Genomic DNA, 57,450 nt, shown 5'->3' with positions numbered 1-57,450 from the left:
GAAGGCGGTGTTCGAACTCGATGCGGAGAGCCTTCAGGCGGACCGCGGCGGCGTACTCGACCGGGCTTTCATCGAGGAACATACCGCAGGCCTCGACGCGCTTCGCGCCGATATCGACGCGACGTCCTGGGATATGATCTGCTCAGTCAGCGGGCTGACGAAGGAGGCTATAGAGAGTGTTGCGAGGATTTATGTGAACGCTTCTAACGTCATCATCTGTTACGGCATGGGTATAACCCAGCACGCCAAGGGTACCAGCAACGTACAGCAGATCGCCAATCTCCTGCTGCTGCGTGGAAATATGGGTCGCCCCGGGGCGGGAATAGCGCCCATTCGCGGCCATTCCAATGTTCAGGGAGACCGTACCGTCGGCATTACCGAAATCCCGAACAAGGCGCTGTTGGACGGCATGGAACGCGCTTTCGGTTTCCGCCCATCTGCGGAGAAGGGTCACAACGCGATAGAAGCCGTGGAGGCAATCATCGCCGGCGAATCCCGCGCACTTATCTGCCTCGGCGGCAATCTCGCCGTCGCCATGTCGGATACAGGCGCGACCTTCGAGGGCATGCGCAACCTCGATCTGGCCGTTCATATCGCAACGAAGCTCAACCGCTCTCATCTTTTGACAGCAAGGACATCGCTGATCCTGCCTTGCCTTGGACGCACCGATCTGGATACTCAGGCGTCAGGACCGCAGGCTGTAACAGTCGAGGATTCGATGTCGATGGTGCATGCCTCTCGCGGTTTCCTCAATCCACCAGGGGAACTGGTGAGGTCAGAGCCCGCCATCATCGCCGGCATCGCGAAGGCGACCGTCGGAAACCGTCACGGAATTGATTGGGACTGGCTGATTGCCGATTACGACCGAATCCGTGACAAGATCGAAGAGGTCTTTCCAGATTTCAGGGATTTCAACAGCCGGGTTCGGGTAAAAGGCGGTTTTCGCCTTGATGTCGCGGCCTCCTTCCGCCGTTGGAACACGCGGAACGGCAGGGCCAATTTCCTTGTCGCCACAGGACTTGAAGAAGACCCGCTCATCTCCAATCCGGAGGCCCTCGTGCTGACCACGATCCGCAGTCACGATCAGTACAATACGACGATCTATGGCATGGATGACCGTTATCGCGGCGTCTTCGGCCGAAGGGACATTATCTTCATGAACCGGCACGACCTTGCCGCGCGCGGCCTGAAGGATGGTGATCGCATCGATATCCACGGCATCGGCCCGGAAAATGAGGACCGACATCTCGTTCAGGGTTTCACCGCGGTCGAATACAATATCCCGAAGGGGTCGGCCGCAGGCTATTATCCGGAGATGAATGCGGTGGTGGCGCTCGGCCATTATGACCGTCTTTCCGGAACGCCCTCCTACAAGGGTGTCCCGATCACGGTGAGACCGGCAGCCGCCTGACGGCCAAAGGCCCGGCGCGCAACGCAGCGGTCGTTGCACGCTCTTTTCCCCACCGTTTGGGCTGGACGTCACCTCGGGCCATCAGGCATGGCCTGTGGATGACCGGCCATATGTGCGGATTTTTCGATATATCGCCGTGCAGTTTTACCGCTATTCTGATGTTTCGACGACGGTGGCAACCAAGACCTATGTATAGGTCAGGTTGTGCTGAAAAAACCGTATTGTCGGCAAAAATCGCATCGGGGGAACAATGTCGATTGCGTCAAGGATGTTTCGCGCGCGCGAGCCGGAAGGTGGAGCGTACCATCTGGCCTTTGGCCTCGGGGCGCTGGCGCTGGCGGCCGGGGTATTTTACGTCGATACCTATACCGACATAGAAGGCGCGATCGCGGTGCTTTATGTCATCACGGTCCTTTTGGCCGCGCAGGCTGTAAGCTGGTCTGGACTGATCGCGATCTCCTGCGCCTGCGCCATTCTTTCCCTCCTGTCCTATGCAGCGACCCACGCGCAGGATGCGGATTTCCAGTCGGCGCTTCGGTTGGTCGTCGCCCTTGCGGCACTTGCCGTCACGACCATGCTGCTTTTGAAAACCGAGACCGCCCGGTTGGCAATGTTGTCCGTCAATGCGGCGCTGAAGGAAAGCGAGGAGCGTTATCGCTCCATTTTCGACCGTACGCGCGTCGCACTTTGGGAACGCGACTATTCGAAGCTTCACGCCCTGCTGATGGGCCTCAAGCAACGGGGCATCACCGACATGCGGGCCCATGCCCGCGCCAATCCGGGTTTTACGCAGCAATGCATCGATCTCATCACGGTCGTTGCATCGAATGAAGCCGGAAAGGAAATGCTGGGTTACGATTCCTCTATCCGCGGCACCCTCCAGCGATCGGTCGTGTCTTCGGCCGGCAAGTTCGTCGATGTACTGCAGGCGATCATCGACAATCAGGGTGTCTTTGAAGACAAGGTGGTGGTGCGCACCGACAGCGGCGAAGACAAGCTGGTGCTTCTTTCAATCAGTTTCCCCGCGGAGGCAGCCTCCTTCAATCGTGTGGTGGTCAGCATGGTGGATATCACCCAGCGCGAAATGGCGCTGAAGGCGCTGGCCGAGGCACAGGCGGAGCTGACAAAGGCCTCAAAGGCGGCGGCCGTCGGAGCCATGTCCGCATCGCTCTCCCACGAACTGAACCAGCCGCTTGGCGCCATCATCGTCAATGCGCAGACATTGCTGCGCTGGCTCGATCGCGATCCGCCGGATCTCGCCGCCGCCCGCCGCTCGGCCGAACGCATGATCCGCGACGGGCAGCGCGCTAGTGAAATCATCCAGAACACGCGCAGCCTGCTCGCCCATACGAGCGGCAAGGTGGAAACCTTCGACCTCGATGAGTTCATCGACGAAACGCTAAGCCTTCTCGAACATGAGCTGGAACGCAGCAGAACCACGGTGCATGTGGAAAAAGCGGTAACGCCGCCGATAACAGCCGTCAGGATCGAATTGCAGCAGGTCCTCATCAATCTTCTCACAAACGCCATTCAGGCCATGGACGAGGCGGGCACCGGCAATCGCACCATCACGGTGCGGAAGGAACGTGAAGACAGGGACAATATTCATATTGCGGTTCATGACAATGGACCGGGTTTCCCGGCGCAGATGAAGGAAAAGCTGTTTTCGCCGTTTTTCACGACCAAGGAAACGGGAATGGGCATGGGGCTTTCCATCTGCCGCACGACACTGGAAGCACGGGGCGGCAGGCTTACCGGTGACAATCATCCTCTCGGCGGGGCGGTCTTTACCATTTCCATGCCGATCAGCCAGGAGATGGAACATGCCTGAGGCACGCAAGACGACAAAGGAGCCGCCGTCACCCATCGTGTTCATCGTTGACGACGATGTGTCGATGCGCGAGGCGCTCACCGATCTTTTCCGCTCCATGAAGTTCGATGCCGAAGCTTTCGACAGCGCTGCCGCCTTTCTTGAAAAAGCCAATCTGAACCGGCCTGGCTGCCTGCTGCTTGATGTGCGGCTTCCGGGCATAAGCGGCCTGGATTTCCAGATGCAGCTGGAACGCGTCGGCCACGGGATGCCGATCATTTTCATGACCGGCTTCGGCGATATTCCGATGAGCGTGCGGGCGATGAAGGCGGGCGCCGTGGATTTTCTGACCAAGCCCTTCAAGGAACAGGACATTCTCGACGCCGTCGCGGCCGCGATGGAGCGGGATGCGTCACGACGCCGCGAAAGCGCCCAGAACGACGCCGTCACCTCCCTTGCCGAACAGCTGACGCCAAGAGAACGCGAGGTCATGGGCGCCGTTGTCCGCGGCCTGATGAACAAGCAGATCGCCTACGAGCTCGGCATAAGCGAGGTCACCGTGAAGCTGCATCGGGGCAATGTTATGCGCAAGATGGAGGCGAGATCCCTCGCCGATCTCGTGCGCAAAGCGGAGCTGATCGGCGAGAAGCTGCGGCCACCTGTATCTTAGTATGGTATCTTTGATAGCGGCATGGGCGCATAGAAGAAGAAAGAAAAACAGAAAAGGTCGCTTTCATTGCCCCCCGTTCCCGTCATTGCTGTCGTCGACGACGATCCCGCCATTCGCGAAGCCATGGATGATCTGATCATGTCTTTTGGTTACGAATGCCGCCTGTTTGCTTCTGCCGAAGAATTTCTGGAATCGAAGCAGCAGGCGGGCATCGACTGCATCGTCGTGGACGTGAAAATGCCCGGTCTTTCCGGCATCGAGTTGCAGAGCGAGCTGAACCGGCGCGGCGACCATCCGCCCATGATCTTCGTCACCTCCTATCAGGATGAGCGCACCCGGAACGCGGCTTTGAACGGTGGCGCATTGGCCTTTCTCGGCAAGCCAGTCAATATCGTCAGTCTGATCGGATGCCTGCAATCCGTGCTCAACGCACAATCCTGACGACAATCTTTCCCCCGTGAAATCCGTCGCTATTTCATGCTCCGACGCCTGCGTCCGGGCATGCGTTGTCGTTGGGCGAGCGCCATTTCCTGGATTGTTTCGCCGCCAAGACGTTCCGCTATACGAACTAGACCTCTGTATAGATGCCGGCCCCGCCTCTGCGCCGTAACCTTTGCTCCAGTCAAGCGCCTCCCTTCCGGACGCTCCCGACGACACCACCACCCATTTCAGGAGCAGGGCATGACCTCCATCAGCAAGAATGCTGACGCGCAAAGACGGCGTCACCTCAAAGTCGCAGCAATGTTGGTACTGGGTGCAGTCGCCTTGTTGGGAGGAAATGTACTCCTGATCAGGGATAGCGAGCCGGCGCTCGCGGCCTCCGAAGACGTCGCATCAGCCAGCGCCTTCCGCATCCTCACACCGCAGACGATCGACAGACCTGGCGGACATTCCGCGCCTGTCGGGGCCGCCGGCGATGCAACCGAAGGCAAAGAGACTGTCGCGGCCACTGACGACACATCCTGCGTCGCCATCCGCGCCGCCCGGAAAACCGACCGGCACGACGCGCTCGATCCAAAAGCCTTCTGTCAGCTCCAACACCGCCTCTTCAATGCCGAGCTGATCGACCGCATCGCCTTGCTCCAACTCGCATCACAGACGCACACAATCGACACCTCGTCCCAACTCGCCATGAACAAGGAGTTCTGAAATGGAAACGTTGACCAGACGCGCAGTCCTCGCAATCGGCGCCGTCGGCGGCACCGCCCTTGCCGCAAGCGCGGCCGGAGCAGCATCTTTCGGCAATCCCGATCAGCCCGCCGAGGGAGCAATTAATGCCAATGCCGCCGGCCTCAGCGATCCCGGCCCGAAAAACCCTGCGATCAACAATCAGTTTCCGTCTTTCCAGAGCCCACCGGCGACCGATGTCGGCGACATGCAGCTTTTCTGGGGCTCGTTCAACAACGCCGCCAAACGTATCCAGAATGGCGGCTGGGCACGTCAGGTGACCAAGTCGGACTTCACGATTTCGGATGCCGTGTCCGGCGTCAACATGCGGCTCGGACCGGGCGGCATTCGCGAGATGCACTGGCACCGCGCCGCAGAATGGGCGATCATGACCAACGGCCATTGCCGCATCACGGTGCTCGATACGCAGGGCCGAGCTTATGTGCAGGATGTGGAGGCCGGTGATCTCTGGTATTTTCCGGCCGGCTACCCCCATTCGCTGCAGGGACTTGGTCCCGACGGTTGCGAATTCGTCATCGTGTTCGACGAAGGCGACCAGTCCGAATATGGCACCCTGCTTCTCACCGACTGGTTGGCGCACACCTCTCCCGAACTGCTGGCCAAGAATTTCGGCGTCGTGCCGGACGTGTTCCGGAACATTCCACTGCAGAACCTTTGGATATTCCAGGGCAAGGAGCCGGGACCGCTCTCCCGGGATCAAGAAGCCGTTGCCGGCGCGGGGCTTCCCCCGTTCCCGTTCACCTATAAACTCGCGGCATCAAAGCCACTGAAGGAAAACGCTGCCGGCGTCATTCGCCTCGCCGACAGCAGCGCCTTTACCGTGTCCAAAACCATCGCCGCCGCCATCGAAACGATCAAGCCCGGCGGGGTACGCGAAATGCACTGGCACCCCAACGCGGACGAATGGCAATACTGGATCAAGGGTGAAGGCCGGATGACCGTGTTCGACGCGGGGCCACGCAGCCAGACCGCGGATTTCCGTGCTGGCGACATTGGCTACGTGAAGAGGAGCCAGGGCCACATCATCGAAAATACCGGCAAGACCGACCTGCAATTCGTCGCGGTCTTCAAGACCGCCGAATACCAGGAGGTCAGCCTGTCGTCCTGGCTGACCCACACCCCGCCGGCGCTCGTAGCCCAGCACCTCAACGTCAGCATCGAGGATGTGGCGAAGTTTCCCGCAAACCAGCCGGCAATCATGCCGGGCTGAACATCCTGCCCAGCCTTTGACCGGCGTTTCGGCATACCCGATCCGCAGGTCTTCCAAGACAGGACGCAACGCAAAACCAGTATCGAAAGTGAGGAACAGCCATGAAACCATTGACGATCCGGATCGCCGGCGGCTCGCTTGCCGGTCTCTTCACGGCCATATTGCTTCAGCAGGACGGGCACGATGTGAAAGTCTACGAACGCTCTGCATACGGCCTCGCAGGGCGTGGTGCAGGACTGGTGCCGCAGCAGGAATTATTCGAGGTTCTGGACCAGATCGGCTGCGAAGACGTCTCCCATGTCGGTGTGGTTGCGAAGGAGCGCATCTACCTCGACGCCGGCGGCCACGTCGCCCAGCGCCAGAAGACGCCGCAGATGCAGATTTCATGGGACTATCTCTTCGAGCGCGTATCCTCCCGCCTCCTCGCCGATACCTATCGTCTCGGACACCATATCAACGCGGTTCGGGAAGGCCCTGATGGAGTGACACTATCCTTTACCGACGGCACGGAAGACCGCGCTGATCTGGTGATCGGCGCGGATGGCCTGGGTTCGGTCATCCGCAAGGCGGTTAATCGCCATTCAGAAAACGCCTTTGCGGGTTACGTCGCCTGGCGCGGACTGATCCGGGAAACCAAATTGCCGGCCGATGCATCCCTGCTGCTCGACCGCTTCGCTTTTTATATCGCACCCGGAATTCATGTTTTGGGTTACCTCGTGCCGGGCCCAAAGGGTGAGATACAACAGGGACAGCGCCGCTACAACTGGGTGTGGTATCGCCCCACACCGGCTGACGAGCTGCCCCGCACCTTCGCCGGCCGCGACGGCAGGCATTTCGAGTATTCGCTCCCCCGGGGTGAGCTAGCCGAGCAGCGCCGCGAGCAACTGCGCAGGGACGCGTTTTCCCTTCTGCCGCCGCAACTGGCTCTTGCGGTGGAAGCCGAGGAAACCCCATCGATCCAGGGCATTTTTGACTATGAGGCTGAACAGATAGTGTCGCCACATATGGCGCTGGTCGGGGATTCCGCCTTTGTGGTTCGCCCTCACACCGCAATGGGCGTTTCCAAGGCCGCGGGCGACGCAATGGCACTACGCGACGCCCTGCGACAGATGGACGACCTGCCTGCAGCCCTTTCACGATATCAGAAAACCCGCCTGCCGGTGGGCAAATCAATTGCCGCCTATGGCCGGAGGCTTGCCGAGACCGCGATCTGACGACGGGTCAAAATCAGGTGCGCCCGGCGTCATTGTCGTCCGGGAGCTTGTGCCTACGGCTAAGCGTAGGGGGTCATCCGGATTTTGCGATCAGCGAGCGAAATCGCTCGCTCATTTCAGGGTTGGCGGGATTATAGACCATCATGTTGAGATCCGAGCGTCCCTCCACCGCAAAGCATGAAAACTCCAGTTCGATTGTTCCCAGAACCGGATGGTGTAGGCGCTTGAGGCCCTCGTGCATGCTTGTGACCTCGTTGTCATCCCACATGGCCTTGAATTCGGAGCTGGCGGCCGAGAGCTCATCGACAAGTTGCTGGATGCCGGCGCCAGCGCCGGCGCGCGCGGCATCTGCCCGGAACGCGCCGACCACGTAGCGGGCGACATTGCGCCAGTCCTCCTGGGCAGTGCGCACCCGTTCATCGGAGAAAATCAGACGCAGAATGTTTCGGTTCTCCCTCGCCAGTTTGCTGTAATCCGTGAGTATGACGGCGGCGGCCCGGTTCCATGCCAGAACGTCCCATGTCGCCGTTCTGATGATCGCGGGGCTGAAGGGCAACGCGTCGAGCACGCCCTGAAGACGGGGCGTTATCGTCTCGGGCTGGCGATAACGCGGCTCGGGCGGATGTCCGAAGGCCAATATATGCAGGTGGTCGCGCTCGGGATCGGTCAGCATCAGTCCTTTGGCGATACGATCCAGCACATCCGCCGAGGGCGAACCGCCGCGACCCTGCTCCAGCCACGTATACCAGGTCGGACTTATGTTGGCACGCTGGGCGACCTCCTCCCGGCGCAGACCCGGTGTGCGGCGGCGGCCGATGGGAAATCCAAACGTTGCAGGATCAAGCCGCAGGCGGCGATCGCGCAGGAAGGTGCTAAGTGCATTCTCCGTCATTGCATTCCTCGCCGCAGCCTGTTGAGAATTATACCATGATAAAGTCACTACTTTAACAGGACAATTCTTCATGAGATCACCCTCCCCGTCAACGCGGGAGATTTTGTATGCGTGTTTTTCTGACAGGTGCCACCGGGTTCATCGGCTCCCGGATTCTTCGTGAACTGCTCATCGACGGCCACGAGGTGATCGGCCTCACCCGCTCGGAGGCCGGCGCAAAAGCGCTGCAGGCCGCTGGAGCTTCCGCCCACATCGCAACGCTGGAAGATGCGGCCAGACTCGCCGGGGGGGCAGAGACTGCCGATGCCGTCATCCATACGGCTTTCGACCATGATTTCGCGAATTTCGCCGCCAATTGCGAAAAGGATCGCCGGGTGATCGCGGCGCTCGGTGCCGTATTGGCTGGTTCCGAGAGGCCGATGCTCATCACCTCAGGGGTCGGCATGGGTGACCCCGGCAATGGCGAACCCGCCCGGGAGGATGTATTCGATACGCATCATTTCAATCCGCGCATCGCCTCGGAACTCGCGGGCCAGGAGCAATTGCAGGCGGGCGTCAATCTCGGCGTCGTCCGGCTCCCGCAGGTGCATGACACGGTAAAACAGGGCCTCATCTCGCCCTATATCGAGATGTCGCGCGAAAAAGGCATCGTCGCTTATGTCGAGGACGGCGGCAATCGCTGGTCCGCCGGGCATGTGGACGATGTGGCGAAGCTCTACGTGATGGCGCTCCTTCGGGCCGAGCGGGGTGCTCGCTATAATGCCGTGGCGGAAGAAGGCGTTATGGTGCGCGATATTGCCGGGATGGTTGCCGAGAGGCTTGGGCTGCCGCTCGTTTCCATAGGCAAAGAGGACGCCGCCGGCCATTTTGGCTGGTTTGCCCTGTTCGCCGCCATGGATCTTACGGCCTCCAGCGCGCTCACCCGGGAGAAACTCGGCTGGATACCCACTGGACCGGGCCTGCTCGACGATCTCAGAGCCATGGACTACGCGACGATCGAATAACCGGCAGGCAGGCGTCCCCCTCACGCCTGTCGTCAGGATCAGATGCGGCGAAGATGGCAACACGGCAGCACCGGGAAAACCGATGCTGCTTCCAAACATGGTGGATGTTCAGATGGCAGGCATCACTTGCCCGACGCCGGTCTGCCAAGGCCCAGCAGGTGGTAAAAGGCAATCGCTCCGATTGTTGCCGTGCCGATGCCATCGAGCGTGAAGCCCGCGACATTGAGCTTGAAGTTGCCGGCGCCCAGCACCAGAGCGATACCCACGGTGATGAGGTTGCGCGGCTCGGAAAAATCGACCCTGTTTTCAACCCAGATCCGCCCAGCTGTCGCCGCGATGAGGCCGAAGACCACGACGGAAAGGCCGCCGATGACCGGTCCGGGAATGGTCTGAATGAGCGCACCGAATTTCGGCGAAAAGCCGAGAATGATGGCCACCAGTGCAGCTACGACGAAGACGAGCGTCGAAAAAATGCGGGTTATCGCCATGACACCCATGTTTTCGGCATAGGTCGTCATGCCGGTGCCACCGAAGGCGCCTGAGAACATCGTCGCAATGCCGTCACCGATAAAGGCGCGACCGAGATAACGATCGAGGTTCTGCCCGGTCATCGCGCCTATCGCCTTGATATGCCCTAGATTTTCCGCCACGAGAATGACGACGACCGGAGCAATCAGCGCAATCGCGGAGCCGGAAAATACCGGCGCGGTGAATGTCGGCAGACCGAACCACGATGCGGCCGCAACGCCTGCAAAATCGACCGGTTTGCCGAGACCGAGGCCGTTCGCCACCACGAGATAAGCGATATAGGCAATCGCGCCGCCGAGAAGAATGGGCAAGCGGCGCGCCATGCCGGGCGCATAGACAGCAATCGCGCCGACCGATGTGACAGTCAGGATCGCAATCCAGCGCGAGAGCTGGTCGCCGTCGGGATTGCCCGGGCCGGAGCCGGAAGCGCTTGCAATCGCAATGGGTGCGAGAACGAGACCAATTGCCGCAACGATCGCGCCGGTCAGAACCGGCGGCATCAGCTTTTCGATCCAGTCATGGCCGGCGATCATGACGATGACGCCGATCAGCGCATAAAGCACACCGGCGGCGATGATGCCGCCGAGCGCCAGCGCGATATCAGGGCTCGCCGCACCCGCGGCTGCGCCCGTTGCCACGAGCACCGGTCCGATGAACGCAAAGGAAGAGCCAAGATAGCTCGGGACACGTCCGCCAACGGCGATGAAGAAGATCAGTGTAGAGATGCCCGAAAACAGGATAGAGACGTTCGGATCAAACCCCATGATCAATGGTGCAAGAACCGTCGATCCGAACATCGCCACGACATGCTGAAGACCGAGCACCGCGGTCTGCCCCGCAGGCAGACGCTCATCGGGCAGGATGCGCCCTTCGGTTTTCAGTCGCCAGCGCGGAAAATAACCACCGGTATCACTCATGTCGCCCCCCAGGAAACAGCCGGCACGCGCTTCCCGGATTTTCCGGTTTCAGTTCGTCGCCGTGCAAAAGATTTGCTTTTTATGATTTGCGCCCGCCTCCGGAGATCGAATCGGCAGCCGATGCATCTTTTCTCCGTTAGCGCGATCGGCTGCACCTGTCATCGGCAACGGACCGTTTCCCACTGTTACGCATTCCGGCGCGGAACAATCAGCTCCCGCGCCGGTAAAATGATACCAGATCGACGGTATTAGCGCGCTTTTTCAAGCGCCGTCAGAATCTCATAGGCCGCCGAAACCCGCTCCTCATTGGGGTAGTTTTTATTGGCCAGAATGACGATGCCCAATTTCTGCTTTGGTATGAACGCCACATAAGCGCCAAAACCATTGGTGGAGCCGGTCTTGTTGATGAAGACATCCTGGCGCGGCTTCATGGGCGGTGAGATTTCGGAAACCGGAACAGTCTTGAGCAGGGCACCGGAATTCAGCTCTCGCAATGTCTTCAGCGGTGCGGGATAGGCATATTGCTCCCAGACCATGTCCTGCGTCATGGCGCCGACGCTGAAATATCCCGTATGGGTGTTGGTGAGCGCCTGCTGGATTTTTCCGTCCAGCTTTTCCAGTCCCATATTCGCATTGACGAAACGGATCATATCCTCCGCTGTCGATTTGACGCCGTAGGCTTCCGAAGAGAGAACGGCCGGTGTCACGCGGGCGGGCTCGCCCGTTCGCTTATAGCCCTGCGCATAATCGGCCATCTTTGCCTCGGGCACCACGGTAAAGGTGTTCTTCAAGCCCAGCGCGGGGAACAGCGCATCTTTCATGGCGTCATCGAAGCTTTGGCCCATGGCCTTTGCGGTGATGTATCCGAGCATTCCGATGCTGGGATTGGCATAAGTTCTGTGTGTTCCGGGCTTGTATGAGGGTTTCCAGGCCTTGAGATATGCCAGCAACTGCTGTTCCGTCTTGACGTTATCCGGCACCTGCAACGGAAATCCGCCGGCGGTGTGGGTGCCGAGTTGCATCAGCGTGACATCACCGAAGGGCTTGCCCTTCATGGAGGGAAGATAATTTTCCACCTTGCCCGAGAGCGAAAGCTGGCCATTCATTTCGGCGTAAGTGCTGAGGGTGACCGTGAAAGTCTTGGAGATGGAGCCGAGTTCGAAAAGCGTCTGCGCCGTCACCGGCTGGCCCGAGCTTTTGGACATGACGCCATAGGTGAAGATGTGGCTTTCGCCATCGACACTGATACCAACGGCAAGGCCAGGAATGCCGTTTTTCTCCATGACCGGTTTGATCGCGGCATCCGTTATCGCTTTCAGCTTCGCATCATCGGCGGCGAGCGCCTGCGTGAACAGGCCCGTCGAAAGCAAAGTGGCCAGTGCGATATGTCTGCGGTTAAGTTTCATATTTCGCGTTCTCCAAAACCTAGGGTGGATTTTCAGCCCGTGGGCCGTTCCCAGCGAAAGACGTTTAACCGGCCTACATTGCACGAACAAATCATGATATCTCGGAGAAGACACAAGAAAATCTAGGTCATGAATGGTTCGGCAATTTCTTCCACTGAACGGCTTACGGGCTTTTGAGGCATCCGCGCGGCACCTGAGCTTCACCCGCGCGGCCATCGAATTATGTGTGACGCAGGCGGCTGTGAGCCAGCAGGTGAAAGGGCTGGAAAAGCGGCTTGGCGTTTCGCTTTTTCAGCGGCTTCCGCGCGGCCTGAAGATTACCGCCGAAGGCGAGGCCCTGCTGCCGACGGTGACAAGTTCCTTCGACCAGATGGCGACGACGCTCGACCGGATCGAGGCCGGTCAGGTGCGCGAATTGTTGTTTCTGGGTGTTGTGGGAACCTTTGCCGTGGGCTGGCTGCTGCCCCGGCTGAAGGCGTTTCAGAAGCAGCATCCCTTCATCGATGTCAGGGTTTCCACCAATAATAACCGGGTGGATATGGCGGCTGAAGGGCTGGATTTCGCCATTCGTTTCGGCCAAGGCTCCTGGCATGGCACGGATGCCTTTCGGTTATTCGAGGCGCCTCTCTCCCCGCTCTGCACGCCGAAACTGGCAGAGACGCTGAAAACGCCCGCTGATCTGATGGAAGCGACGCTGCTGCGCAGCTACAGGGCCGATGAATGGAGCAACTGGTTTGCCGCGGCCGGCGTGACGCCCGCGGCGCAGGTGAATGCCGGCATTGTTTTCGACACGTCTCTGGGCATGATGGAGGCCGCCCTGCAGGGGCTGGGCGTGGCGCTGGCGCCGCCATCGATGTTTTCGCGGCATCTCGCCTCCGGCGCGATCATCCAGCCTTTTCCGGTTACCATTTCGCTCGGGAGCTATTGGCTGACCCGGCTGCAATCGAAACCGCCGACACCCGCCATGCAGGCCTTTTCCGACTGGATGTTCAACAGCATAGGCGCTGCGGAATAAGGCTTATGCAAGGGCGAGCAGAACGCCGCCGGCCGCGCAGAGGACCACCACGGCCCATGGCGGGGTTTTCCAGATCGTCAACAGGATGAAGCCAGTGAACGCCAGGGTGAAATCCTTCGGGGTGAAGATGGCGCTTGTCCAGACCGGATCATAAAGCGCTGCGCCCAGAATGCCGACGACAGCGGCATTTGCGCCGCGCATGGCGGCCTGCGCCAGAAGGTGCTTGCGGAACCCTTCCCAGAAGGGCAGCGCGCCGACGAGCAGCAACATGCCGGGCAGGAAGATCGCGACAAGGGCGATCGCCGCACCTGCAACGCCGTTGGGCTGCGGCCCTGCCACCGCACCGAGATAGGCGGCGAAGGTGAAGAGCGGGCCGGGCACGGCCTGGGTTGCGCCATAACCGGCGATGAAGGCATCTTCCGTAACCCACCCCGTGGCGACGACTTCCGATTGCAGCAGCGGGAGCACCACGTGCCCGCCGCCGAAAACCAACGCGCCGGCGCGATAAAAGGCATCGAACAAGGAGAGGCCCTGTGACGCCGCGACCGCCGCAAGCAGGGGCAGCAGTCCAAGAAGCAGGGCAAAGGTGGCGAGCGCAATGTATCCCGCACTTTTCGGCACCCGGAAGGCGAGATGGGTGGCCTGCCGCGCGGCATCGGCGCGACAGAAGGCAAGCCCGGCGAGCGCGCCGACGGCAAGCGCCAGGATCTGCCCGAAGGCGCCGGCGACAAACACGACGCAGACGATGCCGGCAAGCGCGATGCTGGCCCGCTCACGATCCGGCGCAAGGCTTTTTGCCATGCCCCAGACCGCCTGGGCCACGACGGCGACAGCGACGATTTTCAGCCCATGCAGGAGGCCGATGCCGACTGGCCCTTCGATGGAGGCGGCGACCATGGCGAAGAAAAAGAGGAGAATGGCGGATGGCAGGGTAAACGCCGTCCAGGCCGCCAGCGCACCGAGCGGGCCTGCCCGCAGCAGCCCGAGCGCAAACCCCACCTGGCTGGAGGCCGGGCCGGGAAGAAACTGGCACAGCGCCACAAGATCGGCATAACCGGCCTCGTCGATCCATTTGCGCCGCACGACCAGCTCATCGCGAAAATAACCGAGATGGGCAATGGGGCCGCCGAAGGAGGTGACGCCGAGCTTCAGGAAAGCTGCGAAAACCTCGCCGGGCGTGCCGTGTCTCCGGCCGTGCACTTCGGCCTCCATGCTTCGCGTTGACGATTTCACCAAAGAACTCCCTGTGTGCAACGGCTAGTCGTCAACACATATCAGCCTCAAGACGGTTTCGGTATCAGATACCATTATGACAGGCATATGAAGGGACTGACGGCGTTGACGCCGGAACGTTGCGATAACGTTCCGGCGTCGTTTGGCGATTATCCGGCGAAGGGCCTATCGCTCGGTGGGCAACAATGCGGTGAAGTGCGAAATCCAGCCATTTTCATCGGTGCCGCCGGAAAAGCCCGTCGCATCCCAGATGATGTGATGCCGGTTGCTGCCGTTGTGGATGGTCACCGCGGCGGCGATGGGGGTTGGGGATCGCCATGAGAAGTTTTGGTTGGCGCCCGGCGCGAGGTGGCTGAGGGATTCAAGCTGGACATCGTCGAGGAACAGGACAGTGCTCATCTGGGTCTCATAGAGATATTCCCATCGTGCCTGCGCCAGCCCATTCGCTGCCGCAACGAGAAGATTGCTCTCGCCGACGGGATCGGCCAGGGCCGCAAGACGCCAGGCGGCGAAGATGCTGGCGATATCCCCGCCGCTGAGCCCGAGACTTGTGAGGAACTCGATGGTTTGGTCATTGCGGAAAGCATTATAGCCTGCTTCACCGAAGGGCCGGATATGCTTGACGACGAAATTGCCAAGAAGTGGCATGTGTATCTCCTTTTGGACATTGACCACCTGTTCCCGGACGTTGGCGTGCAGGATAGCATGGTGGGATCTGTGGTTGATTGGGCGCCGGATAAATCCGGCAATCGATGGAAATGCGGCCGGTGTTCGGCTTTGCGGCTTAGCCGAAGGTGATGGCGACGCGGGCCGGCATTGCCAGAAATTCCTGCAGGCCGAGCCGCGTTCTGGCACCGCCCCGCCCGGCTGGCCATGGATCGAGGATATGAAGTTCCAGATCCTTGCCATTCACGGTGTAGCCATAGACGAGGTAATAGTGGTACTCCGTTCCGATTACGAAGACGCGGTTGTTATCGATCTCGTGTCTGACGATGTCGGCCGTCAGGCCATTGACGAAGTGGCCGCCGGTCGTTTCGTGATCGAAGGCGTTCCACTGGCTGGAAACCAGCTGGACGATATTGCTGTTCCGATTGGCGCCGGTCTGTTCATTGATGCCGCCGGTTTGATCCAGAACCTCCGCCAGTTCCCAGCGCTCGCGAACCTCGGGATCGACGGTGGCGAGTGCCGCGGTGTTGCGCCTTGCAATGACGTATTGCGTCGCCGCGGGAAGTCCATAATAGGCCCGCACCATCTGTTCGACGGCGGTAAAGCACCAGGCGGGGGTTAGCTGGGGCACCAGGGCGGGAGGGTTGTTGACTGTTGGCATGGTCTTCTCCTTGTTGAAAATGACGGGGTACGGGTTACAGCCGGGTGCCCGTCGTTGATTACATCTGCTGGGTGTTGAGGTCTGGGTGGTGTTGGCCGTCCTGCCGGCATCTGCGCCGGCAGGACATTGCCCATGATCCCATGCCCGAGGGGACGTGTTCGGCCGGGATCATGGAGACGCTTCCTGTCGGGCCGGGACAGGAGCGGCAGGCTCTCAGGGGATCAGGCGGTCTTGCTCAGATCCTGACGATAGGCCTGCAACGACGCGATTTTTGCGTCCGCGGCGGCCTCGCGTTCGGCGACGATGGCCGAGAGCTTCTCCGCGACACCCGCCAGATAGGCCGGCAGATTGGCACTGTCGATATATCCGCCCTGCAACTTGTTGAGCTTCGACCATCCTTCGGCAAAGCTGCGGTTGAAGCGGTCGGAGACGATCACCACCGCGTGCCACTGGGCGGTTTGCCTGACGAAGAACTCGTCGACGGAGCGGATGAGCTGCGCGAAGCGGTTCTTTCGCAGCGTCTCCTGCCCGGCGACATTTTCAATGCCGGTGATCTGACGCTGTGCATCATCTGCAACCGCCTGCATGAAATCGGCGAAGCCTTTGAAGAAGAAGGCGATTTCTTCAACGATTTCCTTCATGCGTTTCAGCGCCGAAATGCTGACGTTGAGCGATTGCACCGCAAGCTTGATCTTGTCATCCTCGGCCTGCTTCCCCTTCAGCAGGGCATTGATCCTGATGAGCTCGGCCGCCTGGGTACGGCGTTCCTTCTCATAGGCCTCCGCCTTGTCGATCATCTGCATCTGGATTTCGCGCAGGCTGGCCGCCTGTTGCTGCTGCTCTTCGGAGAGCTTGCCCAGCCCCTTGTCCAAAGCATCGAGCGAAGCCTGCAGGCTGGAAATAACCGTTTGCTGAGCGGCGATCTTTTCTTCCTGCGCCTTGAGTTCCGCGGCACGTGCAGCCAGACGCTTGTCGAGTTCGGCAAGCTCGATGGCCTTGCTCGATTTGGGGTCCGCGCTCTCCGCGTCCTGCGCAAGCTTCGCCTTGGCGTCCTCGAGCGACTTGACATCCCCCTTCAGAGCGTCGCGTTTTTCCTCGCTTTTGCGAAGCTCGGCTTTCTTTTCGGAGAGCTCGCTCTGCTTGGCGGCCGCATCGGCCTTGCTTCCGCCGCCTGACGGGTTGCGGGAGCCGCCGCCCTGCCCCTGCCCGTCTGCATCCTGCCCGGCCTTGGACTGTCCCGAAAGCGCGCCGCCAACCGACGAGGCCAGCATGGAGGCAGGACCGCCCGCCACCATGGCGATGGCGGGAATTGCGCTTGAAATCATCTGCGCGCCGACGCGGACGATCGACATGACAAAAGCACGCTGCTCGGCCGTATTGGCCCGCTGCTCATATTCCCGTGCCTTCTTTTCGAATGCCGCAACCTGTTCCTTGAGATCGTTGACAAGCGATTCAAGCTGTTCCCGCCGTGCGTCCGCCTCCCGGATTTCCCGTTCCATCACGGCTTTATCGGCGAGGCGTTTGCTCAAGGCCGTTTCGCTCATATCCGTGGTTTGCGCCGTGTCCCTGATGATGGCGTCATAGGTTGCAGCAAGGGCAAGAAGCTCGTCTCGAACGCTGAGCGCCCTATCCCGGATATTCGTTGCGAGCTTTATCAGATCGTTGGAGACAAATGCCTTGATTTCCGCCTGATCGTTTTCTTCCCTGACATCGAGCCAGTCCGGGAAAAGATCGGCGATGGACAGGCCGATGCGGGTGGCTGCCTCCATCGCGTTCTTCATGACTATTTCGCTTTTCTGCTGCGACGTGATCAGCCTGTTCATGATCGCGCTGATGCGGACGCGAATATCGCCGTTTTCCTGCGGCGTGGTGTTATAGGCGATGTAAAGCAGATCGATCGCATTGTCGGTGTCGCGCTTGGCGCGCTCGACATCATAGGTTCCCTGAATTTTATCGACATAAGACCGGACAAGCGCCGTATCCGACTTGGGAAGGCTGAAATTCGGTTGCGAAACGATCGCATCGACGCCGGCATCGATTGCGCTGTTGATCTGGGCGGTCCGGCTTTCGAAAGTCACGACATTGTTCATTTTCATGCTCCTGTTGATGGGTGGTTACGGAGAGTCATTTTTTTGGGGGGTGATCGTTCACGACCCGCACTGCTTCTTCGCGTCGTCCGGCAGTCCGGCCTCGGTGGAGGAAATGAACTGCGGCACGTCTTTGGTCAGGCCGTCGATCTCGGCGGAGAGCCGCGTAACCTGACGTATTTTCGCGTCGTCAGGATTGACCTCGCTCGCTTCCTTCAGAGCGCTGGTGAAGTTGCCGACCTGAATGTTGAAGTCCTGAACCTTGACGTTGATGGTGGAGATCGCCGCTTTGAGCCTGGTGATCTGCTCCTCCAGAGTTTTCACCGCCTTCTGGTTTTCCGCGTGGCTCTGCTGTGCCGCCGCAAGCTGGCGGCGATTGTTTTCGAGCTGGTTGCGAACGCTTTCAAGAGCTGCCCGGGCATTGTCCAGCCGTGGCTGCGCGGTCCGGTATTCCCGCTCCGCATCATTCATCCAGCCCAGCGCCTTCACCGCGGCGTCACCGGCCTGGCAAATTCCCGGCAGGAAAAAGAGGACGCCGCTGCATATTTTTACTCTCTTGGCCTGCTCGTCCCTTTCCTTCCGGGCTTTTTCGAAGGTGGCCTGGCGCGCCTTGACGTTCTCGTTTTCGGACTGAACCAGCTCCTCATAGCCCTTCACGCTGGTTTCGGACTGCACCACCTGCCGCTCCAGCTCGATCTGCAGGTACATGGCCTGCCCCAGCGCCTTCTCGCGGTCGGCGCTGAGCTGCTGTTGCGCCGTCAGATGTTCCATCAGGCACACGGATCGGCGGCCGAGCAGCTCGCGGCTCGCTTCCGCCTGTTCCAGTTTCGACTGGAAAGCCGCCGTCTGCTCGGCGGTGAGGGTGGCCGCGTTCGCAATGGCCGGCTGGCCCATGGACGGAATATCGAATTGCATTGCGAAGGCCGCAAGGCCAGCAAAAACAACGTGTTTAAGTTGTATCATTTCAACCTCCTCTGGAGAATTGGGGATGAATAAAAGGGCACGACGGGCTCCATGCGCCGCCCGGCATCGCTGCCGACCGTGCCAGAGACATGGCAGTAACATTCGGATATCAGGCGGTTTCGGACGCATCGTCTGCAACGTCGTCAAGACCTAAAAAGCAACCATCAAAGATTGCATTCCGGGCAAATGGACGAAAGATTCCACATCCGATGCTTCATTCAATTATGCAATAAAAACAGTATATAACGCTATTGTCAGCGTTACTCCCGCAAACCGTTTCAAAAGGGAACACATTTTTACGCGCCCCTTAACATTCAATTTATGAGAGTATTTTTTAATACCGCTCAACGGGGCCTCGGGGGAGTGCAACAAAATGCACGCATCTTGCGGAGGGTAACCTTCCGGCTGTCACGACTGCCCTGCACGGCCGTCGTCAGCGAACAGAACTCACGTTTTCGAATTCGCCATAAAGTAGCGATGAGCAAAAAACCACGGGAGAAAGGTATCCGGAAAAGCAGGCGCCCCAGCTTCAAAGACGCACCCGAAGAGGGACTTCGCCCGGCCTCGGCCGGACATGCTTCGAGAGAGGCTGGACCTACTTGCGAACCGAATCCTGAACGACGATGCCTTTGGTGATGCTGTCGCCTATCTTTGCACCCACCTATCGACCGCTTTCAAACAGGAGCAGCGCCTCGTCCGTGCGCTCGGAGACTTCGGCGCATTCGCCACCGTCATGTGCGCCGTGGGCATCGCATCGGTCCATGGCGGGCAATTTACGCTGGCGGCGGTTCAGGCAGTCGTCGTTCCACCCGGCTGGGCATCCAGCCGCAGGACACGCGCCTTGATCGACTGGCTGGAACTGGAAAATACCGCGCAGCGTCACCCGCCCGGCGGCGATAACCGTGAGCGGCCATGGTCGCTAAATGGCTGGATTATTTCGGCAATCGAGAGGCTTGCCAGCACCTATTGCGTCGCGGCCTCGCCATGGCAAACCCTCCCGGCAACGGAGACGCCTGCGGAGGAAGCCATCGGAACGGGCATGCTTATCGACGGTGTGAGCTGGTTTTTGCGGCACGCGCAGGATTTTCCTTTTCTCTCAGAGGAAATGCGGATGTTCCTTGGGCATGCGCCTGGTTTCCTGATCCTGTTGGACCTGCTGTCCGCCGCGAAGACAGACGCGTGCGATGCGACGGGTTGCGTGTTCTCCCGCAAGGCGACGGCGCGCGCCTATGGGGTCAGCCGCGCCCATGTAACGGCCATAATCGCCAGGGCCGAGCGGTTGAACATCTTGCAAAGAAACGGACCCAGAATAGTTCTGAGCGATCTCGCATTGCAGAACGTCCGGCGCGATCTGGCCTATCAGCTCGCCTTCGTCGTTTTATGGTCAGAAGCGGTGAGAACGTCTCCGCCGTCTGCCGATGTCCCGGAGAGCCTGTCCGGCCGGAATGGCTCCAGCAATCCGCGATAGGGCTTGGAAAGCGGCGTGGCATAAGCGCCGCGCTTGGCGGTGGACAACCCCATGGACACCAGCGATTCCGCCTGCTTGACGGCCGCCGCGACGCCATCGACGACCGGCACGCCGAATTCATGGCGCAGTTCGGCGGCAAGATCCGCCATGCCGGCGCAACCGAGCACGATCGCCTCCGCCCTGTCCTCTTTCAGGGCCAGTGAGATTTCCGCGCGCAGCCTTTCACGAGCGTTCGAGGCGGGATCTTCCAGCGACAGAACCGGAATATCGGCGGCGCGCACATTGCAGCGGGCGGACATGCCATAACGATGGACAAGATGTTCCAGCGGCAGCCGCGAGCGTTCCATCGTCGTGACGATGGTGAATTTCTGGGCGATGAAGGCGGTGGCGGAGACCGCCGCCTCGCAGATGCCGATAACGGGAATATCGGCCAAGGCGCGGGCGGCATCGAGCCCGGTATCGTCGAAACAGGCGATGATCGCCGCGTCGGCTCCAAGCGCCGGCGCCTTTGCCAGCTCCAGCAGCAGGCCGGGCACGGCGAAAACCTCGTCGTAATAACCTTCGATGGAGACAGGCCCCATGGACGAGGTAACGGCCATTATGTCCGTATCGCGGCCGGCTATCCGCGTCGCGGCGTCGGCGATGGTCGCGGTCATGGATTGCGTGGTGTTGGGATTGATGACGAGAATGCGCATTTTACGTTTCTTTATCCGCGTGAATGGCGGCGATTGAGCGTGACGATCAGGCCGAGCGTGGCCGCGATCACCAGGAAGGAAAACAGGGTTGTAACAGCACCGAGCGCATAAAGCACCGGCGTCGTGACATTGGTGGTCATGCCGTAGATTTCCAGCGGCAGCGTGTTGTAGGTGCCTGACGTCATCAATGTGCGGGCGAACTCGTCATAAGAAAGCGTGAAGCCGAAAAGCCCGACGCCGATCAGGCTTGGTGCGATCATCGGCAGCACCACATGGGCGAAGGTCTGCCAGGAGGATGCGCCGAGATCCCGGGCCGCTTCCTCATAGGACGGCGAAAAGCGGTTGAAGACGGCTAGCATGATGAGCACGCCGAAAGGCAGCGTCCAGGTGAGATGCGCGCCGAAGGCGGACGTATACCATGACGGCTCCAGCCCGAGCTGCTGGAACAGAACGCCGATGCCGAGCGAAATGATGATCGACGGCACCACGAGGCTTGCGACCGACAGATAGAACAACGGCGTCGCCCCGATGAATTTGCGCCGGAAGGCAAGGCCCGCCAGCAGCGAGACCAGCACGGTAACGGCCATGACCATCAGCCCAAGACCGAAGGAACGGCGGAAGGAGCCGCCGAAATCGCCGACGGCCTGCTGTTCGAAAAGATTGCCGAACCAGTGCAGCGAAACGCCGTTCAGCGGGAAAGTCAGGCCGCCATTGGGCCCCTGAAAGGCGAGGATGAGGATGGCCGACAGCGGACCGTAAAGAAACAGCACGAAGAGGGCGAAAAAGAAGGCGAGGACATAGAATTCGCGGCCGCGTTTTTCCTGATGCATGGGATCAAAGCTCCTTGCGGATATCGACGATGCGCAGGATGCCCGCGACCATCAGAAGAACGAGGATGAGCAGGATGACGGCGTTCGCAGCGGCGGCCGGATATTGCAGCAGCGACATCTGATTCTTCATCATCAGCGCCACCGAGGCGCTCTGGCCGCCGGACATGACCTGAACCGTGGAGAAATCGGCCATGACCAGCGTGACGACGAAGATGCTGCCGATGGCCATGCCGGGCTTGGCGAGCGGAATGATGACGTTGGTGAGCGTCTGCCATCCCGTGGCGCCAGCGTCGCGCGCTGCCTCGATCAGCGATTTGTCGATACGCATCAGCGTGTTGAAGATCGGCGTGACCATGAACAGCGTATAAAGATGCACCATGGCGAGCACCACGGCGAAATCCGAATAAAGCAGCCATTCGATCGGTTCGGGAATGATGCCGGTGCCGACCAGGGCGCTGTTGACGAGGCCGTTTCGCCCAAGCACCGGAATCCAGGAAATCATGCGGATGATGTTCGACGTCAGGAACGGCACGGTGCAGACGAGGAAGAGCACCATCTGCATGGTGGTGGTGCGGATGTGGAAGGCAAGGAAATAGGCGACCCAGAAACCGCAGAACAGCGTGATCGCCCAGACCATGGCGGCATATTTCAGGGTGTTGAGATAGGTCTGCCATGTGACCCAGGAGCCGAGCGTTTCCAGATAGTTGAAGGTCACGAAATCGGGATACATCTGGGCGAAATCGTAATCCCAGAAGCTGACGACGGCGATCATGAGGATCGGCAGAGCCAGGAAAAAGCCGAGGATCAGCAAAAGCGGCGCGGCCTGAACATAGGACACGAGCTTTTGCGGCAGTGCGAAGCTGCGGGGCGGCCTGTCCTTTTTGTCGCTGACGCCGATGAGTCTGACCGTCACCATCATGAAGCCTTTCGCTGTTTATGGGCAGGCACCGGCGGCATTGGCCGCCGGCACCGTCTTTTCAGGACATCAGGCCGCGATGAATTCGTTCCAGCGGCGGACCATGTAGCGGTCCTCGTCCATGACGGAGTTCCAGCACGCGACCTTGCCCATGCGTTCCTCGAAGGAGCCGCCATCGCGCACCGCGCCGGCCTTTTCCATGACCTTGCCGTCGGGCGCGATGATGTCGCCCTGCGCCGGCTTGCCTTCGACCCAGTAGCCCCACTCGTCGGCGGTCATGTGCTCCTTCGCCGTTTCCATTGCGGCGGAATAATAACCCTGACGGTTGAGATAAGCGCCGACCCAGCCGGAGGTGTACCAGTTGATATATTCATAGGCCGCATCGAGTTTCGCGCCCGAAAGGTGCTTCGCAAGCCCGAGACCGCCGCCCCAGGAGCGATAACCTTCCTTCAGCGGCTGGTATTTGCAGGCGATGCCCTTGGAACGGACCGCGGCGACTGCGGGCGACCACATGGACTGGATGATGACTTCGCCCGACGCCATGAGGTTGACGCTTTCGTCGAAGCTCTTCCAGAAGGCGCGGAACTGGCCGTCCTTCTTCGCCTTGATGAGGAAGTCGATGGTCTTGTCGATCTCCTCCTTGGTCATGTTGCCCTTGTCGGCATATTTGATGTTGCCCATGGCTTCCATGATCATCGCCGCATCCATGATGCCGATGGAGGGGATGTTGAGAATGGAGGTCTTGCCCTTGAACTTCGGGTCCATGATATCGGCCCAGCTGGAGATATCGCGGCCGACGAGATCGGGGCGGATGCCGAGCGTATCGGCATTGTAGATGGTCGGGACCATGGTGAAATAATCGGTCTCGCCCTTCGCAAATGTCTTGTCGCCGGGCTTTTCGACGAAACCGACGGTGTGCGGGGCCGTGCCCTGCGCCACGACGCTGTCCGGCTTCAGCTTGCCGTTTTTGAACAGCGGCACGATCTTGTCGTAATATTTCAGCTTCTTGATTTCCATCGGCTGGATGACGCCGGCCGGATAGACCTTCTTCAGGATCCAGTATTCGATATCGGCGATGTCGTAGGAATTCGGCTGGGTGACGGCGCGCTGGGCGGCGGCATCCGAATCCGTAGCCGTCATTTCGAGCGTGATGCCGAGATCGGCCTTGCACTTTTCGGCAATGGCGTTGAGGTTCGACACGCCGGTGCCGAACTGGCGGATGGTGATCGGGTTCTGCGCCCAGATGGTCGGGAAGCCGGTGATGAGGCCGGAGCCGATTGCGGCACCCGTGGCGGCAGCGCCCGCCTTCAGGAGGCCGCGGCGGGAAAGGCCCTTTTTGCTGTTGGTGGTATCGGTCATTTCAAAGTTCTCCTCTGGTTATTTTTGGGTCACTTCTCTACCCGGCCGAGCACGATGGCATCGGCCGCATTCCATGAAAGCGGTATGGCGTCTCCGGTCCTGACCGGATTTTCGAAGAAGGCGGCATCGCTGAGGATGACGTTGAAATCCTCGATTCCCGCGCCGGTGACGGCGATCTTCACGCTGGCGCCGCGATATTCGACATTCGAGACGATGCCGGTGAAACCGAGGCCCGGTTGCTGCGCCTCCCCGACGCGGACGCGGTCGGTGCGCACGGCGATATCGACCGCGCCGTCATCCGGGGCGACGCCGCTCGCCGTAAAAGTGCCGCCGCCCGCCACTTCGAGCGTAACGAGATCATCCGTTTTTTCCCGGTAACGCCCGGAAATGACATTGTGGTCGCCCATGAAGCGGGCAACGAAGGCGGTGGCGGGACGCTCGAACACCTCACGCGGGGTGGCTGCCTGTTCGATGCGGCCGTCATTCATGACGACGATGATATCGGCGAGCGCCATGGCCTCTTCCTGGCTGTGGGTGACATGCACGAAGGTGATGCCGAGCGAGGTCTGAAGCTTTTTCAGCTCGGCGCGCATGCGGATCTTGAGGAACGGGTCAAGCGCCGAAAGCGGCTCGTCCAGCAGCAGCGCCTCGGGATCGGTAATCAGCGCACGCGCCAGCGCCACGCGCTGCTGTTGCCCGCCGGAAAGCTGGGCCGGACGACGGCTGGCATAGGGTTCCAGCTGCATCAGCCGCAGCATTTCGAGCGCCTTCGCCCGGCGGGTTTCCTTGTCCACGCCCTTCATCTTGAGGCTGAAAGCGACATTGTCGACGAGATCGAGGTGCGGAAACAGCGCATAGGACTGGAACATCATCGCCGTGCCGCGCCGGGCGGGAGGAAGATCGGTGACGACTGTATTGCCGAGCCGGACATCGCCGCTGGAGATGCTTTCGTGGCCGGCAATCATCCGCAATGTCGAGGTCTTGCCGCAGCCCGACGGGCCAAGCAGGCAGCAATAGCTCCCGGCGGGAATCTTGAGGCTTATCGCATGCACGGCGGTGGTGTTGCCGTAAATCTTGGATACGGACGCGATGTCGATTGCTGCGGCTTTGCTCATAAACACTCTCCTGCGACGTCTTTGTCATGCAGGAGGCGTGCCAATCGGCTTAGCCATTGATGTAAAATGATATTTTTTTGCGCTTTGGAGACCCGTGCGCGGACCTGCCCAAATTTACAGCGATTGTTTTCGATTCATTGCAGAAATTGTATGCAATCTGAAAGCCCGAAATACCCCGCGCTTCACCCGGCCCTGAACCGGTCGAAAGCGGTGAGATATTTGACCGTCGGATCGGCATCCCAGCGATAGATTTCGGTCCGCAGGAAATGCAGCTCCTCTTCGAGCTTTTCCTCCGGCAGCTCCACCCACCAGGATTTCGGCCGGCCATCGGAGCCGTCCGACCAGCGATAGCCCCGCTTTTTCAGATGATCCTTCATGTCGAACGGGCTGTTTTCCGCGTAGAGGCGCACCCTCGAGCGCCGGCTTGCCTCATCAAGTTCGGCAAAGGGCGTGCTGCTCTGGCCGGGGCGCGTCTGCTCCAGCACTTCCAGCAGGGCGAAACAATCGTCTACCGCGCGATGGCCATCGTGGAAATAGCCGGATTGGCCGATCAGATAACCGAGCTTGTTGCCCTCGAAACCACGCGCGCGCCAGTCTATTTCCGAAACGGAGCAGGCCCATGCCTTGTCGCGGAAGATCGGCGAAAACGCCTCGCAAAAGGGCCGGTCGAAACCGGCATTGTGGGCGATGATCAGATCGGCATGGGCAATGAGGGAGGTCAGCCGGTCCATGTCTATCGACTGTCCCGCGACCATCTCGTCGGTGATCCCGGTCAGGCGGGTGATTTCTTCCGGAATGGCGACACCCGGCTGCCGCAACCCGCCATAGATGCCGGTGACATCGCCGATTGTGCCGTTATCGTCGAATGTGAAGGCGATGACGCCGATTTCGATGATCTCATCGGTGCGATGGTCGAGACCCGTCGTTTCCGTATCGAGGATCACACCCTGACGGGCAAATTCCGGCCTTGGCCGATCAACGACCGCGCGCGGCTGCAGCCGGCGCAGGACACGATAATTACCGGTGGATTCAAGATATGCGGCAAGGGCCTCATCGTCCGTACCGGTCTTTTGGGCCGTTTCGCGACCACCCGCTTTTCGCCCTCTTTCAGCCTGCGGAAACCGCGCTGCCGCGGGTGCGAAAAAATCCAACTGGGAGGTCATTATGCGCCTGTCCGCCTTGCCCGGAAATCAAGATTGAGTATTCCAGCATATGCGCACAGGCTCACGGTAACAACAGCGGTCGCTCTCATCCACAGAAACGGCATATCTCACAGGGTACAGTTAAGGGTTGCGGCTTCAATTTAGGATGGTAAAAAAAGCGCACCGTTCCCGTGTTTCAGGAGAGAAGAAGAATGCCGCTTCCATCGCCTTCCAACCCGAAAACGCTCGCTGACCAGAGCCGGCTGAAGCTGTTTCCGCTGCAAAGCGGGCCGCATTTCGCCAATGCAGGCCTCACCAACGGGGCAAGCGGCATTGTCTTTACGGGCTATACGCGCGATGCGAGCCTCGACAACGAGGCCTTCTCCTGCTGCGGCAGCTACACCCTGCGCAACTCCGTCCACGCCGCGATTGCCGGCACGACAAGCGACAATTGCACGGTCTTTGCCCTGAAGAGCATCATCAACCAGCGCCCATGCCTGGCGGTCGGGAAGTTCGACCCGGATGGCAAGCCGCTGGCATTGTCGAAGTCGGAATTTGAAGAGGTCACCAAACCCCTGTTCCAGTTCGCGGACAAGGTATCGCCGATTCTCGGCAGCGAGCCGGCGCCGGGCATCCAGATCCGCAGCGGCGACGCCTCCTACAATTATCAGGTGGACGCACGCAGCGGCCGCTTCCGCTTCACCTATAAGGATGCCATGAACGGCGGTCGTTTCGGACCTTCGGCCGATGGCAATTTTTCCCTGGAACATGACGGCCATCGCCTCGCCAGAATAAGCGCCGGCGGCAGCTATAGCAGCTCGGACAATTCGATTGCCGCCTCGGCCTATCGCGACATCGATTCCCGCGGTTTCGAGACGACGGTGCGCAGCGGCCAGGCCTCCGCCATGTTCGGAAGAACCTACACGGAAAATGCCATTACCCGCAAAATCGGCGTCGGTTACGGCGACACCTCATTCCGGCGCGAGGATACGCCGGGAGGAACGATCAAGGAAACCCTTGGGCACAAGATGGACAAGGTCACGCTTGAAGTCTCCCGCACGCGCGACCGGGCGAAGGGCACCGAATATATGCTGACGATCAAGATGGAGCTTTGAGGCTTCGGCAAGCGGAGCGGCCGCGACAGCAGTTCCTCAGGTGGCTTGGCTGTCGAGAAGGTTCTCGCAATTGGCCGGATTGCCGATGATCTCGCTCGTCCTGATGATGGAGGCGGCATCTGCGGTTATCTTGATGATGCAGTCGCGGCGATGCTCCTTGATCTTCATGCCCTCGGTTTCCGAGACCTGCGCCTGCCCGTCGACGGTCTTGACTTCGCGCCTGTTGCTGAGGCCGGCATAAATCTCCCTGTCTACTTTCAGCCAGTAGGATTCGGTTTCGCCGTTTTCGATGATGACCTTGTTCGGGCGGCCGAGTCGGGCGATGGCGGCCTCGCGCGGTTGCCCGACGAAATCGGCGACAGTGCGGGAAATCCCCGTCTCGCCGGCGCTGGTGCACGCCGCAACGACGACCAGCACGGTCGCCAGACATCCTCTTTCAAGCCATCTCATTTCCAGATCATTCCCTACAAAACGTCAGCGGCCGCGGTTGTCGGCCAGCGTCCGGGGGCAAATCTAGGCACGATCATTTTGCACGGAAAGATCGAACGGCCGCAAAGCCGATCAACTTCTTATGATCAGCCCTGTCGCGGGAAGACGATTGGTCCGTCCGGCGCGCGCCGTTTTTACCTGTTGCGGAACACGGTGCAGGGAACGCCCGCGCGCCGGATATCGCCACAAAGCGCGTTGGCTTCGGCTCTGGTCTCCCGGCCGATGCGGGCGGCATAACGCGGCCGCGAACCGAAATTGCCGCCCCGCTGCCGCACGATCAAAGCCCGCTCGGCATTCAGCGGTTCCGAAAGCTGCAGGATCGCCCGGGTGAAAAGCCGGTTCGCCACGGCCGGATTATAATGCGCCGCAAGCTGCACGCCCCAGGGCGCCCAGTCGGCCGATGCAATGAGAACGGGATCGTTCATAGTGCGGGTGTCAGCGAGACGCACGCAGGCATCAAGGAAGGAACGGTTGTCATCCAGCGCCGGAGACGCCTTTTCCGGCGGATTGTCCTTCCATGTCTCCACCGGATAACCGGTGATCGCAAACACATAATCGCGGGTTTCGGTGGGCAGGCGGCCGTTGGCGATAAAGTTCCGCAAGCCCGCCTCCCCCGCATTGTAAGCTGCGGCGGCAAGGCCGAAATTGCCGAACTGCACGTTCAATTCGGAGAGATATCGGGAAGACGCCTCAAGCGCGGCGATGATGTTGAAACTGTCTTCGAGACCGCGCAACCGGGCCGTTCCCGGCATGAACTGGGCAATGCCCTCCGCCCCCTTCGGACTGACCGCATTGGGCCGGAACAGGCTTTCCCGCCAGATCAGCCGGGCGAAATAATCCGGCGGAACGGCATGGCGGGCGGCAAGGACCTCAATGGCATGGCAAAGATCGTTATTGTAACTGCCGGCATTGATGCACAGGTCCGGCGCGACATCATGGCTATAGGCGCAGGCGGCTTTTTTCCCGGCGGGCTCTTCGGCTTGCGCCGCGCCGAAGGCTGCGGTCAGCACACACAGCGCAAGAGCCGTGCGGCTTGTCGATATCCCTGCCAAGCGAAAGCCCCCGAAAATTCCAGACACGATGTGCCGATTATCGGCCAATCCGGAAGATATGCCCAGCTTTCCGGCTTGTCATCACGTATCGAACATCGAATGGACTGGCGTGATCGGACGGGGCTCGGACGGCGGGCAGCCCCTTTTAAAGTCAGTCGTGGAGGATCAACATTCTCTCGGCGTCATCCTCGGCCCTGTGCCGAGGATCTAATCACGTCGAACAAAATCAATACGTTGCAGATCCTCGGGACAAGCCCGAGGATGACGTGGGCGTGATTGGCTCGGCTTGCTGAGGCCGCACCCTAAAAGTCCTGCCACTCCTCATGCTTGACGGCAACCGCTGCGGAACCGCGCGCCGCAAGCGGGCGGGGTGCGCTGCGATGCGAGCTCACCGGCGCGGATTGCTGCTCGAAGCCGCTGCGCGCTGAGGCGGAGGATCGGGCCATGTCCTCGAACCGGAATTGCCCGAGAAGCTCGAACAGGGCCGCCGCTTCCCGCGCAAGGCTGTGGCTTGCGGCGGTCTGCTCCTCCACCATCGCGGCATTCTGCTGGGTACCCTGATCGACGGTGTTGACCGCCTGATTGATTTCCGCAAGCGCCGTGGATTGCTCGCGCGCGGCATCGACAATCGCCACGACATTGGTGTTGATATCCCGCACCTGCTCGGCGATTTCCTGCAGGGCCGAACCCGCCCGGGTGACGAGGCCAACGCCGTTTTCCACCTGCGCGCCGGAGGCATTGATCAGGCTCTTGATTTCCTTGGCGGCCGTTGCGGAACGCTGCGCGAGTTCGCGAACCTCCTGCGCAACCACGGCAAAACCCTTGCCCGCTTCACCCGCGCGGGCGGCTTCCACGCCTGCATTCAATGCCAGAAGATTGGTCTGGAAGGCGATTTCGTCAATCACGCCGATAATGTTGGAAATCTCGCGCGATGATTTTTCGATCTGGTCCATTGCGCCGATCGCATCGCGCACCACCTGGCCCGAATGTTCCGCATGGTCACGGGCACGGGCGACGATCTTGCCCGCCTCTTCGGCGCGGCGGCTCGAATCGTTGACGGCGGTGGTGATTTCTTCGAGCGCGGCTGCCGTTTCCTCGATGGAGGCGGCCTGCTGCTCCGTGCGTCTGGCGAGATCGTCGGCAGCGGACCTGATCTCGTTGGAACCGGACGAAATGGCGCCGGCATTTTCAGACACCAGCGTCATGGCCCTTTTCAGCTTTTCCGAAGCCGCGTTGAAATCCGTGCGCAATCTTTCAAGCGAGGGGATGAAGGGTTTGTCGATGCTCTGGGCAAGATCGCCCTCGGCCAGATCGGTGAGACATTGCGCCAGCTTTTCGACGTTTTCGACGCGGCCGGTCACGTCGGTCGCGAATTTGACGACCTTGAACACCTTGCCGTTGAGATCGAAGATCGGGTTATAGGACGCCTGAATGAAGACCTTGCGGCCGCCCTTGCCAAGCCGCATGAACTCATCCGCCACGAGATCGCCGCCGGCCAGCCTTTCCCAGAACTGCTTATATTGCGACGACTGCGTATAGGCCGGTTCGCAGAACATGGAATGGTGCCTGCCCTGCACTTCCGCCAGCGAATAACCGAGCGCGGCCAGAAAATTCTCGTTTGCAGTCAAAACCTCGCCGTTCGGAGAGAATTCGATGATGGCCTGCGCCCGTGACAGGGCGTCGATCTTGCCCGCATCTTCCGCCGCCTTCAGCTTGCGGTCGGTAATATCGGTGGCGATCTTGACTACCTTCACCGGCTTGCCGCGACGAAACACCGGATTGTAGGACGCCTCGATCCAGACTTCCCGGCCGCCCTTGCCGATGCGCTTATATTGCCGCTGATCGAACTGGCCGGCCGAAAGCTTGGACCAGAAGGCCTTGTAGTCCTGCGAGGACACGACCGCAGGCTCCACGAACATGCTGTGGTGCCTGCCGACGATTTCCGAAAGCTCGTAACCGAGCGCCCGACAGAAATTCTCGTTGGCGTTGAGAATTTTTCCCGAAAGGTCGAATTCAATGATGGCCTGGGATTTGGAAAGCGCGGCAAGAACCGCAAAAGCATTGGCACCACGATCAAGAATACTCACGCGCAGTCCTCCATTAGAAAGGGATGATTTCTATTCAAAATCATTCGTGAATATTATGATTACATTCTTAAATAATATTTAAGGATAAAGTTGATGTTCGTCATCTGAAGTTGCAGATACCGTGGCAATGTGTTGCCTGCCGGTTTTTTCTCGCCGCCTTTTTTTGGGAACGTTCGGCGCATGGTCGCATTCTATACCGAATGGGGAACCGGCAATGGCCGGCGAATTTTCGCGCCGGCCCGACGACGATTTCAATTTGGGAGGAACACACAAATGGAAAAGAACACGATCTGTATCTGGTACGACAAGGATGCCGAGGCCGCAGCCAGATTTTATGCCGAAACCTTTCCGGATAGCGCGGTAACCGGCGTTCACCATGCGCCGAGCGACTATCCCTCCGGCAAGAAGGGAGATGTGCTGACGGTGCAGTTCACCGTGGCAGGCGTTTCCTGCATCGGCCTCAATGGCGGGCCGGTCTTCAAGCAGAGCGAGGCTTTCTCGTTCCAGATATCGACCGAAGACCAGGAAGAAACCGACCGTTACTGGAACGCCATCGTCGGCAATGGCGGGCAGGAAAGCGCCTGCGGCTGGTGCAAGGACAAATGGGGCGTTTCCTGGCAGATCACGCCGCGCGTGCTGATGGAAGCCATGGCCGCCGGCGGCGCGGAGGCCAAACGCGCCTTCGACGCGATGATGGACATGAAGAAAATCGACGTCGCCACCATCGAGGCTGCACGTCGAGGTTGATTGGAAAAAGCTGTTCAGCAAGAAGTGGCAACGCAATCCGGAAACAGTAAGCGCTTGATAAACAAGGTTATATTCCGATTTTCCGCATTTATCGCACTTTTTTCGCCGCGCAGAATACGCTGCGCGGCCAGTCATCATAAAACGTTCAACAAAATGTAAGCGATCCGTTAAATACGACTGTTAGCAGAGCCCGTGGCTACGTGCCGGGGACATGAGGTCCTTGCCGAGCAGGCCATCATTCCATCAACGGGGCTAACTCATGAAATCTTCCGCTCTGACTTCCTTCGTGGCCGGCGTCGCCATCGCCGCCGCCTTCGGCGCCACCGCCGCCCAGGCAGAAAAGACCAAGTTCGAATTCTGGTACGGTCTTTCCGGCGATCTCGGCGACCGCGTGCAGGACACCTGCAAGAAGTTCAACGACTCCCAGGCCGAATTCGAGATCGTCTGCACCTCGCAGAACGATTACGAATCCACCCTGCAGAACACCATTGCCGCCTATCGCGCCAAGAAGCAGCCCGCCATCACCCAGATTTATGACGCCGGCACACTGGACATGATGCTGTCCAAGGCTTTCGTTCCCGCCAAGAAGCTGATGGCCGACAATGGCTACAAGATCGACTGGAACAATTATTTCCCCGGCATCGCCAATTATTACGCTACGGCTTCGGGTGAATTGAACTCCTTCCCCTATAATTCTTCGACCGCGATGTTCTATTACAATGTCGACGCTTTCGAAAAAGCCGGCATCACCTTCAAGCCCGATACCTGGGAACAGGTCGAAGAAGCTTCCAAGAAGCTGAAAGCCGCCGGCTTCGAATGCCCGCTCGCCTTTAACTTCGACACATGGATGCTGATGGAGCAATTCTCCGCCATCCACAACCAGCCGATCGCCACCAAGGCCAACGGTTATCAGGGTCTGGACGCGGAACTTGCGATCAACAAGACCAAGTTCGTCGACCACGTGAAATTCTTCAAGAAGATGCAGGACGAGAAGCTGTTCGTCGTCAAGACCAAGCAGCTCGGCATGGATATCCTGCCGGCCTTCACCTCGCAGACCTGCCAGATGTTCATGACTTCCATCGCCAACCACGGCACCGTCGGCAAGTCCATGCCGGAAGGCGTGAAGTGGGACGTCGCCATGCTGCCGATCTGGAAGGGCACGGAGCGTCACAACTCGCTGGTCGGCGGCGCTTCGCTGTGGGTCATGGCCGGTCGTCCGGAAGCCGAATACAAGGGCGCTGCCGCGTTCCTGAACTTCATCGCCCAGCCTGATATGGTTGAGTGGTGGTCGACCGTTACCGGTTACATCCCGGTCACCAAGACCGGCTTCGACGCCATGAAGGCCAATGGTTTTTACGACAAAGCTCCCTATAAGGGCCGCGAAAAGGCCATCGAGAGCCTGACCTTTACGCCGCCTTCCGAATACACCCGCGGTATCCGCCTCGGCGGTTTCACGCAGATCCGCAAGGAAGTCGCCACCTCGCTCGAAGCCATCTTCATGCAGAACGCCGATATCCAGGCTGAACTCGACAAGGCCGTCGAGCGCGCCAATACCGGCCTGCGCCGCTTCGAAAAGACCTATGAAGGCGCCAAGCTGAACTAAGCGTTCTTTCATCGCCGTCAAAGGCCTGTCCGGACAGTCGTTCGGGCAGGCCCGCCGAAATCTCGAACTCTGCCGGACTCCAATGGAAAAGCGTACCGTCTTCAAAAGCACATGGCTGCCTGTGCTCTTCGCCCTGCCGCAGTTTCTGCTTATCCTTCTGTTCTTCTATTGGCCGGTTGCGGCAGTGCTGAACTGGGCATTCACCCTGGAGCCGCCTTTCGGCGGCCAGGCGGAATTCGTCGGTTTAGCCAATTTCATCGAAACCTTCGGCGATCCGCTTTATTGGCAATCGATCCTCACCAGCCTGATATTTGCGGTCGCCGGGCCGTTTTTCGCGATCCTCATCGGCCTCGTGCTCGCCCTTGCGGTCGATCGCCAGCTTCCCGGCTCCGGCTTTTTCCGGGTGCTTTATATCCTGCCCTATGCGATCGCCGGTCCCGCCGCCGGCATGGCCTTCCGCTTCATCCTGTCGCCGGAACGCGGCATCGCCGCATCGCTGAATGCCTGGTGGCCCGATATCTGGAACCCGGCCAAATATGGCGAGCACGCGCTCATCCTCGTCATTGTTATCTTCATCTGGAAATGGGCGGGCTACACCTTCATCTTCCTGTTCGCCGGCCTGCAATCCGTGCCGCGTTCGCTGACCGAGGCCGCGGCCATGGACGGTTCCGGGCCCATTCGCCGCGCCATCGACATTCAGGTGCCGCTGCTTGCACCCACACTGTTCTTCCTCACCGTCATCATGATGACCGAGGGTTTCGTCGGCGCCGATACGTTCGGCATCGTCGCCTCCACCACGGAGGGTGGCCCCAACCACGCCACCGAAGTGATGGTCTACCGCATCGTCAGCGAGGCCTTCGAGGGACTGAACTATTCCGGCGCCTCGGCGCAGAGCCTCGTCCTCATCGGGCTCATCATGGTCTTCACCTTCATCCAGTTCCGCTTCGTCGAGCGGCAAGTCCATTACAAGTGAGGCGGCGATGATCCAGCGCACACCCTATGCCGACGCCCTGACCTATGCGATCATGGTGGCCGGCTTCTTCCTGCTCATCGGCCCCTTCATCGTCGTCATTTCCGGCGCCAGCCAGTCGGTCCAGCAGGTCAACAGCGTCCCCTTCAGCTTCATGCCGCAGGGCGAATTCTTCACCAATGCGCAGGCGGCCTGGCAACGCGCCAATCTTGGCAACGCCCTCCTCAACAGTATCATCATGGCGACGCTGGTGACCATCGGCAAGGTGGCCCTTTCGGCCTTCACCGCCTTCGCCATCGTGTTCTTCCGCTCGCCGCTCAGGCATCTATTCTTCTGGACGGTGTTCATCACCCTGATGCTGCCGCTCGAAGTGCGCGTGGTGCCGACCTATTCGGTCGCCGCCGATCTGTTCCAGCCGTTCCGCTCCATCCTCGGCCTGTTCGGCATCGAGGTCACCTTGGAATGGAACCTGCTGAACTCCTATGCCGGCCTCACCCTGCCGCTGATCGCCACCGCCACCGGCACTTTTCTCTACCGGCAGTTCTTCATGACGATCCCGGACGAGCTGGCGGAGGCCGCGCGCATGGACGGTTCGGGTGCGGCGCGTTTCTTCGTGGACATGCTGCTGCCGCTGTCGCGCACCAACATGCTGGCGCTCACCACCATCATGTTCGTTTACGCCTGGAACCAGTATCTGTGGCCGCTGCTGATGATCACCGATCCGTCCTACAAGACGGTGATGATGTCGCTGCGCGCGCTTCTGCCCGCCGATGACGGCACGCCGGACTGGAACGTCACGCTGGCCGGTTCCCTCATCATCATCCTGCCGCCGCTTCTCGTCGTGGCCTTCCTGCAACGCTGGTTCGTCCGCGGCCTCGTCTCGTCCGACAAGTAACAGCGCGGCTTTCAACAACAAGGTTTTCCCATCATGGCTCAGATCGATATTCGTCAGGTCCGCAAATCCTATGGCAAGACGCCCACCCTGCACGGCGTGGACCTCACTTTCGACTCCGGCGAATTCGTCGTCATCCTCGGCCCATCAGGCTGCGGCAAATCCACGCTTCTGCGCATGATCGCCGGTCTGGAGGACATCACCTCCGGCGAGATCGCCATTGGCGGGCGGGTGGTCAACACACTGGAACCGCGCGAGCGCGGCTGCGCCATGGTGTTCCAGAACTACGCGCTTTATCCGCATATGTCGGTGGCCGGCAATATCGGCTATGCGCTGAAAGTCGCCGGCGTTCCGAAGGCTGAACGCCAGCGCCGCATCGAGGAGACCGCAAAGATCGTCGGCCTTTCCGATTATCTTGAGCGCAAGCCCGCGGCCCTTTCCGGCGGCCAGCGCCAGCGCGTCGCCATGGCCCGCGCCATCATCCGCGAACCTGCCGTGTTTCTTTTCGATGAGCCGCTCTCCAACCTCGACGCCAAGCTGCGCGTGACCATGCGCGCCGAAATCCGCAAGCTGCACCAGCGCCTCTCCGCCACCTCCATTTTCGTCACCCATGATCAGGTGGAAGCCATGACGCTGGCCGACCGGCTGGTGGTGATGAACAGGGGTAATGTCGAGCAGGTCGGCCATCCGCTGGATATCTATCACCGTCCCGCCAGCACCTTCGTCGCGTCCTTCATCGGTTCGCCCGCCATGAACCTGTTCAGCACAAGGGTGGAGGTGGAATCCGCTGCCGTGATGCTCGCCGGCACGCCGGTCAAACTTTTCCCCGAAACCGCGCTAGAACTGCGCGGCCGCGACGTGACGGTCGGCATCCGCCCGGAACAATGCGTCGTCAGCACGGATGGCGCCGGCGTGCCGGCGATCGTGGATTTCGTCGAAGAACTGGGCTCGGGCCGCATCGTGCATGCCGATATCGCCGGCGAGACCTTCTCCGCCGCCATCGGCGAGGATCTCTCGGTCAAACCCGGCCAGCGCATCCATCTGGACCTCCCCCCCGTCCACCTCCATTTCTTCGACCCGGCCACCGGCAAGCGGATCGAAACGGAAGCCGCCGTCGAAACCACCCGTATCGGTAACGAGAAACTGCTGGCGGTTTAGCGGCCGTACAAGACGTGTCCGGTGCGGTTTCGGATATAGTCCACCCGCACCGGCTCCGGAAGCGATGATGTCGGATGACCAAGCCGGATAAGTCATATTAGAAAACATGTTTAATATACTGATATTGATACGTTTTCTCATAGGCATTTGACAGAGAAGCATCCGTCGCCAACTGTCTTGCCGCGGCCACTGCGCCGTTGCACTTCAAAGACGACCGAGCGGCTACCGCCACGGGATCATCGCCAGATGCAGAATTTCAGCAAAAATCTTTCGGTTCGGAAATCATAATCGGAATAGTCTTTGCCGCGCCGATCCCCCGGCGGGGATATCGTCGCGACAAGCAAAGCCCTGCCTGCGGCTGCAGCTCTCCGCAACGCGCCGCGCAAGCCAAAACATCGACGAAAGTGAAGCCCAATGGCAAATGATCGCAAACTGCATCTCGGCGCCTTCATGCGGCCCGTCAGTCTCCACACGGGCGCATGGCGTTATCCGGGCGCCTTCCCGGATGCGAATTTCAATTTCACCCATCTGGCGCGCTTCGCACAGCAGCTCGAGGCCGCGAAGTTCGATGCATTCTTCATGGCCGATCATCTGGCGGTGCTGAATATGCCCACCGAGGCGCTGCGCCGCAGCCACACCGTCACCTCCTTCGAGCCCTTCACCCTGCTTTCGGCTCTCGCCGCCGTCACCTCCCGCATCGGGCTGGTCGCCACCGCCTCCACCACCTTCGATGAGCCCTATCACGTCGCCCGGCGTTTCGCCTCGCTCGACTACCTCAGCAACGGTCGCGCCGGCTGGAACATCGTCACCACATCAAATCCCGACGCGGCCCGGAACTTCGGCCGCGAGGAACAGCCGAATCATGCCGAGCGCTATGGCCGCGCGCGCGAATTCTACGATGTCGTCACCGGTCTCTGGGATTCCTTTTCCGACGACGCCTTTATCCGCGATGTCGACAGCGGGCTGTTCTTCGATCCCGAAAAGATGCATGTGCTGGACCACAAGGGACCGGAGTTTTCCGTGCGCGGACCGCTCAACATCGCGCGCCCGGTGCAGGGTTGGCCCGTCATCGTGCAGGCCGGAGCTTCCGAGCCGGGACGCCAGCTTGCCGCCGAGACGGCGGAGGTGGTTTTTGCCGCAACACCCACGCTTTCGGCGGGCAAGGCTTTTTATAAGGACGTCAAGGACAGGACCGTCGCCGCTGGCCGTTCGCGCGACGGAATTGTCATCCTGCCGGGCGCTTTCGTTCTCGTCGGCGACAGCGTGGAAGAGGCGAAGGCCAAACGCGCCCGGCTCGACAGTCTCGTCCATTATGACAGCGCAATCGCCTCGCTTTCGATTGCGCTCGGCCACGATGTTTCCGGCTTCGATCCCGATGGTCCCCTGCCTGATATTCCGGAAACGAACGCCAGCAAATCCAGCCGTGAAAGGGTGATCGAGCTTGCCCGAAGCGAGGGCCTGACGGTGCGCCAGCTTGCCCAGCGGCTGGGTGGTTACGCGGGCCTTGCCTTCGTCGGCACACCAAAGACCATCGCCGACGAGATGGAGCAATGGCTCCATGAGGAGGGTTCGGACGGTTTCAATGTCACCTTCCCTTTCCTGCCTGCCGGCCTCGACGACTTCACGACGCAGGTGGTGCCGGAACTGCAAAGGCGCGGGCTGTTCCGCAAGGATTATGAGGGGCCGACATTGCGCGACCATCTTGGCCTGCAACGACCGGCCAATCGTTTTTTCACCTGAATAACGCGCCATCGCGCCGATTGCGCTCGCGGTAGGGAGATTTTCCACGCCACAGCTCTCAAGAACGAGGTACTGACTGCCCTGCACAATGCCCATTCACCCCTTCACACCCGACGAAATCATGATCGCCTCCGTCACGCGCCGCTGGAAGATGACATAGGCGATGATGACCGGCAGGGCCGCCAGCATGGCGACGGCCATCAGCCGCGCATAGGCGACGCCGAAAGCGTCGTTGACCTGGGTGATACCGACCGGGATCGTCATCATGTTTTCGGAAGTGACCACGAGGAAGGGCCAGAAGAAGGCGTTCCATACCGTAATGAAGGTCACGATCGCCATGGCGGTCGTGATGCCCCAGTTGAGCGGCAGATAGACCCGGAACAGGATCGTGTATTCGCCGCCGCCATCCAGCACCACCGCTTCGCGCATCTCCTTCGGCACGCTGTCGAAAAACTGCTTGTAGACGATGATGACGATGGGCGTGATCAACTGCGGCAGGATGATGCCCGCCCAGGTGTTGATGAGGTTGAGGTTCTTCATCAGGATGAACTGGGTGACGACCAGCGTCTGCGCCGGCACCATGAAGCTTGCCAGCACTATGCCATAAAGCAGCCGCCTGCCCGGAAAGCGTATCTGCGACAGCGCATAGGCGCAGAGCATGGAAATGAACAGCACCGAAATTGTGACGATGACGGCGACGCCGATAGAGTTCACATACCAGGTCATCAGCCGGGTATTGAATATCGCATTGAAATAAGCGCCGAGGCGAAACTCGTCCGGCAAAAGCGACATGTTGCCGGCAACGTTCTCATCGGCGCGAAGCGAGGTGACGAAGCTCCAGTAGAGCGGAAAAATCCAGATGAGGGCCGCCGAAAAAGTCAGCAGCGTCAGAACGAGGTTCTCGAGTTTTCTCATCGGGCTCATGAATTCCTCCGGATGCGCAGCAGCTGGAACTGGAAAACGGAAACGATGACGATCAGCAGGAAAAGCACCGTCGCGACGGCAGACGCATAACCGCCATTGTTCATCTGGAAGGCCTCGCGATAGACCTTGAGAAGCAGCACGAAGCTGGAATTGAACGGCCCGCCGCCGCTTAAAAGATAGATCTGGTCGAATATCTTCAGCTGCAGGATCAGTTGCAGCGTCAGCACCAGCGCCGTGACCGGCCACAGAAGCGGCCAGGTGACGCGGCGGAAGCGCTGCCAGGTCGTCGCGCCATCCAGAGCCGCCGCCTCATAAAGCTCGGCCGGTATATTCCGCAATCCGGCGATGAAGAGCAGCACATTGAAGCCGTTCGTCCACCAGATGGTGACGATGGCGACCATCGGCATGACCCAGTAGGGGTTCTTGAAAACGGCGACGGGTTTGCCCGCCAGCAGCGATATGACCGGCTGGAGAATGCCGAACTGCAGATCGAGCATCCACGCCCAGATTTCGGTGACGACCGAAACCGGCAGCACATAGGGCAGGAAAAACAGGCTCATGGCAATCGTCTGCTTCACGCCCGAGAGGCGGCTGATGGCGAGAGCGATCATCAGGGCGATGACGGTCGTGGGCACGACGGTCAAAAGCACGAAATAGCCGTTGTTCTTGAGCGAGGTGACGAACAGGCGGTCGCCCAGCAGCTTCGCGTAATTCTCCAGGCCGACCCAGTTTCCCTCACCGATCAGCGGCGCGTCAGTGAAGCTCATGCGCACCATCTCTATCAGCGGATAAAGAAAGAAGGTGGTGAAGACCAGAACGAACGGCGTCACCATCGACAGCGCGATCAGCGATTTCTTGCGCCGGTTTTCAATCATTGCCATGGAATGTCTCCGGGAGCTTGCGCATTGCAGCCTGCCCTCCGGCTTCAAACCGGAGGGCAGGCTGTCGATTACTTGAGCTTGCCCTGCAGCTCATCCTTGATCTGCTCCACGGCGTCGGTGCTGCTCATGAAGCCCTGAATGGCAGGGGCGATGACGTTGAGAGCGGCGTCATAGGCGGGCGAAGCGACCCCGGTTATGGTGGTCTTCGGATCGAACACCGCCGCTTCCGCCAGCGAGGCATAGGTGGCATTCGGCTGCATCGCCTTGTATTCGCTGCTTTCGGTGATGGACTTGTAAGCCGGAATATGCCCGGCATCGGCCCAGCTGATGGCGTGTTTTTCCATCCAGCCGATCACCTTCATTACCGCAGCGCGTTTTTCGCCGGAGACCGTTTTGTCACCTTCATTCGGAATGGCGAAAGCATGGGAATCCGCCCAGGTGGCGCGCTTGCCCATCAGGGGAGGCACTTCCACCGCACTCCATTTGAAGCCGAGCTTGCCGTTCTTTTCCAGATCCTTGTAGGTCGGAACTTCCCAGACGCCGTTTAGCTGGAACGCGGATTTGCCGGCGGAAAACAGCGCCACCGAGGCTTCATATTCCGCCTGTTCCGGGGCCCAGCCGTTTTCCCGCCATCTGGACATGGTCTCGATGGCCTTTGCCGCCTTTTCGGCATTGTCGCCGGCGAGAACCTCTTTTTCAGTGACGAGTTCGCCGCCCTGTTGCGACAGCAGCGTATAAAAGACGCGCCACACCCCGCCTTCGCCACCCGATTGATAGGTGATCGGCGTCTCAACGCCATTGTCCTTCGCCCAGGCCAGCGCCTTCTCGAAATCCTCGATCGTCTTGATGCCGGTCAGCTTGCCCTCGGCGTCGAGATAGGGCGAGCCTTTGAGAAGATCGGCGTTGTAATAAAGGACAAGCGCGTGGATATCGAACGGCACGGCGTAGAGTTTGCCGTTCTGGGTGGCCGCATCCACGGGTGCGCTGAAGAAGTCTCCGGTCTTCAGCCCCGCATCCTCGAGATCCTTTTCGGTGATTTCGCTCAGCACTTTTTCTTCAAGGCCGAGCGGCGCGCGTGACAGGTGATAGGTCATGATATCCGGCCCCTCACCCACCGCGGAGGCCGTGCGCACCTTGGTATAAAAGGGCACGCCCCATTCGAGCGTCGTTCCCTTGATCTGGATGTCGGGGTGTTCCTTGTTGAAGGCATCGATCAACGCCTTCATGCGCACGCCGTCACCGCCCGACAGAAAGTCCCACCAGATGATATCCTGCTTCGCGAGAGCCGGCAGGGCGCTGAGACCCAGAGCCGCACCAACAAGCAATGTCTTGATCAGTCGCATCGTTCACTCCTCCCGTTTGATCGAACATCCCGTCGAGGGATGGTTTGCTGTTTCGAAAGACGCCTCCTCGCGCCTATCGCAACCGTTTGCCGTCATCGTCGAAGAGAAGGACATGGTCGGGCGAGGCGGTAAGCGATACCGACCGGCCATCCAGCCTTTCCCGCGTGCCCTGCCGCTGCACGATGATTTCCTTCCCGGATCCGGTGCGGGTATAGAGGTAGGAAAGATCGCCAAGCTCTTCCGCGACCTCGACGACGACCGGCAGGGCGCCCTGTTCCGTAATCGTCAGATGCTCCGGCCGAATTCCGATCTCGACCCGCTGGCCGGGGGAAACGGACTGGGCAAGCCCGGCCCTGAGATGCTCCGCACCGCCCTCCGGCGCGAGCGTCACGATGCCGTCCGCCTGCGAGACGATATCGGCCCGCAGGAAATTCATCGCGGGCGATCCGATAAAACCGGCCACGAAGCGGTTGTCCGGATCGTCATAAAGTGTGAGCGGCGCACCCGCCTGCTGCACGATGCCGCCCTTCAGCACGAAAATCCTGTCCGCGAGCGTCATGGCCTCCACCTGGTCATGCGTGACATAGATCATCGTCGCGCCCAGCTTGCGGTGAAGCCGGGTCAGTTCCAGCCGCATCTGCACACGCAGTTCAGCGTCCAGATTGGACAGCGGCTCATCGAACAGGAAGACCTTCGGCTGCCGCACGATGGCGCGGCCGATGGCCACGCGCTGCCTCTGCCCGCCGGAAAGCTGCGAGGGCCGTTTGTGCAGATGCTCCTCGAGCTGGAGGACGCGCGCGGCCTCGCCCACCCTCTCCGTCACCTCCGCCTTCGGTCGGCTGGCAAGACGCAGGCTGAACGCCATGTTCTCGAACACCGTCAGATGCGGATAGAGCGCATAGTTCTGGAACACCATCGCAACCCCGCGATCCGCCGGTTCAACCGCGGTGACATCACGCTCGTCGATGGCGATGCGCCCGCCGCTGGTTTCCTCAAGGCCGGCGATCATGCGCAACAGGGTGGACTTTCCGCAGCCGGACGGCCCCACGAAGACCGCGAAGCTGCCGGCTGGGATTTCCATCGAAACATCCCGGATCGCCGCGAAGGATCCGAAGGACTTGGCGACATTGTTGAGACGGACACCCATGGCCGCCTCACTGAACCTTCAGCCGCAGCACATGATAGGACAGCGCAGGCACCGAACCCTTCAGCGCCCCGTCCTCCACGGCGACGCCGCTGCCCGGCACAGGCACGACGCGATCCGGCTGATCCGGCCCGTTGCCGAGGCGCAGATCATATCCCGCCATGGCAAGATGCAGGCTGAGAGTGGCGGATGAATAGCCGGTGAGGCTGACATCGATCTCCGCCGCTTCTGTCAGATGGCGGTTGAGCACGAACAGCGTCACGACGCCTTCCGCTTCGTCATAAACACCCGCAACATCGAGATATTTGACGTCGTCGGCCGCGTTGCAATCGTAAGTCGGGCAATCGACGGCGACGTTCAGCGCGACGCCACGGCCATAAAGCGAGGCGAACTGATAGGGATAATAGATCGTCTGCCGCCATGCCGGCCCGTTCTTTTCCGCCCGGATGGGGGCGATGACATTGACGAGCTGGGCGATGCAGGCAATGCGCACGCGGTCCGAACGGCGAATGAACTCATTGAGCAGACCGGCGACAAAAAGCGCATCTTCGAAGTTGTACGTCTCTTCCAGAAGTGCCGGCGCTTCCGGCCAGTCCCAGCTCTTGATGCGTTTGCCGTCTTCTTCGCGGATGTGATACCAGACGTTCCATTCGTCGAAGCAGATGGAAACCTCGTTTTTGGCGCGCTTCTTGGCCTTCACGTAATCGATGACCCCGGCGATCGTCTGGATATAGCGCCCGGTTTCCTCGATCTTGCCGAAATAATTCAGCGTGTCGCGGCTGTTATTGCCGAAATATTTGTGCAGCGAGATGTGATCGACATTCTCATAGCACTCCTCCAGCACCTCGCGCTCCCATTCGGGATAGGTCGGCATGCCGTCATTGGAACTGCCGCAGACAATCGCTTCAATCGTCGGATCGAAACCCTTGAAAGCCTTGGCGGTTTCATTGGCCAGCCGGCCATATTCCACCGCCGTCTTGTGACCGATCTGCCAGGGACCGTCCATTTCGTTGCCGAGGCACCACATTTTCACGCCGTGGGGTTTTTCCGCGCCGTGGCTGCGGCGCAGATCGCTGAGCGTGGTGCCGCCCGGAAAATTCACATATTCGAGGAAATTGCGGGCATCATCCAGACCACGGGAACCGAGATTGACGGCGAGCATCATCTCGATGCCGGCCATCTGCGCCCAGTCGGCAAATTCATTGATGCCGATCTGGTTGGTTTCCTTGGAGCGCCATGCGAGGTCGAGGCGGATGGGGCGCTGATCGCGCGGCCCGATGCCGTCTTCCCAGCGATAGGCGGAAACGAAGTTGCCGCCGGGATAACGAATGGCCGGAATTTTCAGATCCTGCACGAATTTCAGAACGTCCCTGCGGAAGCCGTTCGCGTCCGCCTGCGGATGGCCGGGCTCATAGATGCCGCCATAGATGGCACGTCCCATATGTTCGATGAAGGCGGAATAAAGACGATCGTCGATACGCCCAATCCGGAAGTCCCGGTGGACTGAAACCCGCGCTTTCATAAGGCTCTCCTCCCCTGCGCATTTATATCTTAAAATATGATATACACCATATTTAATAATATAGTTGCCGAGGGAATCCGCGCCTGTCAACCGCGAAAATCATACTTTTGAAAATTGGCTGGATCAGCTCGCGGTGCGCAGGCGCAGGACGATGTCCTGATCGTAATTCCCGAAGCCGCGGCCAAAGATATTCAGCCCGCCGGGATGTTTCGCGTCGGCCTTGACCTCGATGCGCAAGCGGATGGAGCGATGGCTAGCCAGATCGATATCCGCCAGCGTCACATCCGAAATCCGGGTTCCGTCGACATAGGTTCCCTGCGCGGTGATGCGCCAGGTCTTGAGCATGCCGTATTGGGAACCGGAGAGCTTCCACCAGTCCGGCGTAAAGACACCGCGCTTGTCGCCGAAGTCGCCGGGCGAGGTCCAGACCCCGATTTCCCTGCCGTTGACAGATAGCGTAATATCGGACGGCCAGTTGCTGTGCGTTCCCGGCACTTCGGAGCTGACCTCCATCGAAAACTCGATTTCTTCGACTTCCCGCCCCTGAATCTTGGCATTATTGGGAAATTGATATTCCACGAAGCCGGAGGTCAACCACAACAGCGCCGCCTTCATGCGGTCCGGATCCATGAATGTATCGGGCACATCGAGAAGGCCGATGATGCCCTCCGGCGAGCAGATGCCGCAGGGCGCGGTTACCGAACTTTGGGTGTAAAGACCGAGCGGCATGGCGACCGCGATGTAATTTGATGCGACCGGCGCCTCGGGTTTTCGAAAAGAAACAATCAGTTCGTCACAGGTGGCGAAACAGATTTTCTGGTTGCCCTTGCGCGCCTTGCGCGTTTCGGTTCGCAGCAGCCCCGCTTCCTCGAGAACGGCCACGCCGGCGGAAACGGTGGACTGGGGAAGCTCCAGTCTCTGCGCAATTTCGTTGACGTTGAGGCCGCTCGCCTCATGCAGCAGCTTCAATATCTGCACGCGGATCAGCGATGCCGCCGCTTTCAGGACATCGAATTCTTTTTCAGCATCAACGAGGAGGAAATTGGGCGCCATAGTCTAATCTTCAGATTTATCGATCCAGATCAGAATTTCTGGCTTAAATGCCATGCACTTGTCCAGTGCTGTTTGTCATGCGGACGCTTTTGAAAGGCGTGAAGCGCCATTCACCCCAGCCACTTCACGAAAAAAAGAGCACCGCCACACGGCTCGATACCGTGTGGCGGCGCCCGTTTCGCCGTCAGCCGCGCTTGCGCAGGGTCCGCGTGCCGGTGTCGACGAGGTTTTGCGCCGCTTCATCCACGCTGGCGCGGCCGAAGGCGAGCGAATCGGCAATGGGGCGCATCACGCCACGGTCGAACTCGTTGGCGCCGATCGGTGCGGGTTCCGGATAGGTATCGAGCTTGCCAGACAGGCTTTCGATATAATCCACCGTCTTGCGCTCGGTCTCGTTGAGGCTCGGCAACAGGGCCTCGCGCACGACCTTGGCCGGCGGCACGCCACGCTCGACGCCGAGCACCTTGCCCGCCTCCAGATCGTTGACGAAGAAATTGATGAATTTCGCCGCCGCTTCCGCATTGGTCGAGGTGGAGGAAATGGACCAGATGAGCCCCGGCCGGTAATAATGCCCGGTCGGCTTGCCCGGCCCCTCACCCGGCAGCATGCCGATGGACAGCGTCTGTTTATTGAGTTTCTGATAACCGACAAGCTGGTTGGAATAGGCAAAACCGATGGCCGAATTGCCGAGCGTCAGGGCATTGGATTCGATGGTGTTGTCGTCACGCGTCTGGATATCGGCGGAAACGCAGAGCTTGTTCTCGCGCAGATCCTCCCAATAGGCGAACCATTCCTTCGCATCTTCCTTGTTGAAGCCGATGGTGCCGTCCTGAAACAACAGCTTGCCGCGCTGGCGCAGCCAGACATCGAAAACATAGTGATAACGTGCGCCATAGGGCACCGCCCAGTAGTTCCGTTTTGCCGGAGCGTTCTTCTTGAAATCGCGCGCCAGTTCCGAGAGCGCCTTCCAGGTGATCTGGTCCTGCGGCACGGAAACGCCGGCTTCCTTCAGCGTGTCGGCATCGTACATCATGCAGAAGGAATTCAGCCCGAGACCGACACCGTAAAGCTTGCCGTCGATGCGGCAGAGATCGACCTCGCTTTTGCCGAAGGTCGAAAGATCGAGCGATTTGCCGACGAACTGGTCCAGCTCCATGCAGGCGCCACGGCCGGAATAATCGGCGATGGTGGAAGGTTCGAGCTGGAAGATATCGGCGACGTTGCGCCCCGCCATCGATGTCGCAAGCTTGGTCCAGTAATCGGAACCGGCGATCATTTCGCCGCTGATCTCCGTCTGCGGGTTAGCCTTCTGGTAAAGGGCGATCACATCGTTGGTGCGCTTGCTGCGGTCGGCCGATCCCCACCATACGCAGCGAAGCCGGGTCTCAGCCGCGGCCGCGCGAAAACCGCCCCCCACTGCACCAAGACCAACCACGCCGAGACCGGCCAGCGCCGCCGTCACCAAAAATCCACGTCTGTCGATAGTTTGCATCTGCTCCTCCCGCGTTTTGCAAATTTTTCACTGACTACTAAATTTCTTGCAAATTTTCCTTGTTTGCAATATTTGCATCATATCAGAATTTTTTGCAAGCGCAGGAGACGATATGAACGATACGCCCGACATCAGCCGCCCGCGCCAGTCGGATATCGCCCAGCGCGCCGGCGTTTCCATCAGCACCGTCTCGCGCGTTCTTGCGGGAGAGAAAGGTATCAGCGCGTCGATCCAGACCAAGGTTCTGGGGGTGGCGGCGGAGCTCGGTTATCCGTTGCGACCGGTCGCGAACCAGACCGGCGGCGTGCCGCTGGAGGGCAAGAAAATCCTCGCACTCATGTCCGCCGAAAGGGCGACCGGCGATATCGGCGCTTTTTATCACGATATTTTTGACATGCTGCGCAGCCTTGCCCAGACGGACGGTTTCGAACTCGACATCCGGCTTTTGCACCAGAAACAGGTGGATGACGCGCTGACCCAGCGGGTCTGCGAGGTGGACGGCCTTCTCGCCATCGGCCTCGATCCCGAGGACGAAATCATCCACCGCATCACGCAGGGTGTGCTGCAACCGGTTCTGGTCAACAGCGCCGATCCCTCGATGATGCTGGACTGCGTCTCGCCCTCCAATTTTTACGGCGGCGCGCTGGCGGCGCGGCGGCTGCTGGAACTCGGTCACCGCAAGGTCGCCTATATCGGCCCGCATCATCGCCACACCATAAGGGAGCGTATGCGCGGCTTCCGCCATACGATCCTTGAGGAAGAGGGAACGACCTATGAGGAGTTCCTGCTTTCGACGGCGGATAGCGGCTTCGGACAGGCGGGCGATGCGGTTCGCCAGCTATTGGCCAAAAACCCTGAACTCACCGGCATTTTCTGCATGAATGACGCGATTGCGCTCGGGGCGCTGGGGGCAGCGCAGGAACTTGGCCTCGCCGTGCCGGACGATCTTTCCATTATCGGCTTCGACGACCTGCCCTTTGCCGAACTCTCCACCCCCCGTCTCAGCACGATCCGCGTCGACCGTCGCGAAATCGCCCGCGAGGCGGTGGAACTGATGCGCCGCCGGCTGACGGAACCTTCCGCCAATGCCCGTCAGGTGCAGCTTGGCGTGCAGCTGGTGGAAGGACAGACGGCCGGCAAGGCGAAAAAGACGGGAAAGGCGGCACGCGATGCATGACACCATGAGTAAGCCCACCATGGGCAGATTCAATCCGCTGCACGGCAATCCGCTCAAAAGCCGCGCCGATGTCCGGCGAGCGCTGGATGACAGTTTTGCGCCGCTCCTTCCCTATTTTTCGCCGGGCGGCGCAAGAGTGACGCTGAGCGGCACCGCCGCGCATTTCGACCGGGCGGCGGCCGATCTGGAAAGTTTTGCCAGGCCACTCTGGGGCATCGCGCCGCTTGCGCTGAGCGGCGATCATTTCGACCACTGGCCGCTTCTGGCACGGGGAATAGCCAACGGCACCGATCCTTCCCATCCCGAATATTGGGGCGACGTGCGCCAAAGGGATCAGCGGCTGGTGGAGCTTGCAGCCCTCGGCTTTGCGCTGCGGCTTGCGCCGCAGCACCTGTGGGAACCGCTCTCCGACGCGCAGAAAGACAATGTGCGCCGTTATCTGCTGACGGCGCGGGAGCGCAATTACGCCGACAATAACTGGAAGTTTTTCCGGGTGATGGTCGATATGGCGCTGGATCATCTCGGCATCGATTTCGACCGCAGCCTGACAGAAACATTCCAGAAGGAACTGGATGAATTTTATATCGCCGACGGCTGGTATCGCGATGGCAATTACCGCCGCATCGACCATTACATCGCCTTTGCCATGCATTTTTACGGCCTGATCTACGCGAAACTCAGCAAGCCTGAGGATGCCTACGCGGAACGCTACCGGGAGCGAGCGCGCCTCTTCGCCGGCGATTTCGCCAGCTGGTTCGATGAGGATGGCGGCACGCTCGCCTTCGGCCGCTCCATGACCTACCGCTTCGCCTGCGGCGGCTTCTGGGCCGGCCTTGCCTTTGCCGATGAGGAGGCGCTGCCCTGGGGCGAGATCAAGGGGCTTTATCTGCAACATCTGCGCTGGTGGGCGAAAAAGCCGATTGCCGATCGCGACGGCGTGCTTTCCATTGGCTACGCCTATCCGCAGCTCACCATGTCGGAAAGCTATAATTCGGCGGGCTCGCCCTATTGGGCCTTCAAGGCCTTCCTGCCGCTCGCCCTGCCGAAAAACCACCCCTTCTGGCAGGCGGAGGAGAGACTGCCCGAAACATCGGCAAAACCAAAGCCGCTCATTCACCCCGGCATGGTGATGATGCGGACCAGCGGCAATGTCACAGCGCTTTCCAGCGGCCAGGAAAACCTCTCCATGCGCGGCGGGCCGGAGAAATATGCCAAATTCGCCTATTCCTCCCGTTACGGTTTCGGCGTCGAAGTGGATGAGCGCGGTTTCAGGACCAACGGTTTCGACAATATGCTGGCCTTTTCCGAAGACGGCCTGCATTACCGCGTGCGCGAGACCAACGAAAAGGTTCTGCTGGCCGGGGAAAGCCTGCGGGCAACGTGGAAGCCCTTCCCGGATGTGGGGGTTGAAACGACGCTGGTTGCGGCTGGCGGCTGGCATATCAGGCTGCACCGGATCACCTCCGCCCGCCCCCTTTCGGTGACCGAAGGCGGCTTCGCAATCAACCGCAACGACGGCGACCGCGATGCCGTGCGCGAAGAGACCGGCCGGGCGACCGCCGATTGCGGCACAGACATATCCGCCATTGTCGATCTCGGCTCCAGCATAATCCGCCACGGCGTGGCGCTGAAGGCGCTGCCCAACACCAATCTTATCAACGCCAAGACCACGGTGCCGCAACTGCGGGGCGAGATTCCGGCGGGCGAAACCGTGCTTGCCTGCGCGGTCTTTGCCGGGGTGACCGGGCCAGAAAGCGAAACAGCGTTGGCGACCGTTCCGGCACTTCCGGACATGGAGGCGCTCGACCGCCTGTTTGCGGAACGGGGCGTTCCGGTCAGCAGCATGGCGGCAACGGGAGAGCCGCAATGACGCGCCCGCTTCCGCGTCTCAGCCTTGCCATGGACCCGGAGCGAACCCAGCATGTGCTGACACCGCAGGCGCTCGAAAGGCTGTCGCAGAGCGTCCATATTCTCGACACGGGGCGGATCTGCGATTTCCACGATCCCGCAGTGAAAGAGCAGCTGGCGCGGACGGATATTCTTCTGACCGGCTGGGGCTGTCCGGATATCGGCGCGCGGGAGCTGGCGCTGATGCCGCGCCTCAGGCTGATTTCCCATGCCGCCGGCACGGTCAAATATTTCCTGTCGCAAGCGGTGTTCGACCGTGGCGTTACCGTGTGCAGCGCGGCGGAGGCGAATGCGCAGCCGGTCGCCGAATTTTCGCTGGCGATGATCCTGCTCGCCGGCAAGCGCACCTTCGGCTTCCGACGCCTTTATCTGGAGCATCGCGACCGCGCCCCTGTCGAGCGATTACAGGCGCAGGCCATCGGCAATCTCGGCCTGACGGTCGGCATTGTCGGCGCATCGCGCATCGGACGTCGCGTCATCAATCTGTTGCAGCCCTTCGATCTCAACCTCATCCTTTTCGATCCGCTTCTAAGCGCTGCGGAGGCGGAAAAGCTCGGCGTGCAGCTTGTGTCGCTCGAGGAACTGATGGCGGTGAGCGATGTCATTTCGCTGCATGCACCCTCTCTGCCGCAGACACGGCATATGATCGGCGCGGCAGCGCTTGCCCGCATGAAGGACGGCGCGACCCTGATCAATACGGCGCGCGGCGCGCTGGTGGATGAAGAGGCACTTCTGGCCGAACTGAAAACCGGACGCATCGAAGCCGTCATCGACGTGACCGACCCGGAAGTGCCGCCGCCGGGTTCACCCTTTTTCAGCCTGCCGAACGTCTTCCTGACGCCGCATATCGCCGGCGCCACCGGGCTCGAACGCGCAAGGCTCGGCGACATGGCAATTGCCGAAATCGAACGCTTCTGCCGCGCGGCACCTCTGCAACAGCAGGTGCGGCCGGAACATCTGGAACTGATCGCATGAGATTTTTCGAGCCGGGCCTCTGCTCCGTCACCTTTCGCTCCCTGCCGCCACAGGCAGTCATCGAGCTTGCCGCCGCAAACGGCATCAGGTCCATCGAATGGGGTGCGGATATCCATGTGCCACCCGGCGATCTCGAAAATGCAAGGGATGTGGCGGCGCGGACGGCGCAAGCCGGCCTCTCCGTCTCCTCTTACGGCTCCTATATCTTTGCACCGGATTTTGCGCCGGAAGATGTGACCGCCGTGCTGGAAACCGCAAAGGCCCTCGGCACCGGCCATATCCGCATCTGGCCCGGCAGCCGCAAACGCCCATCTGCCGATTACTCCCCCGGCGAACGCCGCGCGGCAACGGAAGCGCTGGCGACAATCGCCCGCCGGGCGCACAACCATGGCATCACAATCGGCCTCGAATATCACCCCAACTCCTTGACGGACACCCTGCCCTCGGCCCTGCAACTCATGCAGGATTTGCCGATGCCCAACCTGTTTTTCTACTGGCAACCCGCCCCCGGCCTGCCGCTGGAGGACGCACTCGCGGAAATATCCGCACTCGGCCCACGCATCTGCCATCTCCACGTCTTCGCCTGGCTCGCCAACGCCAGCCGCCTGCCGCTTCACGAACGCGCGGATTATTGGCGGGCGTGCGTGGATGCATTGCCGGAAGGCGACTGGAAAAAACCGGCTTTCGCGATGCTTGAATTCGTCAAAGGCGACGATGCCGGACAGTTCGCGGAAGATGCGGTGATACTTGGAGAAATTTTTGATAAGTCATAATCTCGACCGATCAATATCTACTCTTACCGGTTAACAGGAGAAGGTTATTATACCACGGGTCAAAAGCATTACAGCGAAACCTCATGGCTTACTCACGGTTGAATGGGCAGACGGCAGCCAGTCGTCTGCTGATCTGACAGGGTGGATCGCCACTGGTGGAGGATTACTGGCTCCACTACTATCGGAGGACATCTGGAAAACCGCGACAATTGCAGATTATGGCGCGAGCGTTAAATGGGGTGGCCAGAATCTCGAAATTGACGCCTACTATCTTTGCCAAATCGCCGAGAACCAGCAGGCACGCAGACGTTAAACTCACTTCGCCCTATAGGCGTCAATTGCATACTTTAAGACTTGTTCCTTTTTCCTCGCTGCCTCAGATCGACCCGACATCAGACCTGCCGCAATTCCCTGCCAGCTGAAAAACCAAGGCGCCGCTAACACGATCGCTAGAAGTAGGGGAAGACCAGTGATCAACAAGAAAATTGTCGCAGCACTCTTGGAGTAAGCTTGCAATATTATATGCGGCAGCATCACTGGCGTTGCCATAACAAACCACCAAAATGAGACCACCAACGAGATTGGAAAGCCTGCCACGAGCGGCGTCTGCTGCGCCTTGTTAAGCGCCCAAAGCTCACTACGATGACGAAAATATGTGATGCGCTGCCATAATCTCAGCATTCGTCTCTCCAGTCTTAACTTTCACACTGGACAGATTTTCCCCGTTACGCAATCGGACCTTGCCACGTGCGTCCACCTCTGTTCGTCACGATCATCATCCACGCACTGTGCCCTCAGCTCGAGATACAGCTTACCGAAGTCTTTGGTCGCGAAAGAACCTCTTCATCGCGTAAGCACGCAATCGCTCGAAAAGGCCTGCAAAGCCAATATGACTGAAGGGGGCTTTCTCTTGTCATCTACTTTAGACGCTAAATACAAGCGTCATATCCGCCGCCCATCCGCCCCGAACAGATGTGTCTTCGAAAGATCGAACGCAAAGGGAATGGTCTCGCCGATGCGGATCTGGCGCTGGCCGTCCAGCAGCACAGTGGCTGACTGGCCGTCGGGGGTGTTGGTGTAAACCACCGTCGAGCCGCCGAGATGTTCCACGAGCTGGATGGAGGCTTCGCCGAGCGAGGATGGGGCCTGCGGGTTCACATGTTCCGGGCGCACGCCGAAGGTGAGCGGTTCCCCCTGCTGCGCGGCGACCGGTTTTTCCAGGACGATGCGCTGGCCTCCCACCTCGATGGTGCGGTTGGAACTATCGCCGGACGCCACCTTGGCGGAGAGGAAATTCATCTTCGGCGAGCCGATGAAACCGGCGACGAACTGGTTGGCCGGGTTGTTGTAGAGATCGAGCGGGCGGCCGACCTGCATGATGCGGCCGTCGCGCAGCACGACGATCTTGTCGGCCATGGTCATGGCTTCCACCTGGTCGTGCGTTACGTAAATCATGGTGCTGCCGAGCGTCTGGTGCAGCTTGGCGATTTCGACGCGCATCTGCACGCGCAGTTCCGCATCGAGGTTGGACAAGGGCTCGTCGAACAGGAAGATTTTCGGTTCGCGCACGATGGCGCGGCCGATGGCGACGCGCTGGCGCTGGCCGCCGGAAAGCGCCTTCGGCTTGCGCTGCAAAAGCGGGCCGATCTGCAGGATATCGGCGGCCTTCTGCACCCGCGCCTGAATTTCCGGCTTCTTGTAACCCGCCGTTTCAAGACCGAAGGCGAGGTTCTTGTAAACGCTCATATGCGGATAAAGCGCATAGGACTGGAAGACCATGGCAATGCCGCGCTTGGAGGCCGCCGTTTCGTTGACCCTTTCGCCATCGATACGCAGATCGCCTTCGGAGATTTCCTCAAGCCCGGCGATCATGCGCAGAAGCGTGGATTTGCCACAGCCCGAAGGGCCGACGAAAACGGTGAATTCGCCCGGCTCGATCTTGAGATCGATGCCATGGATGACCGGAAAAGCGCCGAACCGCTTGACGATTTTTTCGAGCGTAATGCTGCTTGCCATGCTGTTTCTCCCGACTGTCGCGCCGCATGCAGGGCGGCAGCGACAGTGTTGATTGTCTTAAAATGCGTTCCCGATGCGGGTTCTGTTCAGCGTTTCATTCCGGTGGTGGCGATGCCTTCGATCAGCAGCCGCTGGAAGAACAGGAAGAACAGGAAGACCGGCACCAGCGACAGGTTGGACATGGCGAAAAGCGAGGTCCAGTCCGAGCTGCCGGTGGAATCCACGAAGGATCTGAGGCCGAGCTGCACGGTGTAGGTGTTGATGTCGTTCAGATAGATCAGCGGCCCGAAGAAATCGTCCCATGTCCAGATGAAGGAGAAGATCGCAGCCGTCGCCAGCACCGGCAGCGACAAGGGCAGCATGATCTTCCAGTAGATGCGGAAGGGCGAGCAGCCATCCATGACAGCCGCCTCGTCCAGCTCGCGCGGGATGCCGCGGAAGAACTGCACCATCAGGAAGATGAAGAAGGCGTCCGTCGCGAGATATTTCGGCACGATCAGCGGCAGCGAGGTGTTCACCCATCCCATTTCCAGAAACAGGATATATTGCGGGATGAGCACGACGTGATAGGGCAGCATCAGGGTGCCGAGCATCAGCGCGAACCAGAAATTACGCCCGCCGAAACGTAGCCGGGCAAAAGCGAAGGCGGCGAGCGAGCAGCCGACCACGTTTCCTATGGTGGCCAGCACCGAGATGAAGAAGGAGTTCCAGAAGAACTGTCCGAAGCTCACCTGCAGCCCGGTCCAGCCGCGAATATATCCGCCGACATCCACCGCCGAGGGAATGAGCGAGGAAGAGCCGAATAGCTCGTCCTGCGGCCGGAAGGAACCCGAGATCATCCACAGGATCGGATAGAGCATCGCGAAGGACGCGATGATCAGCGCCGTGTGGAGCATCACCGATTTCAGCGGCGAACGTTGCGGGCCCTGGCCCGGCCGGGGGGCGGTAACAGCATCAGTCATCGTAGTGCACCCAGTATTTCGCGCTGAGGAACGAGAAGGCCGTGAACAGCGAGATGATGATCACCAAAATCCAGGCAAGCGCCGAGGCGTAACCCATGCGGAAGAAACCGAAGGCTTCCTGATAGAGGTAGAGCGTGTAGAACAGCGTCGAGTTGATCGGCCCGCCGGTGCCTTCGGAAATGATGAAGGCGGGGGTGAAGGCCTTGAAGGCGTCGATCGTCTGGATCACCGCGTTGAAGAAGATCACCGGGGTCAGGAGCGGCAAGGTAATGCGGAAGAACTGCCGCACCTTGCTTGCACCGTCGATTTCGGCGGCTTCATACATATCCTGCGGGATTTGTCTCAGACCCGCGAGGAAGATGATCATCGGCGAACCGAACTGCCAGACGGACAGGATGACCAGCGTGTAGATCGAATAATCCGGATTGGAAATCCAGCTCGGCCCTTCGTAACCGAAGGCCTGCCACAGGATCATGTTGACGAGACCGTCAGAGGCGAAAAGCTGGCGCCACAGCACGGCAATCGCGACGCTCGAACCGAGCAGCGACGGCAGATAGAAGATCGCCCGGTAAAGCGTCAGCCCCTTGATGCCGCGGTTGAAGGCGAGGGCGACGAGCAGCGCGAAGATCAGCTTCAGCGGCACTGAAAGCAGCACATAGGTGAAGGTGACCTGCATGGCTGCGGCGAATTTCGGATCGGCCGTGGCGATGCGCACATAGTTTGCCGCCCCCACCCAGTCCGGCGACTGCAACAGGTCGTAATTCGTGAAAGACAGGTAAAGCGACGCGAGCGCGGGACCGAGGGTGAGGCCGAAAAAGCCAATCAGCCAGGGCAGCAGAAACAGGTAGGCGTGAATGTTGCGGTCGAACATCCGCTTCACGCCGCCCCGCTTCGGGAGAGCCGCGCCACGGCTCTCCCCCACAAGAGTTTCAGATCGAAAGGCCATAAACCATCACTTCCGTTTGATAACGGTTTCGGATTCCTTGACGAGGCGGTCACCGCCCTCTTCCGGCGTGATCTTGCCGAAGCCGATTTCCTCAGCCGTGCGTTTGAGGACGAAGGCGAATTCGCCCGCGCCCGGAGGCGGCGCCGGCGGCAGATCGCCGACGCCGGGGGTAATCTCGGCAATATAGTCCACCATAGTCTTGCTCACCTCGTCGAGCTTGCTGCTCAACTGGCTACGCATGGATTCCGAGGCCGGAACGCCGCGCTCGACGCCGAGAATATCGACGCCCTGCGGGTCGGCGACCAGGAAGTTGATGAAACCGACGGCCTGCTCGATACCGGCGCTGCCATTGGCGACGCTGATAAGCATGGAGGGTTTCAGATAATGACCGGAAGGGCCATCCTTCGTGCTCTTCGGATAGGAGCTTATGGCAAGTTTCGCCTTGTTGAGCTTCTGATAACCGACGAACTGGTTGGAATGGGCGAATGCGGTTGCCGCCTTGCCCGTCGTTAAAGGGTTCGTTTCGATGTTAAGCTGGTCGAGCGCCTGCACATCGGCCGGCACACAAGCGCCGCTCTTGCGCAGATCCGCCCACAAAGTGAACCACTTGGTCGCATCGGCAGGATCGAAGCCGATGCCGCCATCCTGCGTGTAGAGCGACTTGCCGTTCTGGCGCAGCCAGTTCTCGAAGCTCGGCTCCACGCCGCTGGCGTCGGCCGTGGCGTAATAACCGGGCTTCGGCTTGTTCTTGCTGAGCTTGGCGGCGTTTTCGGCAAACTCCTCCCAGGTTTGGCCGATCGCCGGCGGCGTCGCACCGGATTTTTCCCAGGCCGCCTTGTCGAAGAAGACGGCGCTGGAATTGACACCGAGATTGATGCCATAAAGCTTGCCATCGACCCGGCCGGAATCGATGTTCATCTTGCCGAAATCTTCGATCTTCAGGCCCTTGCCGATAAATTCATCGAGCGGCGCAAGCGCGCCGCGACGGCCATATTCGAAGATGTAACGATAATCCATCTGGATCAGGTCAGGCGCATTGCGGCCCGCAACCTGCGTGGCAAGGCGCGGCCAATAATCACTCCAGCCTGCGAATTCACCGGCAATATCGAGATCCGGCTTGACCTGCTTATAGGCTGCTATCGCCTTGTTGGTGCGGTCGGCGCGTTCCTGCGACCCCCACCACAACATGCGAAGGCGCGCGGCCTGGGCCTGCGCTGAACCACCTCCCAATGTTGCAAGCGACAGGGCCGCAAGCCCCGCTGAAAGCACACCTCTCCTCTGAAGCATCACGGGCATTGGCAACTCCTCCCTATTGACTGCCAATTGATGATGAACGTAAACGACACTTGCCGTTTTATAACTAATTGGTTACATGGGAACACTGATCGCAAACATTGTCAAGCGGGTGCTGAAATGGAAGAAACGACAAAAAACCAGCCGTCCGATCCGGCCCCCGATGCCGCCATGGAGAAAACGCCGTCACCCAAGCGCAAACGCGCGACGACACAGGTGCGAAACCCGGAAAGAACGCGCGCCGCCATTCTCGAAGCCGCCCGCCGCGAGGTGGCCGCCAAGGGGCTGGCAGGGGCGCGAATCGATGTCGTCGCCCGGCGCGCCGGCACCAACAAGCGAATGATCTACCATTATTTCGGCGACAAGGATGCGCTTTATCTCGCCGTTCTGGAAGACGCGTACCGCCATATCCGCCATACCGAGAGACGGCTTGACCTGGCCCGCAAGGCCCCTTCGGAGGGCTTGCGGGAGCTTGCGCTTTTCACCTGGCACTACTTCCTCGACCATCCCGAATTCCTGAGCATTCTCGCCACGGAAAACCTCAATAAAGCCCGCTATCTCAGGCAATCTCCGGCAATTACGGCGATGCATTCGAATTTCATTTCAGAGCTGGAAGACGTGCTGCGGCGCGGCAGCAACGCGGGCGAATTCCGTGACGGTCTCGATCCGATCGACGTCTATCTAACCATCGCTTCGCTCGGCGCCTTTTATCTTTCGAACCGGTTCACGCTGTCGACGATCTTCCAGCGCGACCTGACAGACCCCGCCGAGCTGGAACGCTGGGGCCA

The 57,450-nt window shown here is 59.9% G+C and carries 51 protein-coding genes (2 of these 51 running past the window's edge); 22 read left to right on the top strand and 29 right to left on the bottom strand.

Annotation, left to right across the window (positions count from 1 at the left end; all coding sequences use genetic code 11):
• From F3H58_RS21825 to F3H58_RS21795, 7 genes are all read left to right on the top strand, one after another.
• A protein-coding gene (locus F3H58_RS21825; RefSeq protein WP_149743747.1) for an FdhF/YdeP family oxidoreductase crosses the window boundary here: on the top strand, positions 1-1,411 show its 3' portion. 884 nt of this gene lie to the left of the window's left edge; 1,411 of the gene's 2,295 nt are visible here — the last part of the coding sequence; its start codon lies beyond the left edge, outside the window; its stop codon occupies positions 1,409-1,411.
• Positions 1,412-1,661: 250 nt separating this feature from the next.
• Positions 1,662-3,242 (top strand): PAS domain-containing sensor histidine kinase, encoded by a 1,581-nt coding sequence (locus F3H58_RS21820; RefSeq protein WP_149743746.1) that lies wholly within the window; start codon positions 1,662-1,664, stop codon positions 3,240-3,242.
• Positions 3,235-3,891 (top strand): response regulator transcription factor, encoded by a 657-nt coding sequence (locus F3H58_RS21815; RefSeq protein ID WP_149743745.1) that lies wholly within the window; start codon positions 3,235-3,237, stop codon positions 3,889-3,891. The genes F3H58_RS21820 and F3H58_RS21815 overlap by 8 nt, the downstream gene beginning before the upstream one ends.
• A gap of 66 nt (positions 3,892-3,957) precedes the next feature.
• Positions 3,958-4,332: a response regulator transcription factor gene (locus tag F3H58_RS21810; RefSeq protein ID WP_080820869.1), complete on the top strand. Its 375-nt coding sequence runs from the start codon at positions 3,958-3,960 to the stop codon at positions 4,330-4,332.
• A 240-nt stretch (positions 4,333-4,572) separates the two neighbouring features.
• Positions 4,573-5,040 (top strand): hypothetical protein, encoded by a 468-nt coding sequence (locus F3H58_RS21805; RefSeq protein WP_149743744.1) that lies wholly within the window; start codon positions 4,573-4,575, stop codon positions 5,038-5,040.
• Position 5,041: 1 nt separating this feature from the next.
• Entirely contained in the window at positions 5,042-6,289 is a 1,248-nt protein-coding gene (locus F3H58_RS21800) for an oxalate decarboxylase family bicupin (protein ID WP_149743743.1), read from the top strand.
• Positions 6,290-6,390: 101 nt separating this feature from the next.
• Positions 6,391-7,503, top strand: coding sequence for an FAD binding domain-containing protein (locus F3H58_RS21795; RefSeq protein ID WP_149743742.1), 1,113 nt, complete (start codon positions 6,391-6,393; stop codon positions 7,501-7,503).
• A gap of 73 nt (positions 7,504-7,576) precedes the next feature.
• Here the strand turns inward: F3H58_RS21795 and F3H58_RS21790 are convergent, their stop codons facing one another.
• Entirely contained in the window at positions 7,577-8,395 is an 819-nt protein-coding gene (locus F3H58_RS21790; protein ID WP_149743741.1) for a helix-turn-helix transcriptional regulator, read from the bottom strand.
• Positions 8,396-8,502: 107 nt separating this feature from the next.
• On the opposite strand from F3H58_RS21790, the gene F3H58_RS21785 reads away from it, so the two are divergent.
• Positions 8,503-9,399, top strand: a complete 897-nt coding sequence (locus F3H58_RS21785) for an SDR family oxidoreductase (protein WP_149743740.1) — start codon at positions 8,503-8,505, stop codon at positions 9,397-9,399.
• A 122-nt stretch (positions 9,400-9,521) separates the two neighbouring features.
• On the opposite strand, the gene F3H58_RS21780 is transcribed toward F3H58_RS21785, so the two are convergent.
• Together F3H58_RS21780 and ampC are read right to left on the bottom strand one after the other, a co-directional pair.
• Complete coding sequence (locus F3H58_RS21780; RefSeq protein ID WP_149743739.1) at positions 9,522-10,844, bottom strand: solute carrier family 23 protein; 1,323 nt, start codon at positions 10,842-10,844, stop codon at positions 9,522-9,524.
• Positions 10,845-11,092: 248 nt separating this feature from the next.
• Positions 11,093-12,250 (bottom strand): class C beta-lactamase, encoded by a 1,158-nt coding sequence (gene ampC / locus F3H58_RS21775; protein WP_149743738.1) that lies wholly within the window; start codon positions 12,248-12,250, stop codon positions 11,093-11,095.
• Positions 12,251-12,383: 133 nt separating this feature from the next.
• Here ampC and F3H58_RS21770 point away from each other — a divergent pair, with 133 nt between their 5' ends.
• Positions 12,384-13,265: a LysR family transcriptional regulator gene (locus F3H58_RS21770; protein ID WP_149743737.1), complete on the top strand. Its 882-nt coding sequence runs from the start codon at positions 12,384-12,386 to the stop codon at positions 13,263-13,265.
• 3 nt (positions 13,266-13,268) lie between these two features.
• Here F3H58_RS21770 and chrA read toward each other — a convergent pair whose 3' ends face one another.
• The 5 genes from chrA to F3H58_RS21745 all read right to left on the bottom strand — a co-directional run bounded on the left by chrA (position 13,269) and on the right by F3H58_RS21745 (position 18,875).
• Complete coding sequence (gene chrA / locus F3H58_RS21765) at positions 13,269-14,477, bottom strand: chromate efflux transporter (protein WP_149743762.1); 1,209 nt, start codon at positions 14,475-14,477, stop codon at positions 13,269-13,271.
• 186 nt (positions 14,478-14,663) lie between these two features.
• The gene (locus F3H58_RS21760) at positions 14,664-15,146 is read right to left on the bottom strand and encodes a hypothetical protein (protein WP_149743736.1); all 483 of its coding nucleotides are present in this window, start codon (positions 15,144-15,146) and stop codon (positions 14,664-14,666) included.
• A gap of 136 nt (positions 15,147-15,282) precedes the next feature.
• Positions 15,283-15,825: a hypothetical protein gene (locus F3H58_RS21755; protein ID WP_149743735.1), complete on the bottom strand. Its 543-nt coding sequence runs from the start codon at positions 15,823-15,825 to the stop codon at positions 15,283-15,285.
• Positions 15,826-16,046: 221 nt separating this feature from the next.
• Positions 16,047-17,915 carry a tyrosyl-tRNA deacylase gene (locus F3H58_RS21750; protein ID WP_149743734.1) on the bottom strand — a complete coding sequence of 623 codons (1,869 nt, stop codon included), beginning with the start codon at positions 17,913-17,915 and terminating at the stop codon, positions 16,047-16,049.
• A 57-nt stretch (positions 17,916-17,972) separates the two neighbouring features.
• The gene (locus tag F3H58_RS21745) at positions 17,973-18,875 is read right to left on the bottom strand and encodes a hypothetical protein (protein WP_149743733.1); all 903 of its coding nucleotides are present in this window, start codon (positions 18,873-18,875) and stop codon (positions 17,973-17,975) included.
• A gap of 574 nt (positions 18,876-19,449) precedes the next feature.
• Between F3H58_RS21745 and F3H58_RS21740 the strand changes: the two genes are divergently transcribed.
• On the top strand, positions 19,450-20,343 hold the full coding sequence (locus F3H58_RS21740) for a hypothetical protein (protein WP_149743732.1): 894 nt from the start codon (positions 19,450-19,452) through the stop codon (positions 20,341-20,343).
• On the opposite strand, the gene F3H58_RS21735 is transcribed toward F3H58_RS21740, so the two are convergent.
• From F3H58_RS21735 to F3H58_RS21710, 6 genes are all read right to left on the bottom strand, one after another.
• Positions 20,235-21,038, bottom strand: a complete 804-nt coding sequence (locus F3H58_RS21735; protein ID WP_149743731.1) for an aspartate/glutamate racemase family protein — start codon at positions 21,036-21,038, stop codon at positions 20,235-20,237. The two genes, F3H58_RS21740 and F3H58_RS21735, sit on opposite strands and share 109 nt — an antisense overlap.
• 11 nt (positions 21,039-21,049) lie before the next feature.
• Complete coding sequence (locus F3H58_RS21730; RefSeq protein WP_149743730.1) at positions 21,050-21,868, bottom strand: ABC transporter permease; 819 nt, start codon at positions 21,866-21,868, stop codon at positions 21,050-21,052.
• Positions 21,869-21,872: 4 nt separating this feature from the next.
• Positions 21,873-22,784 (bottom strand): ABC transporter permease, encoded by a 912-nt coding sequence (locus tag F3H58_RS21725; RefSeq protein ID WP_149743761.1) that lies wholly within the window; start codon positions 22,782-22,784, stop codon positions 21,873-21,875.
• A 69-nt stretch (positions 22,785-22,853) separates the two neighbouring features.
• A complete protein-coding gene (locus F3H58_RS21720) occupies positions 22,854-24,143 on the bottom strand; it encodes an ABC transporter substrate-binding protein (RefSeq protein WP_059758747.1) in 1,290 nt (429 codons plus the stop codon).
• Between the two features lie 29 nt (positions 24,144-24,172).
• The gene (locus F3H58_RS21715; RefSeq protein WP_065656057.1) at positions 24,173-25,258 is read right to left on the bottom strand and encodes an ABC transporter ATP-binding protein; all 1,086 of its coding nucleotides are present in this window, start codon (positions 25,256-25,258) and stop codon (positions 24,173-24,175) included.
• A gap of 182 nt (positions 25,259-25,440) precedes the next feature.
• On the bottom strand, positions 25,441-26,421 hold the full coding sequence (locus F3H58_RS21710) for a 3'-5' exonuclease (RefSeq protein WP_149743729.1): 981 nt from the start codon (positions 26,419-26,421) through the stop codon (positions 25,441-25,443).
• Between the two features lie 191 nt (positions 26,422-26,612).
• On the opposite strand from F3H58_RS21710, the gene F3H58_RS21705 reads away from it, so the two are divergent.
• Positions 26,613-27,515 carry a hypothetical protein gene (locus F3H58_RS21705; protein ID WP_149743728.1) on the top strand — a complete coding sequence of 301 codons (903 nt, stop codon included), beginning with the start codon at positions 26,613-26,615 and terminating at the stop codon, positions 27,513-27,515.
• A gap of 36 nt (positions 27,516-27,551) precedes the next feature.
• Here F3H58_RS21705 and F3H58_RS21700 read toward each other — a convergent pair whose 3' ends face one another.
• From F3H58_RS21700 to F3H58_RS21690, 3 genes are all read right to left on the bottom strand, one after another.
• The gene (locus F3H58_RS21700) at positions 27,552-27,965 is read right to left on the bottom strand and encodes a hypothetical protein (RefSeq protein ID WP_149743727.1); all 414 of its coding nucleotides are present in this window, start codon (positions 27,963-27,965) and stop codon (positions 27,552-27,554) included.
• Positions 27,966-28,138: 173 nt separating this feature from the next.
• Positions 28,139-29,056, bottom strand: coding sequence for a transglycosylase SLT domain-containing protein (locus F3H58_RS21695; protein ID WP_149743726.1), 918 nt, complete (start codon positions 29,054-29,056; stop codon positions 28,139-28,141).
• Positions 29,057-29,358: 302 nt separating this feature from the next.
• A complete protein-coding gene (locus F3H58_RS21690; RefSeq protein ID WP_149743725.1) occupies positions 29,359-31,143 on the bottom strand; it encodes a methyl-accepting chemotaxis protein in 1,785 nt (594 codons plus the stop codon).
• A 273-nt stretch (positions 31,144-31,416) separates the two neighbouring features.
• On the opposite strand from F3H58_RS21690, the gene F3H58_RS21685 reads away from it, so the two are divergent.
• The 6 genes from F3H58_RS21685 (at position 31,417) to F3H58_RS21660 (ending at position 38,253) form a co-directional block, all read left to right on the top strand.
• Positions 31,417-31,890, top strand: a complete 474-nt coding sequence (locus F3H58_RS21685) for a VOC family protein (RefSeq protein ID WP_149743724.1) — start codon at positions 31,417-31,419, stop codon at positions 31,888-31,890.
• Positions 31,891-32,149: 259 nt separating this feature from the next.
• Positions 32,150-33,493: an extracellular solute-binding protein gene (locus tag F3H58_RS21680; protein WP_004432875.1), complete on the top strand. Its 1,344-nt coding sequence runs from the start codon at positions 32,150-32,152 to the stop codon at positions 33,491-33,493.
• A gap of 82 nt (positions 33,494-33,575) precedes the next feature.
• Positions 33,576-34,466, top strand: a complete 891-nt coding sequence (locus F3H58_RS21675) for a carbohydrate ABC transporter permease (protein ID WP_065656065.1) — start codon at positions 33,576-33,578, stop codon at positions 34,464-34,466.
• A gap of 7 nt (positions 34,467-34,473) precedes the next feature.
• Positions 34,474-35,358 carry an ABC transporter permease subunit gene (locus F3H58_RS21670; protein WP_149743723.1) on the top strand — a complete coding sequence of 295 codons (885 nt, stop codon included), beginning with the start codon at positions 34,474-34,476 and terminating at the stop codon, positions 35,356-35,358.
• A gap of 33 nt (positions 35,359-35,391) precedes the next feature.
• Positions 35,392-36,513: a sn-glycerol-3-phosphate import ATP-binding protein UgpC gene (locus F3H58_RS21665; RefSeq protein ID WP_149743722.1), complete on the top strand. Its 1,122-nt coding sequence runs from the start codon at positions 35,392-35,394 to the stop codon at positions 36,511-36,513.
• A gap of 414 nt (positions 36,514-36,927) precedes the next feature.
• A complete protein-coding gene (locus F3H58_RS21660) occupies positions 36,928-38,253 on the top strand; it encodes an LLM class flavin-dependent oxidoreductase (protein ID WP_149743721.1) in 1,326 nt (441 codons plus the stop codon).
• A gap of 96 nt (positions 38,254-38,349) precedes the next feature.
• On the opposite strand, the gene F3H58_RS21655 is transcribed toward F3H58_RS21660, so the two are convergent.
• The 7 genes from F3H58_RS21655 to F3H58_RS21625 form a co-directional block, all read right to left on the bottom strand.
• Positions 38,350-39,177, bottom strand: a complete 828-nt coding sequence (locus F3H58_RS21655; protein ID WP_149743720.1) for a carbohydrate ABC transporter permease — start codon at positions 39,175-39,177, stop codon at positions 38,350-38,352.
• A complete protein-coding gene (locus F3H58_RS21650; RefSeq protein WP_188129017.1) occupies positions 39,174-40,058 on the bottom strand; it encodes a carbohydrate ABC transporter permease in 885 nt (294 codons plus the stop codon). Before F3H58_RS21650 ends, F3H58_RS21655 begins: the two co-directional genes overlap by 4 nt.
• A gap of 68 nt (positions 40,059-40,126) precedes the next feature.
• On the bottom strand, positions 40,127-41,401 hold the full coding sequence (locus tag F3H58_RS21645) for an extracellular solute-binding protein (protein WP_149743719.1): 1,275 nt from the start codon (positions 41,399-41,401) through the stop codon (positions 40,127-40,129).
• Positions 41,402-41,474: 73 nt separating this feature from the next.
• Positions 41,475-42,548 (bottom strand): ABC transporter ATP-binding protein, encoded by a 1,074-nt coding sequence (locus F3H58_RS21640; RefSeq protein WP_149743718.1) that lies wholly within the window; start codon positions 42,546-42,548, stop codon positions 41,475-41,477.
• A 7-nt stretch (positions 42,549-42,555) separates the two neighbouring features.
• Positions 42,556-44,067, bottom strand: a complete 1,512-nt coding sequence (arfA, locus tag F3H58_RS21635) for an arabinosylfuranosidase ArfA (RefSeq protein ID WP_059757155.1) — start codon at positions 44,065-44,067, stop codon at positions 42,556-42,558.
• A gap of 123 nt (positions 44,068-44,190) precedes the next feature.
• Positions 44,191-45,120: an ArsR/SmtB family transcription factor gene (locus F3H58_RS21630; RefSeq protein WP_149743717.1), complete on the bottom strand. Its 930-nt coding sequence runs from the start codon at positions 45,118-45,120 to the stop codon at positions 44,191-44,193.
• Positions 45,121-45,304: 184 nt separating this feature from the next.
• Complete coding sequence (locus F3H58_RS21625; protein WP_149743716.1) at positions 45,305-46,612, bottom strand: ABC transporter substrate-binding protein; 1,308 nt, start codon at positions 46,610-46,612, stop codon at positions 45,305-45,307.
• Positions 46,613-46,724: 112 nt separating this feature from the next.
• Between F3H58_RS21625 and F3H58_RS21620 the strand changes: the two genes are divergently transcribed.
• The 4 genes from F3H58_RS21620 to F3H58_RS21605 are packed head-to-tail and all read left to right on the top strand — an operon-like array spanning position 46,725 to position 51,445.
• Positions 46,725-47,789 carry a LacI family DNA-binding transcriptional regulator gene (locus F3H58_RS21620; RefSeq protein ID WP_065656075.1) on the top strand — a complete coding sequence of 355 codons (1,065 nt, stop codon included), beginning with the start codon at positions 46,725-46,727 and terminating at the stop codon, positions 47,787-47,789.
• Positions 47,782-49,659, top strand: coding sequence for a DUF2264 domain-containing protein (locus F3H58_RS21615; RefSeq protein WP_149743715.1), 1,878 nt, complete (start codon positions 47,782-47,784; stop codon positions 49,657-49,659). Before F3H58_RS21620 ends, F3H58_RS21615 begins: the two co-directional genes overlap by 8 nt.
• Positions 49,656-50,672 (top strand): hydroxyacid dehydrogenase, encoded by a 1,017-nt coding sequence (locus tag F3H58_RS21610; RefSeq protein ID WP_149743714.1) that lies wholly within the window; start codon positions 49,656-49,658, stop codon positions 50,670-50,672. The genes F3H58_RS21615 and F3H58_RS21610 overlap by 4 nt, the downstream gene beginning before the upstream one ends.
• A complete protein-coding gene (locus F3H58_RS21605; protein ID WP_149743713.1) occupies positions 50,669-51,445 on the top strand; it encodes a sugar phosphate isomerase/epimerase family protein in 777 nt (258 codons plus the stop codon). The genes F3H58_RS21610 and F3H58_RS21605 overlap by 4 nt, the downstream gene beginning before the upstream one ends.
• A 315-nt stretch (positions 51,446-51,760) precedes the next feature.
• Here F3H58_RS21605 and F3H58_RS21600 read toward each other — a convergent pair whose 3' ends face one another.
• The 5 genes from F3H58_RS21600 to F3H58_RS21580 form a co-directional block, all read right to left on the bottom strand.
• Positions 51,761-52,126 carry a hypothetical protein gene (locus tag F3H58_RS21600; protein WP_149743712.1) on the bottom strand — a complete coding sequence of 122 codons (366 nt, stop codon included), beginning with the start codon at positions 52,124-52,126 and terminating at the stop codon, positions 51,761-51,763.
• A 261-nt stretch (positions 52,127-52,387) separates the two neighbouring features.
• Entirely contained in the window at positions 52,388-53,461 is a 1,074-nt protein-coding gene (locus tag F3H58_RS21595) for an ABC transporter ATP-binding protein (protein WP_149743711.1), read from the bottom strand.
• 86 nt (positions 53,462-53,547) lie between these two features.
• Positions 53,548-54,423, bottom strand: coding sequence for a carbohydrate ABC transporter permease (locus F3H58_RS21590; protein ID WP_020809242.1), 876 nt, complete (start codon positions 54,421-54,423; stop codon positions 53,548-53,550).
• Positions 54,416-55,294, bottom strand: a complete 879-nt coding sequence (locus F3H58_RS21585) for a carbohydrate ABC transporter permease (protein ID WP_285277765.1) — start codon at positions 55,292-55,294, stop codon at positions 54,416-54,418. Before F3H58_RS21585 ends, F3H58_RS21590 begins: the two co-directional genes overlap by 8 nt.
• Positions 55,295-55,375: 81 nt before the next feature.
• A complete protein-coding gene (locus tag F3H58_RS21580; RefSeq protein ID WP_149743710.1) occupies positions 55,376-56,665 on the bottom strand; it encodes an ABC transporter substrate-binding protein in 1,290 nt (429 codons plus the stop codon).
• A gap of 117 nt (positions 56,666-56,782) precedes the next feature.
• On the opposite strand from F3H58_RS21580, the gene F3H58_RS21575 reads away from it, so the two are divergent.
• Positions 56,783-57,450, top strand: partial view of a TetR/AcrR family transcriptional regulator gene (locus F3H58_RS21575; RefSeq protein WP_149743709.1) — the 5' portion only. 43 nt of this gene lie beyond the right edge of the window; 668 of the gene's 711 nt are visible here — the first part of the coding sequence; its start codon is at positions 56,783-56,785; its stop codon lies off the right edge, out of view.

The organism is Rhizobium sp. NFACC06-2, assembly GCF_900101425.1.
Taxonomy (GTDB): Bacteria; Pseudomonadota; Alphaproteobacteria; order Rhizobiales; family Rhizobiaceae; genus Agrobacterium; species Agrobacterium leguminum.
Note: the sequence above shows the minus strand (reverse complement) of the source record. Positions and strands in the feature narration are given on the sequence as shown.

Coding starts and splice junctions, on each gene's coding strand:
- F3H58_RS21605 (WP_149743713.1), top strand. CDS start 50,669: ATGAGATTTTTCGAGCCGGGCCTCTGCTCCGTCACCTTTCGCTCCCTG.
- F3H58_RS21740 (WP_149743732.1), top strand. CDS start 19,450: ATGCTTCGAGAGAGGCTGGACCTACTTGCGAACCGAATCCTGAACGAC.
- F3H58_RS21585 (WP_285277765.1), bottom strand. CDS start 55,294: ATGTTCGACCGCAACATTCACGCCTACCTGTTTCTGCTGCCCTGGCTG.
- F3H58_RS21630 (WP_149743717.1), bottom strand. CDS start 45,120: ATGGCGCCCAATTTCCTCCTCGTTGATGCTGAAAAAGAATTCGATGTC.
- chrA (WP_149743762.1), bottom strand. CDS start 14,477: ATGGAGGCCGAAGTGCACGGCCGGAGACACGGCACGCCCGGCGAGGTT.
- F3H58_RS21770 (WP_149743737.1), top strand. CDS start 12,384: ATGGTTCGGCAATTTCTTCCACTGAACGGCTTACGGGCTTTTGAGGCA.
- arfA (WP_059757155.1), bottom strand. CDS start 44,067: ATGAAAGCGCGGGTTTCAGTCCACCGGGACTTCCGGATTGGGCGTATC.
- F3H58_RS21700 (WP_149743727.1), bottom strand. CDS start 27,965: ATGAGATGGCTTGAAAGAGGATGTCTGGCGACCGTGCTGGTCGTCGTT.
- F3H58_RS21705 (WP_149743728.1), top strand. CDS start 26,613: ATGCCGCTTCCATCGCCTTCCAACCCGAAAACGCTCGCTGACCAGAGC.
- F3H58_RS21715 (WP_065656057.1), bottom strand. CDS start 25,258: ATGAGCAAAGCCGCAGCAATCGACATCGCGTCCGTATCCAAGATTTAC.
- F3H58_RS21725 (WP_149743761.1), bottom strand. CDS start 22,784: ATGGTGACGGTCAGACTCATCGGCGTCAGCGACAAAAAGGACAGGCCG.
- F3H58_RS21655 (WP_149743720.1), bottom strand. CDS start 39,177: ATGAGCCCGATGAGAAAACTCGAGAACCTCGTTCTGACGCTGCTGACT.
- F3H58_RS21620 (WP_065656075.1), top strand. CDS start 46,725: ATGAACGATACGCCCGACATCAGCCGCCCGCGCCAGTCGGATATCGCC.
- F3H58_RS21780 (WP_149743739.1), bottom strand. CDS start 10,844: ATGAGTGATACCGGTGGTTATTTTCCGCGCTGGCGACTGAAAACCGAA.
- F3H58_RS21650 (WP_188129017.1), bottom strand. CDS start 40,058: ATGGCAATGATTGAAAACCGGCGCAAGAAATCGCTGATCGCGCTGTCG.
- F3H58_RS21735 (WP_149743731.1), bottom strand. CDS start 21,038: ATGCGCATTCTCGTCATCAATCCCAACACCACGCAATCCATGACCGCG.
- F3H58_RS21795 (WP_149743742.1), top strand. CDS start 6,391: ATGAAACCATTGACGATCCGGATCGCCGGCGGCTCGCTTGCCGGTCTC.
- F3H58_RS21820 (WP_149743746.1), top strand. CDS start 1,662: ATGTCGATTGCGTCAAGGATGTTTCGCGCGCGCGAGCCGGAAGGTGGA.
- F3H58_RS21580 (WP_149743710.1), bottom strand. CDS start 56,665: ATGCCCGTGATGCTTCAGAGGAGAGGTGTGCTTTCAGCGGGGCTTGCG.
- F3H58_RS21720 (WP_059758747.1), bottom strand. CDS start 24,143: ATGACCGATACCACCAACAGCAAAAAGGGCCTTTCCCGCCGCGGCCTC.
- F3H58_RS21675 (WP_065656065.1), top strand. CDS start 33,576: ATGGAAAAGCGTACCGTCTTCAAAAGCACATGGCTGCCTGTGCTCTTC.
- F3H58_RS21615 (WP_149743715.1), top strand. CDS start 47,782: ATGCATGACACCATGAGTAAGCCCACCATGGGCAGATTCAATCCGCTG.
- F3H58_RS21660 (WP_149743721.1), top strand. CDS start 36,928: ATGGCAAATGATCGCAAACTGCATCTCGGCGCCTTCATGCGGCCCGTC.
- F3H58_RS21760 (WP_149743736.1), bottom strand. CDS start 15,146: ATGCCACTTCTTGGCAATTTCGTCGTCAAGCATATCCGGCCCTTCGGT.
- F3H58_RS21745 (WP_149743733.1), bottom strand. CDS start 18,875: ATGATACAACTTAAACACGTTGTTTTTGCTGGCCTTGCGGCCTTCGCA.
- F3H58_RS21750 (WP_149743734.1), bottom strand. CDS start 17,915: ATGAACAATGTCGTGACTTTCGAAAGCCGGACCGCCCAGATCAACAGC.
- F3H58_RS21685 (WP_149743724.1), top strand. CDS start 31,417: ATGGAAAAGAACACGATCTGTATCTGGTACGACAAGGATGCCGAGGCC.
- F3H58_RS21595 (WP_149743711.1), bottom strand. CDS start 53,461: ATGGCAAGCAGCATTACGCTCGAAAAAATCGTCAAGCGGTTCGGCGCT.
- F3H58_RS21610 (WP_149743714.1), top strand. CDS start 49,656: ATGACGCGCCCGCTTCCGCGTCTCAGCCTTGCCATGGACCCGGAGCGA.
- F3H58_RS21670 (WP_149743723.1), top strand. CDS start 34,474: ATGATCCAGCGCACACCCTATGCCGACGCCCTGACCTATGCGATCATG.
- F3H58_RS21665 (WP_149743722.1), top strand. CDS start 35,392: ATGGCTCAGATCGATATTCGTCAGGTCCGCAAATCCTATGGCAAGACG.
- F3H58_RS21640 (WP_149743718.1), bottom strand. CDS start 42,548: ATGGGTGTCCGTCTCAACAATGTCGCCAAGTCCTTCGGATCCTTCGCG.
- F3H58_RS21785 (WP_149743740.1), top strand. CDS start 8,503: ATGCGTGTTTTTCTGACAGGTGCCACCGGGTTCATCGGCTCCCGGATT.
- F3H58_RS21680 (WP_004432875.1), top strand. CDS start 32,150: ATGAAATCTTCCGCTCTGACTTCCTTCGTGGCCGGCGTCGCCATCGCC.
- F3H58_RS21730 (WP_149743730.1), bottom strand. CDS start 21,868: ATGCATCAGGAAAAACGCGGCCGCGAATTCTATGTCCTCGCCTTCTTT.
- ampC (WP_149743738.1), bottom strand. CDS start 12,250: ATGAAACTTAACCGCAGACATATCGCACTGGCCACTTTGCTTTCGACG.
- F3H58_RS21645 (WP_149743719.1), bottom strand. CDS start 41,401: ATGCGACTGATCAAGACATTGCTTGTTGGTGCGGCTCTGGGTCTCAGC.
- F3H58_RS21805 (WP_149743744.1), top strand. CDS start 4,573: ATGACCTCCATCAGCAAGAATGCTGACGCGCAAAGACGGCGTCACCTC.
- F3H58_RS21815 (WP_149743745.1), top strand. CDS start 3,235: ATGCCTGAGGCACGCAAGACGACAAAGGAGCCGCCGTCACCCATCGTG.
- F3H58_RS21710 (WP_149743729.1), bottom strand. CDS start 26,421: ATGACCTCCCAGTTGGATTTTTTCGCACCCGCGGCAGCGCGGTTTCCG.
- F3H58_RS21755 (WP_149743735.1), bottom strand. CDS start 15,825: ATGCCAACAGTCAACAACCCTCCCGCCCTGGTGCCCCAGCTAACCCCC.
- F3H58_RS21800 (WP_149743743.1), top strand. CDS start 5,042: ATGGAAACGTTGACCAGACGCGCAGTCCTCGCAATCGGCGCCGTCGGC.
- F3H58_RS21590 (WP_020809242.1), bottom strand. CDS start 54,423: ATGACTGATGCTGTTACCGCCCCCCGGCCGGGCCAGGGCCCGCAACGT.
- F3H58_RS21790 (WP_149743741.1), bottom strand. CDS start 8,395: ATGACGGAGAATGCACTTAGCACCTTCCTGCGCGATCGCCGCCTGCGG.
- F3H58_RS21600 (WP_149743712.1), bottom strand. CDS start 52,126: ATGCTGAGATTATGGCAGCGCATCACATATTTTCGTCATCGTAGTGAG.
- F3H58_RS21625 (WP_149743716.1), bottom strand. CDS start 46,612: ATGCAAACTATCGACAGACGTGGATTTTTGGTGACGGCGGCGCTGGCC.